This window comes from Shewanella sp. SR43-8, from assembly GCF_014163775.1.
GTDB lineage: Bacteria > Pseudomonadota > Gammaproteobacteria > Enterobacterales > Shewanellaceae > Shewanella > Shewanella vesiculosa.
Window position 1 is genome coordinate 1 of sequence record NZ_JACJDX010000016.1, and the last position, 57,671, is coordinate 57,671.

54 protein-coding genes (1 of these 54 running past the window's edge) are annotated in these 57,671 nt (G+C 41.7%); 31 read left to right on the forward strand and 23 right to left on the reverse strand.

Going from position 1 to position 57,671, the window contains the following annotated elements; genetic code table 11:
• The first annotated feature begins 398 nt into the window (after positions 1-398).
• A complete protein-coding gene (locus H5114_RS18065) occupies positions 399-944 on the forward strand; it encodes a gamma carbonic anhydrase family protein (RefSeq protein WP_182723685.1) in 546 nt (181 codons plus the stop codon).
• Between the two features lie 285 nt (positions 945-1,229).
• On the forward strand, positions 1,230-2,486 hold the full coding sequence (locus H5114_RS18070) for a sensor domain-containing diguanylate cyclase (protein WP_310736399.1): 1,257 nt from the start codon (positions 1,230-1,232) through the stop codon (positions 2,484-2,486).
• Between the two features lie 5 nt (positions 2,487-2,491).
• On the opposite strand, the gene H5114_RS18075 is transcribed toward H5114_RS18070, so the two are convergent.
• From H5114_RS18075 to H5114_RS18090, 4 genes are read right to left on the reverse strand one after another with little or no spacing between them, the layout of a single operon-like run.
• Entirely contained in the window at positions 2,492-2,752 is a 261-nt protein-coding gene (locus tag H5114_RS18075; protein ID WP_182723687.1) for a DUF1488 domain-containing protein, read from the reverse strand.
• Complete coding sequence (aroE, locus tag H5114_RS18080; protein WP_182698810.1) at positions 2,752-3,585, reverse strand: shikimate dehydrogenase; 834 nt, start codon at positions 3,583-3,585, stop codon at positions 2,752-2,754. Before aroE ends, H5114_RS18075 begins: the two co-directional genes overlap by 1 nt.
• Before the next feature lie 56 nt (positions 3,586-3,641).
• Positions 3,642-4,901 (reverse strand): amidohydrolase family protein, encoded by a 1,260-nt coding sequence (locus H5114_RS18085; RefSeq protein ID WP_182723688.1) that lies wholly within the window; start codon positions 4,899-4,901, stop codon positions 3,642-3,644.
• Positions 4,902-4,912: 11 nt separating this feature from the next.
• Positions 4,913-6,292, reverse strand: a complete 1,380-nt coding sequence (locus tag H5114_RS18090) for an amidohydrolase (protein WP_182698812.1) — start codon at positions 6,290-6,292, stop codon at positions 4,913-4,915.
• A 158-nt stretch (positions 6,293-6,450) separates the two neighbouring features.
• Here H5114_RS18090 and H5114_RS18095 point away from each other — a divergent pair, with 158 nt between their 5' ends.
• On the forward strand, positions 6,451-6,885 hold the full coding sequence (locus H5114_RS18095; protein WP_182723689.1) for a group II truncated hemoglobin: 435 nt from the start codon (positions 6,451-6,453) through the stop codon (positions 6,883-6,885).
• 24 nt (positions 6,886-6,909) lie between these two features.
• Here the strand turns inward: H5114_RS18095 and hemF are convergent, their stop codons facing one another.
• From hemF to H5114_RS18125, 6 genes are all read right to left on the reverse strand, one after another.
• On the reverse strand, positions 6,910-7,842 hold the full coding sequence (gene hemF / locus H5114_RS18100) for an oxygen-dependent coproporphyrinogen oxidase (protein ID WP_182698814.1): 933 nt from the start codon (positions 7,840-7,842) through the stop codon (positions 6,910-6,912).
• A gap of 4 nt (positions 7,843-7,846) precedes the next feature.
• Positions 7,847-8,413: an L-threonylcarbamoyladenylate synthase gene (locus H5114_RS18105; RefSeq protein ID WP_124016544.1), complete on the reverse strand. Its 567-nt coding sequence runs from the start codon at positions 8,411-8,413 to the stop codon at positions 7,847-7,849.
• Between the two features lie 39 nt (positions 8,414-8,452).
• A complete protein-coding gene (locus H5114_RS18110) occupies positions 8,453-9,016 on the reverse strand; it encodes a type I DNA topoisomerase (protein WP_182698815.1) in 564 nt (187 codons plus the stop codon).
• A 59-nt stretch (positions 9,017-9,075) separates the two neighbouring features.
• Positions 9,076-9,549 (reverse strand): DUF494 family protein, encoded by a 474-nt coding sequence (locus H5114_RS18115; protein WP_182698816.1) that lies wholly within the window; start codon positions 9,547-9,549, stop codon positions 9,076-9,078.
• Between the two features lie 2 nt (positions 9,550-9,551).
• Positions 9,552-10,568 (reverse strand): DNA-processing protein DprA, encoded by a 1,017-nt coding sequence (gene dprA / locus H5114_RS18120; RefSeq protein WP_182698845.1) that lies wholly within the window; start codon positions 10,566-10,568, stop codon positions 9,552-9,554.
• 83 nt (positions 10,569-10,651) lie between these two features.
• Complete coding sequence (locus tag H5114_RS18125; protein ID WP_124016547.1) at positions 10,652-11,758, reverse strand: LysM peptidoglycan-binding domain-containing protein; 1,107 nt, start codon at positions 11,756-11,758, stop codon at positions 10,652-10,654.
• Between the two features lie 126 nt (positions 11,759-11,884).
• Between H5114_RS18125 and def the strand changes: the two genes are divergently transcribed.
• The 5 genes from def to H5114_RS18150 are packed head-to-tail and all read left to right on the forward strand — an operon-like array spanning position 11,885 to position 17,521.
• A complete protein-coding gene (def, locus tag H5114_RS18130; protein WP_220487684.1) occupies positions 11,885-12,397 on the forward strand; it encodes a peptide deformylase in 513 nt (170 codons plus the stop codon).
• 8 nt (positions 12,398-12,405) lie between these two features.
• Positions 12,406-13,362 carry a methionyl-tRNA formyltransferase gene (fmt, locus tag H5114_RS18135; RefSeq protein ID WP_182698818.1) on the forward strand — a complete coding sequence of 319 codons (957 nt, stop codon included), beginning with the start codon at positions 12,406-12,408 and terminating at the stop codon, positions 13,360-13,362.
• Between the two features lies 1 nt (position 13,363).
• Positions 13,364-14,647 (forward strand): 16S rRNA (cytosine(967)-C(5))-methyltransferase RsmB, encoded by a 1,284-nt coding sequence (gene rsmB / locus H5114_RS18140; protein ID WP_124016550.1) that lies wholly within the window; start codon positions 13,364-13,366, stop codon positions 14,645-14,647.
• A gap of 16 nt (positions 14,648-14,663) precedes the next feature.
• Complete coding sequence (trkA, locus tag H5114_RS18145; protein ID WP_124016551.1) at positions 14,664-16,073, forward strand: Trk system potassium transporter TrkA; 1,410 nt, start codon at positions 14,664-14,666, stop codon at positions 16,071-16,073.
• 5 nt (positions 16,074-16,078) lie between these two features.
• Positions 16,079-17,521, forward strand: coding sequence for a TrkH family potassium uptake protein (locus H5114_RS18150; protein WP_182698819.1), 1,443 nt, complete (start codon positions 16,079-16,081; stop codon positions 17,519-17,521).
• Positions 17,522-17,526: 5 nt separating this feature from the next.
• On the opposite strand, the gene hemG (H5114_RS18155) is transcribed toward H5114_RS18150, so the two are convergent.
• Positions 17,527-18,078 (reverse strand): menaquinone-dependent protoporphyrinogen IX dehydrogenase, encoded by a 552-nt coding sequence (hemG, locus tag H5114_RS18155; protein WP_124016553.1) that lies wholly within the window; start codon positions 18,076-18,078, stop codon positions 17,527-17,529.
• A gap of 198 nt (positions 18,079-18,276) precedes the next feature.
• On the opposite strand from hemG (H5114_RS18155), the gene H5114_RS18160 reads away from it, so the two are divergent.
• Positions 18,277-18,582: a metalloregulator ArsR/SmtB family transcription factor gene (locus tag H5114_RS18160; protein WP_124016554.1), complete on the forward strand. Its 306-nt coding sequence runs from the start codon at positions 18,277-18,279 to the stop codon at positions 18,580-18,582.
• A 104-nt stretch (positions 18,583-18,686) separates the two neighbouring features.
• Here the strand turns inward: H5114_RS18160 and hemG (H5114_RS18165) are convergent, their stop codons facing one another.
• The 4 genes from hemG (H5114_RS18165) to pepQ all read right to left on the reverse strand — a co-directional run bounded on the left by hemG (H5114_RS18165) (position 18,687) and on the right by pepQ (position 22,673).
• The gene (gene hemG, locus H5114_RS18165) at positions 18,687-19,217 is read right to left on the reverse strand and encodes a menaquinone-dependent protoporphyrinogen IX dehydrogenase (RefSeq protein WP_182723690.1); all 531 of its coding nucleotides are present in this window, start codon (positions 19,215-19,217) and stop codon (positions 18,687-18,689) included.
• Positions 19,217-20,674: a TrkH family potassium uptake protein gene (locus H5114_RS18170; RefSeq protein ID WP_124016556.1), complete on the reverse strand. Its 1,458-nt coding sequence runs from the start codon at positions 20,672-20,674 to the stop codon at positions 19,217-19,219. Before H5114_RS18170 ends, hemG (H5114_RS18165) begins: the two co-directional genes overlap by 1 nt.
• Before the next feature lie 72 nt (positions 20,675-20,746).
• Positions 20,747-21,361 carry a YigZ family protein gene (locus tag H5114_RS18175; protein WP_182723691.1) on the reverse strand — a complete coding sequence of 205 codons (615 nt, stop codon included), beginning with the start codon at positions 21,359-21,361 and terminating at the stop codon, positions 20,747-20,749.
• Positions 21,354-22,673 (reverse strand): Xaa-Pro dipeptidase, encoded by a 1,320-nt coding sequence (gene pepQ, locus H5114_RS18180; RefSeq protein WP_182698822.1) that lies wholly within the window; start codon positions 22,671-22,673, stop codon positions 21,354-21,356. Before pepQ ends, H5114_RS18175 begins: the two co-directional genes overlap by 8 nt.
• 235 nt (positions 22,674-22,908) lie before the next feature.
• On the opposite strand from pepQ, the gene fadB reads away from it, so the two are divergent.
• The 5 genes from fadB to H5114_RS18205 all read left to right on the forward strand — a co-directional run bounded on the left by fadB (position 22,909) and on the right by H5114_RS18205 (position 30,641).
• Positions 22,909-25,059: a fatty acid oxidation complex subunit alpha FadB gene (fadB, locus tag H5114_RS18185; protein WP_182698823.1), complete on the forward strand. Its 2,151-nt coding sequence runs from the start codon at positions 22,909-22,911 to the stop codon at positions 25,057-25,059.
• Between the two features lie 22 nt (positions 25,060-25,081).
• Entirely contained in the window at positions 25,082-26,245 is a 1,164-nt protein-coding gene (gene fadA, locus H5114_RS18190; protein ID WP_124016560.1) for an acetyl-CoA C-acyltransferase FadA, read from the forward strand.
• 227 nt (positions 26,246-26,472) lie between these two features.
• On the forward strand, positions 26,473-26,718 hold the full coding sequence (gene tusA / locus H5114_RS18195) for a sulfurtransferase TusA (protein ID WP_182723692.1): 246 nt from the start codon (positions 26,473-26,475) through the stop codon (positions 26,716-26,718).
• A gap of 2 nt (positions 26,719-26,720) precedes the next feature.
• The gene (locus H5114_RS18200; protein ID WP_182723693.1) at positions 26,721-27,164 is read left to right on the forward strand and encodes an MOSC domain-containing protein; all 444 of its coding nucleotides are present in this window, start codon (positions 26,721-26,723) and stop codon (positions 27,162-27,164) included.
• 294 nt (positions 27,165-27,458) lie between these two features.
• Positions 27,459-30,641, forward strand: a complete 3,183-nt coding sequence (locus H5114_RS18205) for an amidohydrolase family protein (protein WP_182723694.1) — start codon at positions 27,459-27,461, stop codon at positions 30,639-30,641.
• Between the two features lie 66 nt (positions 30,642-30,707).
• Here the strand turns inward: H5114_RS18205 and H5114_RS18210 are convergent, their stop codons facing one another.
• The gene (locus tag H5114_RS18210; protein ID WP_182723695.1) at positions 30,708-31,271 is read right to left on the reverse strand and encodes a DNA-3-methyladenine glycosylase I; all 564 of its coding nucleotides are present in this window, start codon (positions 31,269-31,271) and stop codon (positions 30,708-30,710) included.
• Positions 31,272-31,383: 112 nt separating this feature from the next.
• Here H5114_RS18210 and glyQ point away from each other — a divergent pair, with 112 nt between their 5' ends.
• Positions 31,384-32,289 (forward strand): glycine--tRNA ligase subunit alpha, encoded by a 906-nt coding sequence (gene glyQ / locus H5114_RS18215; RefSeq protein WP_124016565.1) that lies wholly within the window; start codon positions 31,384-31,386, stop codon positions 32,287-32,289.
• A gap of 9 nt (positions 32,290-32,298) precedes the next feature.
• On the forward strand, positions 32,299-34,383 hold the full coding sequence (glyS, locus tag H5114_RS18220) for a glycine--tRNA ligase subunit beta (RefSeq protein WP_182723696.1): 2,085 nt from the start codon (positions 32,299-32,301) through the stop codon (positions 34,381-34,383).
• 144 nt (positions 34,384-34,527) lie between these two features.
• Here glyS and H5114_RS18225 read toward each other — a convergent pair whose 3' ends face one another.
• The 5 genes from H5114_RS18225 to dnaA form a co-directional block, all read right to left on the reverse strand.
• Complete coding sequence (locus tag H5114_RS18225; protein ID WP_182723697.1) at positions 34,528-35,580, reverse strand: HDOD domain-containing protein; 1,053 nt, start codon at positions 35,578-35,580, stop codon at positions 34,528-34,530.
• 101 nt (positions 35,581-35,681) lie between these two features.
• Positions 35,682-38,099: a DNA topoisomerase (ATP-hydrolyzing) subunit B gene (gene gyrB, locus H5114_RS18230; protein ID WP_124016568.1), complete on the reverse strand. Its 2,418-nt coding sequence runs from the start codon at positions 38,097-38,099 to the stop codon at positions 35,682-35,684.
• Between the two features lie 15 nt (positions 38,100-38,114).
• A complete protein-coding gene (recF, locus tag H5114_RS18235) occupies positions 38,115-39,197 on the reverse strand; it encodes a DNA replication/repair protein RecF (protein ID WP_182723698.1) in 1,083 nt (360 codons plus the stop codon).
• Positions 39,198-39,290: 93 nt separating this feature from the next.
• Positions 39,291-40,391, reverse strand: coding sequence for a DNA polymerase III subunit beta (dnaN, locus tag H5114_RS18240; protein WP_124016570.1), 1,101 nt, complete (start codon positions 40,389-40,391; stop codon positions 39,291-39,293).
• A gap of 19 nt (positions 40,392-40,410) precedes the next feature.
• Positions 40,411-41,796 carry a chromosomal replication initiator protein DnaA gene (gene dnaA / locus H5114_RS18245; RefSeq protein WP_124016571.1) on the reverse strand — a complete coding sequence of 462 codons (1,386 nt, stop codon included), beginning with the start codon at positions 41,794-41,796 and terminating at the stop codon, positions 40,411-40,413.
• A gap of 445 nt (positions 41,797-42,241) precedes the next feature.
• Here dnaA and rpmH point away from each other — a divergent pair, with 445 nt between their 5' ends.
• The 6 genes from rpmH to H5114_RS18275 all read left to right on the forward strand — a co-directional run bounded on the left by rpmH (position 42,242) and on the right by H5114_RS18275 (position 46,671).
• Positions 42,242-42,379, forward strand: a complete 138-nt coding sequence (gene rpmH, locus H5114_RS18250) for a 50S ribosomal protein L34 (RefSeq protein WP_006083827.1) — start codon at positions 42,242-42,244, stop codon at positions 42,377-42,379.
• A 12-nt stretch (positions 42,380-42,391) separates the two neighbouring features.
• Complete coding sequence (gene rnpA / locus H5114_RS18255; RefSeq protein ID WP_124016572.1) at positions 42,392-42,748, forward strand: ribonuclease P protein component; 357 nt, start codon at positions 42,392-42,394, stop codon at positions 42,746-42,748.
• A complete protein-coding gene (yidD, locus tag H5114_RS18260; protein WP_124016573.1) occupies positions 42,715-42,969 on the forward strand; it encodes a membrane protein insertion efficiency factor YidD in 255 nt (84 codons plus the stop codon). The genes rnpA and yidD overlap by 34 nt, the downstream gene beginning before the upstream one ends.
• A 3-nt stretch (positions 42,970-42,972) precedes the next feature.
• Positions 42,973-44,601 (forward strand): membrane protein insertase YidC, encoded by a 1,629-nt coding sequence (gene yidC, locus H5114_RS18265; protein WP_182723699.1) that lies wholly within the window; start codon positions 42,973-42,975, stop codon positions 44,599-44,601.
• A gap of 80 nt (positions 44,602-44,681) precedes the next feature.
• Positions 44,682-46,043: a tRNA uridine-5-carboxymethylaminomethyl(34) synthesis GTPase MnmE gene (gene mnmE, locus H5114_RS18270; RefSeq protein WP_182698826.1), complete on the forward strand. Its 1,362-nt coding sequence runs from the start codon at positions 44,682-44,684 to the stop codon at positions 46,041-46,043.
• A gap of 7 nt (positions 46,044-46,050) precedes the next feature.
• Entirely contained in the window at positions 46,051-46,671 is a 621-nt protein-coding gene (locus H5114_RS18275; protein ID WP_182723732.1) for a PolC-type DNA polymerase III, read from the forward strand.
• A gap of 62 nt (positions 46,672-46,733) precedes the next feature.
• Here H5114_RS18275 and H5114_RS18280 read toward each other — a convergent pair whose 3' ends face one another.
• Complete coding sequence (locus H5114_RS18280) at positions 46,734-47,600, reverse strand: LysR substrate-binding domain-containing protein (RefSeq protein WP_182723700.1); 867 nt, start codon at positions 47,598-47,600, stop codon at positions 46,734-46,736.
• Between the two features lie 141 nt (positions 47,601-47,741).
• Between H5114_RS18280 and H5114_RS18285 the strand changes: the two genes are divergently transcribed.
• Positions 47,742-48,872 (forward strand): S-(hydroxymethyl)glutathione dehydrogenase/class III alcohol dehydrogenase, encoded by a 1,131-nt coding sequence (locus tag H5114_RS18285; protein ID WP_182698828.1) that lies wholly within the window; start codon positions 47,742-47,744, stop codon positions 48,870-48,872.
• Between the two features lie 73 nt (positions 48,873-48,945).
• Positions 48,946-49,791 (forward strand): S-formylglutathione hydrolase, encoded by an 846-nt coding sequence (fghA, locus tag H5114_RS18290; protein WP_182723701.1) that lies wholly within the window; start codon positions 48,946-48,948, stop codon positions 49,789-49,791.
• A 64-nt stretch (positions 49,792-49,855) separates the two neighbouring features.
• Here the strand turns inward: fghA and H5114_RS18295 are convergent, their stop codons facing one another.
• The gene (locus tag H5114_RS18295) at positions 49,856-51,223 is read right to left on the reverse strand and encodes a sodium:alanine symporter family protein (protein WP_182698829.1); all 1,368 of its coding nucleotides are present in this window, start codon (positions 51,221-51,223) and stop codon (positions 49,856-49,858) included.
• A gap of 115 nt (positions 51,224-51,338) precedes the next feature.
• Between H5114_RS18295 and mioC the strand changes: the two genes are divergently transcribed.
• From mioC to atpB, 7 genes are all read left to right on the forward strand, one after another.
• The gene (gene mioC, locus H5114_RS18300; protein WP_182698830.1) at positions 51,339-51,779 is read left to right on the forward strand and encodes an FMN-binding protein MioC; all 441 of its coding nucleotides are present in this window, start codon (positions 51,339-51,341) and stop codon (positions 51,777-51,779) included.
• A 471-nt stretch (positions 51,780-52,250) separates the two neighbouring features.
• Entirely contained in the window at positions 52,251-54,140 is a 1,890-nt protein-coding gene (mnmG, locus tag H5114_RS18305; RefSeq protein ID WP_124016581.1) for a tRNA uridine-5-carboxymethylaminomethyl(34) synthesis enzyme MnmG, read from the forward strand.
• Positions 54,141-54,252: 112 nt separating this feature from the next.
• Positions 54,253-54,873: a 16S rRNA (guanine(527)-N(7))-methyltransferase RsmG gene (gene rsmG, locus H5114_RS18310; RefSeq protein WP_182698831.1), complete on the forward strand. Its 621-nt coding sequence runs from the start codon at positions 54,253-54,255 to the stop codon at positions 54,871-54,873.
• 61 nt (positions 54,874-54,934) lie between these two features.
• Positions 54,935-55,723, forward strand: a complete 789-nt coding sequence (locus H5114_RS18315) for a ParA family protein (protein WP_182723702.1) — start codon at positions 54,935-54,937, stop codon at positions 55,721-55,723.
• A gap of 9 nt (positions 55,724-55,732) precedes the next feature.
• Entirely contained in the window at positions 55,733-56,614 is an 882-nt protein-coding gene (locus H5114_RS18320) for a ParB/RepB/Spo0J family partition protein (RefSeq protein ID WP_124016584.1), read from the forward strand.
• 225 nt (positions 56,615-56,839) lie between these two features.
• A complete protein-coding gene (locus H5114_RS18325) occupies positions 56,840-57,223 on the forward strand; it encodes an ATP synthase subunit I (RefSeq protein ID WP_124016769.1) in 384 nt (127 codons plus the stop codon).
• A 12-nt stretch (positions 57,224-57,235) separates the two neighbouring features.
• Positions 57,236-57,671: the 5' portion of a F0F1 ATP synthase subunit A gene (atpB, locus tag H5114_RS18330; protein WP_124016585.1), read on the forward strand. 359 nt of this gene lie beyond the right edge of the window; only the first 436 of its 795 coding nucleotides appear in the window; the start codon lies at positions 57,236-57,238; its stop codon lies beyond the right edge, outside the window.

Below are 57,671 nucleotides of genomic sequence, written 5' to 3' on the forward strand. Positions count from 1 at the left end.
ACAGAAGACAATTTCGAATAACTCAATACCTGTGAATGTCCACACAGATTTCTTGTTTAGATTGTTAAAGAACGTGATGTCGATTTTTCAGACATCGCCGTAAGACGCTAGGTCGTTGGCTTGGGCTGCGTATTCTACGCTTTCCCGTGTCGGCGTCAAGTGTTTTTTCAAACTTTCTTTTCGCCTTGAACTCAGTGTTTTGAACCACTTAACTCAACCCGGTAACCGCTTTCGCTGTCTGCCGTGTCAGTGGATGCGCATTATAGGCACCACAAGATTTTGTGCAAGGCCTTTTTTGAGGTTATTTGTTATTTTTGGCTTGTTTGCGGATAATTTAGCCTGACCAGCTAGTTTTTAAGCATTATACTGTCATAAACCATGAATATATAAGGATTGTTATGTCTACTAATGTAAGAACTTACCAAGGAATTCACCCCAATTTGGCTGATAACGTCTATGTTGATGAGTCTGCGGTACTTGTGGGCGATATAAAACTAGACCATGACGCAAGTGTTTGGCCATTAGTTGCCGCCCGTGGTGATGTGAATAAAATCCGCATTGGTAAACGCAGTAATGTTCAAGATGGGAGTATATTGCATGTCACGCGTAAATCGCCTTCTAATCCTGAAGGAAATCCCTTGATTATCGGTGACGATGTGACTATTGGTCATAAGGCAATGTTGCATGGCTGCAAGATTGGTCATCGTGTATTAATAGGAATGGGTGCGATCTTACTTGATGGGGCCATAGTAGAAGATGACGTGATTGTTGGAGCGGGTTCATTAGTACCACCCAATAAAGTTTTGCAGAGTGGTTATTTGTATGTTGGCAGTCCTTGTAAACAAGTCCGTCCTTTAACTGACGCAGAACGTGCCTTCTTGCCAATGTCTGCAGATAACTATGTTCGTTTAAAAAATGAATACTTAGTGGATTTACAGCAATAGAGAAACGCCATGTAAGCGATATAGATCTGTATGAAGTTGGTCTATATCGTTTTAAGTTTTGTCTAAATGAGTTATTCAACACATTTATATTATTGGCTTAACCACTATAGTGATGAACAAGATAGAGAGTTATTAACACATACAGTATGATTTATACTGCCATTATCGTACGAATGCTGATCACTAGGGTTAAATTAGTAGAGGCGACAACTTAACTTAATATAAAACTGACACGATGTTTAATCGTTAAGTCGTTTTAGCTATTTACAAACCAGGATGTTTGAAGTGAATACCAGAGGTCTGATTAATAATAAACACATCGCCTATGTCGATTTTACCAGTCATCTACTGTTGCTTGCAGTACCTTTATCACTATTTATTATTATCTTCACATTCGCCATACCTAATAATTCGTTCTTTTATCTATCTCTATTCCTTGTTTGTGGTGTTTACACACTGAGTTATGGCATCGCTTATCACATTCATAAACAGAATATTTTGCGGCTTTGGCAGCATTTAGAGCAAGTTATCCATATTAACGACACTACTTATGAGTTAGTTAATTTATCGAGCCAATACAATTCTGAAAATGCCTTCTTAGACGCCCTACTACAAAAAGCGGTTATTGCTATAGATGATGCCGAAATGGGCAGTATGATTTTGGTTGATAAGAACACCAGTAGATTACAATTTGAATCGGTTGTGGGTTTAGATTTAGAGGCTTTGCGAAAAATAAATTTTACTTTAGAGGAAACCTTTCAATTTCGGAGCACGAATGGGCGCTGTGATAAAGCCGTTGTGATTAACAATATGAAAAACATTAATGCTAAAAGTACTCTCACTAGCGATGATCAACATTCACTCTTACATGCTTCAACAAAGCCGATTTGCTCAACCTTATCGAGCCCTATACGTATTGACGGTAAACTTTATGGAATGATGAATTTAGACAGTAGCAAGATGGAAGCCTTTGGTGATTATGATATAAATCTGGTTAATATTCTTACGTCAGAAGCAGCTAACGCAATTTCACTGTATCAGAAGTCTAAAAAAATCGAAATCATGGCAGATTATGATGGACTAACTGAGCTATATAACCGGAAGAAATTTGATAGCGCGATTTTACAATGGCAACATGAGCCAGACTTAGTCAGCTACATTATTATTTTAGATATGGATAATTTAAAGCCGCTAAATGACCAACATGGACATCAGGCGGGTGACGATGCATTAAAAGCCTTTGCGCAATCATTAAAAAAGTTATGGCACTCTGAATTTTTGCTTGCTCGTTATGGTGGCGATGAATTTGTTGCATTATGCCGTGGTCCTATAGAAACCATTGAAAAACAAATCAGCCAACTGCAACAAGACTTAGCGGCTTTATCGCCGGGAATTCACTTTAGTTTCGGGATTGCGCAATTTGTTCAAGATTGGGCAAGCGCCTTTAAGCAAGCGGATAACAATATGTACATCCAGAAAGGTCTCAAAAAAAGGCCGGCTGCGGAAGATTGCGCAACTCACAAGATAAATCATACTCATTAGGCACATCAACACACCACTATAATCTCACCGCTGTCGTTAAAAGCTTCTTGTTCAATAAGACTTTCCGCTTTGTCTTCTAAATCAAAACGGTATTGCTCAAATAAACCGGCGGCATTATGTTGACTTACGTCTTGATGATCACAGAGCTTGCTGATAATACCGAAGCTAGCAAAACAGTTAATATTCATGCCCTGCAGCTGCGCAATGAACCTTACTTGATTCGTTTCAATAAACAGCTGATCGGAAAAAATTACGCTTTGATTCATTAATCAGCTACCTTTTGCATCATTGATTCTCGTAGTTGTCGCATAACTGAAGCGGTTTCAGGAACGACACCACGCCATAGGCTAAAACTCTTTGCAGCTTGGCCGACTAACATACCTAAACCATCAGCAGTTTTATGGGCATGTAGATCTTGAGCCCACTGGTTAAATACAGTGGTTTGGCGGCTATAAGTCATGTCATAACAATCAGTGGTTTCATCAACAATAACACTCGGAAGAGCAATTAACTGCCCCGATAAACCGGCTGAAGTTGAATTAATCACTAAATCAAATGGAGATTTGAGGTCATCGATGGGTTTAGCAAAAAAATTACCGTATTCATTAAATAAACTTTGAAGCTGCACTGCTTTTTCGTGGGTCCGGTTACAAATAACGAGCTGAGCCACATTGTGCTGTAAAATAGGTAAAATGCAGCCTCTTGCCGCGCCACCAGCACCCACCAGTAACACTCGTTTACCTTTTAAGGAGCCAAACAGCATTTCGAGGTCATTAACCAAACCAATGCCGTCAGTATTATCACCACCAATTCTGCCATCGGGCAAATTAAACAAGGTATTGACTGCGCCCGCGAGTTTAGCCATCTCACTGAGCTCGTCGCACATGGCAAACGCCTGCTCTTTAAAAGGCGCAGTAACATTGGCACCTTTTCCACCATCGGCAAAGAATGCCGTTAACCAAGAGTCAAATTGATCGACCGGCGCGAGAATAGCTTCATAGCTTAAGTCTTGCTGAGTTTGCTTGGCAAACTCAGTATGTATAAATGGTGACTTACTTTGGGCTATTGGGTTACCAAATACAGCATACTTATCTGTCATTCGCTTTGTCTCTTCATTAACGATTTAGGGAAACGTCCCACGTAAATCGTGAGATGCTATCGGCTATAGGCTTCAGGCATTGCCGTTTTTTGTAAATAGCGATCACGGAGCTTGTCTTGACGACTGTCTGTGCTTTGCTCCTCTCCTGCAATCCACATCTTTTGCACCTTACTGCTAAACTCGAACGGATCGCCGCTCCATAACACTAAATCTGCAGACTTGCCGACCGCAATCCGCCCAGAGTCTAAATGAAAAATATCCGCCACATTTGCCGTCACAGCAGCAAGGGCATCATCATAATTCATCCCGTTAGCAACCGCATTACCAGCACTAAAACGTAGTGCGTAAATACCATGACTATCACCAGGTAATGCAATGGCTACTTTGACACCCGCGTTTGCCAGTTTACCTGCATTTTCGAGAGAATTATGCAATGCATCGAAACTTTCTGGTAAGTTACGCATGCTATCAATAACCACGGGAATGTTGGCTTGCGCTAGCTTATCAGCCACTAATACAGCATCTGCAGCATTGACCAGGATAAGATCTATGCCTAAGTCTTGTTTAAGTTTAATTAAATGCAAAATATCGCTGGCACGGTCGACGTCAATAATTAATGGTTTTTCACCCGCGAGTACCGCGTGAATAATCTCATCTTCACGACTTGGCACTTCGCTATCATCTTCAGCAGTTTTTTTCGTTTTACTCTTTTTGGCTTGCGCTTTTTTAGCATCTTCAAGTTTATGGATCAATTGCTGCATTCCTGCTGCACGAGAGCCTTCTTCTTTAGCACCTAATGCAACAACTAATCCGGTGTTAGCGGCCAGTATACTGTCCCAATCACCACTTAAGTCTACGGTAAATGTTTGTCCTGCAAAAATGCCTTCGCCACCGCCTGATGACACTACATTACGAGTTATCCCGCCTTTGCGAGCAAATGGCACTGTAGATGCCTTGGGGTTGTAAGCTAAACTAGGATCGAAAACAACATCGGCTTCTTTTTCGTAAGCATCACGTGAAGATGCTACCGCACCAATTTCCACTAAGCCCAAATCATTCATGCTAGCAATAAAACCAGGTGTTAAAATTGCACCCTTGGCATCGATAATGGTGTCAGCAGTCGGTAATAGAGGATTAATAGCCACAATTTTACCGTCTTCAATCACAACCGAAGCATCTTTTAATACACCTTGTTCGGTGGCGGTATGCATGGTGGCATGAATAATGGCAATAGTTTCAGCCTTAACAGCGCTAGTCACTAAAGCAAGACTCATTGATAAACTCAAAGCAAGCGCAGATTTGTTAAATAATGTCATTGTCTTGCTCCTTATTCCTGACCTAACATAAAGTCACTTTGTGCCTGATAGGCAGGGTCTTGGCGGTCATACACTTTTGCACCATCAATAAATACCTGTTCAGCTTGAGCGTATACGCTAAACGGATTGGTATTCCATACAACCACATCTGCATTTTTACCCTTTTCGAGTGAACCAGTCTTATCGCTAATACCCAATGATTTTGCTGCGTTAGCAGTAATCCAGCCAATCACGTGCTCAGCTTTTAAGTTAAAGCCGTTAGCATTTGCGTTATGCATGATTTTTGCTGTTTCTTGATTAAGACGCTGTATGGTTACGCCAGAGTCTGAGTGCACGACAGCACAAGAGTTTTTAACCGCATCGACCATAGCAACATTTTCAAGCACCATGTCGTATGCTTCGAGTTTAAAGCCCCACCAATCTGGCCACATAGCAGCACAATTACCATTCTCAGCAAGTAAATCGGCAATTTTATAAGCTTCTACAGCATGATGGAATGTACCGGCGTGATAACCGAACTCCTTACCTAGGTCGATCATCATTGCCATTTCTTCAGCTTTGTAACAATGGTTGTGAATTAAAATATCACCTTCAAGCACACCTTTTAGAGTGTCTTTCATTAAGTCGCGCTCTGGTGCTACAGGGTTCTTACCTGCGGCATAGTCAGCATCATATTTATCCCAAGCACGTTTGTATTCTGTTGCTTGAATAAACGCTGTACGGTACCCCGCCATATTACCCATACGAGTCATAGGTAATTCGTTACGGCTACCATATAAAGATTTAGGATTTTCACCACAGGCCATTTTCAATCCATAAGGCGCGGCTGGAAACTTCATCGCTTGCATGGTTGTCGCGGGAACATTTTTGAGTGTCACCCCACGGCCCCCAATTAGGTTAGCCGAACCCGGTAAAATTTGTAGCGTAGTGATACCACCTTCTCGGGCACGATTAAACCCAGGGTCTTGTGGCCATACACTATGCTCTGCCCATACCTCAGCGGTTACTGGGTTGGTCATTTCGTTGCCATCATTGTGTGACTCAGCATTCGGGCTTGGATACACGCCTAAATGTGAATGGACATCAATAATACCTGGAGTAATCCACTTACCCTTAGCATCGATTACCACGGCACCTGCAGCGGATAGCTGTTGACCAACAGCACTAATTTTGCCGTCTTTTATCAATACATCAGCATCATCAATACGCTCACCAGTACCGGTTAATACAATGGCATTTTTAAGCAGTGTGGTTGAATTAGGCAATATTTGATAAGTACTAGGATACGGATTGGTATTGATTGTGATTTTAGGGTCTTGTTGTGCTGGGCTACAACCTACAATTACAGTTGATAGCGCTACAGCAACCAATGAAGGCATTACTTTTGCCATTTGGCTCTCCTTTTTATTTTTCACCCAATCTAACCAAGTTAACAGCTGAAATACAGCCTAATCGTTAAATAATTGGTATCAAAACGTTAACAAAAAAATAATCCATCGATGGTAATGATTTCGATATAATAACTTCGACACCCCTAATAACTGACAATATGAACTGGTTACGTAAATTATTCACTAAACAGCAAAACGTTGATGACAGAGATACCACACAGTCAAATGCCTACGACCTTATTGGTGGCGACAAGGTGATCCGTGCGATTGCCCATGACTTTTATCAACAAATGCAAACACGTCCTGAAACCCAAGCACTATTAGCGATGCATCGCTCGCCAATACAATCGTCTGAACAAAAACTGTATGAGTTCTTAAGTGGTTGGTTGGGTGGTCCGCAACTTTATCAGCAAAAACATGGTCACCCGGCATTGCGAGCAAGGCACATGCCCTTCGCGATTGATGAATCGATGCGTGATCAGTGGTTAATTTGTATGCGTGCTGCGATCACCAACGCAATAAAAAAGCCTGAACATCAACAAGTGATTATTCAGGCTATTTCGACTTTAGCAGACAATATGCGTAACCGATGACTCATTAGTGCGACATGGCAAGTATTAAGTTTGGACTAACCAATCTTGAGGTTTTAGGTAGATGTCATACAGTTCTGCTTCTGGGCTCCCTTGTTCAGGAGTAAATGCATATTCCCAACGCACCAATGGCGGCATCGACATTAAAATAGATTCAGTCCGACCGCCTGTTTGTAGACCAAATAAGGTGCCACGATCATAGACCAAGTTAAACTCAACATAGCGACCACGGCGATAAAGCTGGAACTGGCGTTCGTCATCGCCATATTCTAACTCTTTGTTGCGTTCGACTATCGGCGCATAAGCGTCAATAAAGCCGTTGCCTACCGCTTGCATAAACTCAAAGCTTCGCTCAAAACCTGGTTCGTTAAGATCATCAAAAAACAATCCACCGACACCACGGGTTTCATTACGATGCGGTAAGAAGAAGTACTCATCACACCATTTTTTGTACTTTGGATAAACATCTTCACCAAATGGATCGCAAATATCTTTAGCCGTTTGATGCCAACTAACCACATCTTCTTTAAATGGATAGTAAGGGGTTAAATCAAACCCACCACCAAACCACCACACAGGATCAGCGCCCTCTTTACTGGCAATAAAAAAACGCACGTTAGCATGAGTCGTCGGTATATAAGGATTATTAGGGTGAATAACCAATGAAACCCCCATAGCTTCAAAACTGCGGCCAGCTAACTCTGGACGATGAGCAGTGGCCGATGCGGGCATAGCCGCCCCCATCACATGGGAAAAGTTAACGCCGGCTTGCTCAAACACTTGGCCTTGAGTTAATACTCGGCTCGTGCCGCCACCACCTTCTTCACGTTCCCATGAATCGGCTTTGAAGCTGGCTTTACCATCGAGTTGCTCTAAACGCTGACAAATATTTTGCTGTAATGCTAACAAAAAGGATTTTACTTTTTGCACGTCGGGTACTTGAGAACGGTTGTTTGACATAGTATTAGCTTCCACTGCGAATAATTTTACCACTGCGGGCATCAATAATGGTTGATGGCTGACGCTGTTCGCCCAGCTTACCTAAAATCAATGCATCAATTTTATCACTAAAATCTGTGATGATATTTTGTGCATCGACGACCGGTGGCTCACCGGCTAAATTGGCGCTTGTCGATACTAAGGGCTTATTAAGGGTGTTACATAACTCTCGCACCACAGGATGTGCTGATATGCGCACAGCTATCGAATCAAATTCACCGCAGAGTAATTTAGATACATGCGGTTTTATTGGCATCACAAAAGTGAAGGGCCCTGGCCACTTTGATTGGGCAAACTGCAACTGCTGCTCCGTTAGCTGAGTCAAATCAAGATAAGGTAGAAGTTGCTCAAATGAACTGGCGACCAAGATTAAGCCTTTCTGCCAAGGACGTTGCTTTACGGCCAATAACTTTTCGATAGCACTGTCGTTATCAGGATCACAGCCTAAACCAAATACCGCTTCAGTAGGATAAGCAATAACTCCACCTTGATTGATAACGGAGACGACAGCAGCTGGCTGCAATTGCAACATGGAATTTCCTCGCATCATTTTAATGGTGTAAGCGAAAAACTATAAAGCTCGCTTATATTTACAGGATTTTTGCGGACATTCAACTCGACTACCCGCAGCACCTTTACGTTCAACTAAAATCCCGAAGCCACAATCAGGACAAGCTTCATTGTAGGGAGGATAGTTTACGATAAACTTACATTTTGGATAGGCACTGCAAGCAAAAAAAGTCTTACCATAACGACTCGTACGAGATTCAAGGTGACCTTTAGCACACAGAGGACAAGTCAATTTTTCGGCTTGATGAGAATGATCGTGCTTCTCAATATGAGTACATTCAGGGTAGTGAGTGCAACCGATAAAAATACCAAACCGACCAGATTTAACCGCAAGCTCATGACCACACTGCGGACACTGCGACCCACTAATAACTTGAGTCTCTAACGACTCATGTTGCACTAATGGGCGAGTATAATCGCAACTGGGATAATTATTACAGCCGACAAAACTGCCATGCTTACTGTGCTTAACCGACAGTTCAGATCCACAAACAGGACAAAGTTCAAACTCTTTCTCCAGTGCATGCTCGTGGGCAGTAAACAACTGCTGATCAATTTTCGACATCGTGCTCTCAATGAATGATATTGTGAAGATCTAAAAAAGGAGGCTAAGCCTCCTTTGTGTTATGAGTGTAAGCGCCCTTCTGGCTGCTCAAAGATTAAATCTTCCATTTGCTCGTAGGCGGACTCATTTCCAGGGACATTAAATAGTACCATTAATACCACCCATTTGAGATCTTCTAACACTAAAGCGGGTTCGTCTAACTCCATGACACGGTCAATAACCATTTCACGAGTTTCAACACTGAGTACTTGGATCTGCTCTAAAAACAGTAAAAAACCACGACACTCAACATCTAACTTGTCCATTTCCGCTTTAGTATAAATACGGAATGAATGTTGGGCGTGATTACATAAATACGGTTTATCACTTTCTTGAAGATCGGCAAGATGCTCTAACCAAGAAAGTGCTTTTATAATATCAACTTGATGAAACCCTGCACGGGTTAACTCTTTCGTGAGTTCATCTTCATCAACTAATAGCTCAATTTCACTATGAACATAATTTTCAAATAAATACATGAGGATATCGAACATGGCTAACTCCTCTTTAGTCTGACGTAACCACCGGGCACTGCTGCAACCCACCCTTGTAACTCAAGTTCAAGCATTTGTATTAACACCAGATCTATTGGTTTTCCACTATCCTCAACCACGGCATCGACTGCAGTTGTTTCATAACCTACACTAGCTAACAGCGGATGAAATGGCAAATCACAAATAGCATTATCCTGTATATGGTACCGTAGATGCAATTGTTCAAGGTGATAATCGGATAAACAGCTTAATTCTTCTATTATATCGGCAGCAGACTCGACAAGTTTTGCCCCATTTTTAATTAAATCATGACAACCTTGGCTATAGCCGCCTAATACTGATCCTGGTACAGCAAACACTTCACGATTTTGCTCCATTGCCAGCCGAGCACTAATTAACGAACCACTTTTACGACTAGCCTCCACCACAACAGTGCCCAAACTTAAACCACTAACAATACGATTACGCCGAGGAAAATTCCCCGCAAAGGGCCCTATATCAGGCCAATATTCACTGATCACACAACCAGTATTGATAATGTCTTGATACAAATTTAGATGACGCTTTGGGTATATACACTCTACCCCACAACCCAGTACAGCCATGGTCGTTCCATTAACCGCTAAAGTCGCTTTATGAGCTGCACCATCAATACCCGTCGCCATACCACTGGTAATGGCAAACCCTTGGCTCGCTAAATGACGAGCCAGATCTGCGGCCATATCTAATCCACCCCGGGAGGCATTTCGACTACCAACAATAGCGACACTAGGTAATACCAGCGATTCTATTGACCCTTTAACAAATAATACCTGTGGAGGATCGCTAATTTGTGCAAGCAATGGAGGGTAAAGCGGATCAGAGAGGGTCACAATATAGTGATTAGGCTGTGAATCAAGCCAGGTTAAAGCTTGTTCTACCTTGTTAAAGTCAATATGGCATTTAGCCAACAAGCTTGCTGGTAGCGGCAAAGCCTGTGGTTCAAATTCAAGACGTTGGCGAATTTCTTCAACGTCCATTTGAGTTAATAATTGTTGAACCCGAGCCGGTCCTAGCCCAGATACTGCACAAACAACTAACCAGTCAACCAACTTATCTGAAATTATTCACCTTTTATGGTCAGTGGGTCAGGTTTCATCAGTTTATCGCCAACGCGAACAGGACGATCATTAAACATAATCAAGCCTAAGCTAGTCTTATCAAAAACTTTAAAAATCATCAAATTACCATGAAAAACATCCGGCATTTTATACTCAATATCGTCTGAGAAATTCGCCAATAATTTATCGTAAGAAGAGCGGTCAATGGGGCGAACAGGATTGCCATCATTATCAATAATAATGTTTTCGCCATCACGATACATTGAAAAAACATGCCCAGTCTCAACGCCATCATCGGCGCCACGATCAAGGTAAACGACATCTAACTTACCGGCTTCACGAATGTTACCTATAGTACCGATAATTGAAGTAGCAACATTTAAGTCCGCCGCCTTCGGAATGAAATAAGCCGACATTAACGCTTCATCTTCCACTGGCGCAACATGATAGCCACCTTTAGTCTCGCGTAAACTGCTGAGTAATTTAACTTTTGAAACTGCGCCAGACTCAATGACCCGCCCGCTAGAAGCCAAAATAATTTCTTGGCCTAATAATTCACCACTATCAGCAGCAAAAAACTCACGACCCGTTTGGTACATTGCAACCTTTAGGCCTTGCTCCAGCTGCGCGTTAACATAAACAATATCATCCACCACATGATGAATTGATGGGCTTTCACCGCTCATTACAATTGGTAATCCTGATAACCAAGTCGGATCTACCACTCTATTTTGTACCAAATAAGGTTTAATTAATGCCAGATCAACCGCCGGGATCGGGCCATCCTTAGACTCTACACGGCCTTCAGGACTTTTTTTAACATGTTGCTTAACCACTAAACGAGGCTGACCATCGATAAAGACTAATGTCAGTCTATCGCCTGGATAAATAAGATGTGGGTTGGCAATTTGCGGATTAACTCCCCACAATTTAGGCCAACGCCAAGGATCATTTAAAAAATATCCGGAGATATCCCACAATGTATCGCCTTTTTTAACGACATACGTGTCAGGATGCCCCGCCTTTAAAGTTAATGTATCAGCGTGGGCCACAAAAATATTTAATGATAAAAAAGCAAGTAAAAGTAAGCGTTTCATGGTGCGGTCCATGTTGTTTAGCTCTTTATTAGAGCTTTTTACTGTTATTGAAAGGCGGTAAGGATTAAAATTACCCTTATCGCAATAGCCAGTATAGCTAACTGGCTGAAATTTGACAGACTTGTTAAGAGTTTATATATGCCATTACTTAATGTTTTACGCTTTCCAGATGAACGTTTACGCACTATTGCTCAGCCTGTAACGGATTTCGGTCCAGAGCTACAGACACAAATAGATAACATGCTAGAAACAATGTACCAAGAAAAAGGAATTGGTCTGGCAGCAACTCAAGTGGATTTTCATCAGCAACTGATTGTGATGGATCTACAAGATGATGTTGAACGACCGACTATTTTTATTAATCCACAAATTGTCGCGAGCAGCGGTGACTTGGCCAATGAAGAAGGTTGCTTATCGGTACCGGGGATTTACGCTAAAGTTGATCGCGCCGAGTTTGTCACCTTAAAAGCACTAGATCGTCACGGTAAAGAGTTTACCGTTGAAGCTGATGAGTTGTTTGCTATTTGTATTCAACATGAAATGGATCACTTAAAAGGTAAGTTATTTGTCGATTATTTATCGCCATTGAAACGCCAACGCATTAAAACTAAGCTTGAAAAAGAAGCTCGTTTAGATGCTAGAGAAGCATAGGAATAAATTTGAAACCGTTAAAAATTATCTTTGCCGGTACTCCGGATTTCGCGGCTGGCCATTTACAGGCACTCATAGACTCAGAACATGAGGTGATTGCAGCTTATACCCAACCCGACAGACCTGCTGGGCGAGGTAAGAAACTCACAGCAAGCCCAGTAAAAGATTTGGCGTTAAAAAATGGAATCACCGTATTCCAACCCAGCTCATTGCGAAATGAAGAGGCGCAAGCAGAATTAGCCAGCCTTAACGCAGATATCATGGTGGTGGTTGCTTACGGATTGATTTTACCAAAGATAGTACTTGATACCCCGCGCTTAGGCTGTATCAATGTTCACGGTTCAATTTTACCGCGCTGGCGCGGAGCGGCACCAATCCAACGGGCATTGTGGGCTGGTGATACACAAACCGGTGTCACCATTATGCAGATGGATATTGGCCTAGACACTGGTGATATGCTGCTCAAAACGCATTTACCGATCGAAGATACCGATACCTCAGCCAGCCTTTATGAAAAACTCGCCGAGCAAGGGCCAAAAGCCTTAGTACAGGCACTGTTTGGTTTAAGTGAAGGTAGCCTAAAAGCAGAAAAACAAGATGAAACATTGGCTAACTATGCTGAAAAGTTGTCAAAAGAAGAAGCGCGTCTTGATTGGCACAAAAGTGCTAAGCAATTATGGCAAGAAATTCGTGCATTTAATCCTTGGCCAGTAAGCTACTTTGATCATCAACAAAGTAGCATAAAAGTGTGGCAGGCAGATTACTCTGATGACAAATGCACCGAATCTCCAGGAACGATTATTGCGGCAACTAAACAAGGGATTGAGGTTGCCACGGCAGATGGTAAGTTAATCATTAAAACCATGCAGCTGCCTAATAAAAAGCCGCTTGATGTGGCCGATATTCTCAATGCTCGTGGTGATTGGTTTACTGCTGGTATATGTATAAACCAAGAGGCCAACTAGCATGAATGTGCGCGCATTAGCAGCCAAAACGATTTATGAAGTACTTGAAAAAGGTATCTCATTATCGGTCGCACTACCCGATCAGCAACAACACCTCGACAATGGCAAAGACAAAGCCTTACTGGCAGAATTATGTTATGGCGTAATGCGCCAATTACCCCAGTTAGATAAATGTGTAAGTGACTGTTTGGCAAAGCCCTTTAAAGGTAAACAACGTATATTGCATCAATTGTTGATTGTCGGTTGTTACCAGCTTTACTTTACTCGTATACCGGCACATGCGGCGATTTCTGAAACGGCAGAAGCCTGCAGACAGCTTCGTTTTGATGGTTTAGTAAAAGTAGTCAATGGTGTATTGCGGACCATTCAGCGTCAAGACGCCGAACTAAATACTGACTCAGACACCTTACGCTTTAACACTCCTGCTTGGTTTATTAAACGCTTACAACAAGCTTATCCTGACAAATGGCAACATATTATTGAGCAGAGCCACCAGCGTCCACCAATGTGGCTGCGCAATAATCAGCAGTTACAAACACGTGACACTTATTTAGCGGCATTAGCTCAATACGATATTCCAGCTCAAGCAGGCCCAAGCCAAGATGCTATATTGCTTGATGCTGCAAAAGATGTGGCTGCACTACCTGATTTTATGGAAGGTGCCGCATCAGTACAAGATGGCGCCGCACAATGGGCAGCAACCTTACTGGCACCGAAAGCTGATGAACTTGTTTTAGATGCTTGCGCCGCACCAGGTGGCAAAAGTTGCCACTTGCTAGAGCTCGCTCCCAATATCAATTTAGTTGCAGTCGACTTTGATCAAAAACGCCTTGCTCGAGTACAACAAAATCTGGACAGGTTGCATTTAAAAGCGCAACTTATTCACGGCGATGCCGCGGATATCCCATCGTGGTGGCAAGGACAGCAATTTGATCGAATATTACTTGATGCACCTTGCTCTGCTACTGGGGTTATTCGTCGTCACCCAGACATAAAGTGGTTACGAAAAAATAGCGACATTGAAGAATTAGCGAATTTACAAAAACAGATATTAGATCATTGCTGGCAATGGCTTAAACCTGGTGGCACATTGTTGTATGCAACCTGCTCTATTTTACCGCAGGAAAATAGCCAACAAGTTGAACAATTCCTAGAACGAACAGCGGATGCGAGTCTAATACCGATAGAGCAACAAACTCAGCTCGATGACATCGGTTGGCAAATTTTGCCAGGACAAGACAATATGGACGGCTTTTATTACGCGCGCCTAGTTAAAGCAATTTAAGGATGTACCTCAAGCCATGAAAATTATTATTTTAGGGGCTGGGCAAGTTGGCGGCACACTCGCTGAGAACTTGGTCGGTGAAAATAACGACATCACACTCGTCGACAGTGATCGAGCTCGACTCAGACTGTTGCAAGATAAATTTGATTTACGTGTTGTTGTCGGTCATGGCGCCCATCCTAATATTTTAAAAGAGGCAGGCGCAGAAGACGCAGACATGCTCATTGCGGTGACTAACAGTGACGAATGCAACATGGCAGCCTGCCAAATCGCTTATAGCCTATTTGGTACCCCCACAAAGATTGCTCGTATTCGCTCAGAAGCGTATTTGGAACTACAAGATAAACTGTTTATTAACAGCGAAATTAAGAGTGGCGATGCTAAGCCTCGTGGCGGTTTTATTATAGATCAACTCATCGCACCCGAGCAGTTAGTAACTACTTACATACAAAGATTAGTTGAGTATCCAGGCGCCCTTCAAGTACTTGAATTCGCAAAAGGAAAGCTCAGCCTGGTAGCAGTTAAAGCCTATTATGGTGGTCCACTGGTGGGTAATGCACTTGCGACACTTCGCGAACATATGCCCAATATTGATACCCGGGTTGCCGCTATTTTTAGACAAGGCCGTCCCATCATGCCGCGAGGCACCACGATTATTGAAGCCGATGATGAAGTCTTTTTCGTCGCCGATAGTCGCCATATTCGTGCCGTGATGAGTGAAATGCAAAAGCTGGATAATTCGTACCGCAATATCATGATTGCCGGTGGCGGTAATATTGGTTTTGGTCTGGCCCAAAAGCTGCAACGTACTCATTCAGTTAAATTGATTGAGCACCGTCAAGAGCGTGCTGAGTTACTGTCGGAAAAACTCGAAAAAACCACAGTGTTTTGTGGTGATGCTTCTGACCAAGAATTATTACTAGAAGAAAATATCGATCAAACTGATGTATTTATTGCGGTCACCAATGACGACGAAGCCAATATTATGTCGGCTTTACTAGCCAAACGTATGGGCGCTAAAAAAGTCATGGTGCTAATCCAACGTGAAGCCTATGTCGATATTGTCCAAGAAGCGAATATTGATATTGCGATATCGCCCCAGCAAGCGACAATTTCAGCGCTGTTAACTCATATTCGTCAAGGTGATATCTGTAATGTGTATTCGTTGCGCCGTGGCGCAGCAGAAGCCATTGAAGCGATTGCCCATGGAGACTCAAGCACATCAAAAGTGGTGGGGAAAAAGATTGGCGACATTAAATTACCACCGGGAACCACCATTGGTGCAATCGTCCGTAATGATGAAGTATTAATGGGCCACGATAAAACCGTGATTGAGCAGGGTGACCATGTCATCTTATTCTTAGTAAATAAGAAGTTCATTGGTGACGTCGAAAAACTATTCCAACCTAGTGCTTTTTTCTTTTAGTTATTATGTTTAACGCCAAACAAATCATTTTTATCCTCGGTATTTTCCTCTCAATACTAACCGGATTTATGTTCGTCCCCATGGCTTTTGCACTATTTTATGGTGAAGAGACTATTGGCGACTTTATGATATCCGGTTTATGTAGCGGATTTATCGCTATTTTGTGCATTCAAAATGGTCGAAACCATCATTTTAATCTCAATATCCGCGACATGTTCATGCTGACGAGTATTACTTGGTTTGTAGTGAGTTTATTTGCCGCACTGCCCTTCACTCTTTATCACGGTATCAATTATACCGACGCGTTCTTTGAGACTATGTCTGGCATTACCACTACAGGCTCGACAGTCATGTCGGGCTTAGACAGCATGGACCGTAGCATTCTAGTATGGCGTTCATTACTACAATGGTTAGGTGGCATTGGGTTTATTGTTATGGCAGTAGCAATTTTGCCGTTTCTCAATGTTGGGGGAATGCGCTTATTTAGAACGGAGTCATCTGACTGGAGCGACAAAACCATTCCTCGCACCCAGCATATGGCTAAACACTTGTTTCTTATTTATGTCGTCCTAACACTGCTGTGTACTGTGTCTTATCATATGGCTGGCATGAGTTGGTTTGATGCTATTAATCATGCCATGACAACATTATCAACTGGTGGATATTCAACGTCAGATAGCTCAATGGCAGCCTTTTCGCATTCAGCACATTGGGTAGGAATTGTGTTTATGTTAGCGGGTGGATTACCGCTATTAATGTTTGTACAAACCATACAGCAACGCAGTGTACGCTTATGGAACGACCAACAAGTCATAGGGTTTTTACGCTTTGTATTACTGGTGTCGTTTTCACTCGCTTTTTGGCTATGGCGAGAACAAGATATAGCGTTTATCGATGCATTAAGATTAGCCAGTTTTAATGTCACTTCAGTGATTACCACCACAGGTTATGGCTTAACTGATTATCAATCATGGGGCGCTGTGGCCAGTGTAGTATTTTTATTTTTAATGTTTATTGGCAGTTGTTCCGGCTCGACATCTGGTGGGATAAAAATATTTCGTTTTCAAATCGCATTCTCCATTATGCGTCAACAAATTAAGCAACAATTCCACCCTAATGGTGTGTTTAAAGACAAATATAATGGCCATCGCATTAATGATGATATTGTCCGCTCAATCATGGCATTTTTTATGCTGATGGTTATCGTCATATTAATGCTGTCAATTACTTTAGTGCTCACAGGCTTAGACCCAATGACGAGCTTTACTGGCGCGATAACGGCTGTGACCAACGTAGGGCCAGGCCTTGGGCCAATTATTGGCCCTGCAGGTAACTTTGCCCCGCTGCCAGATGTCGCAAAATGGGCATTAGCAATAGGTATGTTATTAGGGCGCTTGGAAATACTCACTGTTGCGGTATTGTTTCACCCTAAATTTTGGCGTTTTTAGGTTCCTTAAGCAACCACTGCCGCAGCAGATGCTAAATGGCGAATGTGATCAGCATAGACTTTCACATCCTCCCAGTCGGTATAATCGATAATGGCACTGGGATCTGTAGGTCCATCGGTCATTTTCATAATAAGACGGATCATCAAGCTGTCATACCAAGGCCAGGATGGGTAATCGACTTTACCGGCAATAATTTTGACATCTTGTGGTTTCCACGGCGATAAAGTTAAAAACTTCTGTAGGTATTTATTGTTCTCAGGGATACGTTTTTCAGGTTTGCGAGCCACCACATTAACGCAAAAAAAACTATTGGGAAGTTGCGATAAATGTTGCTGATTTATACGTACAAACTCAAATACCGATTTATGATAAGAACCATAAAGTACACAAGCACCTAAGGCCACAGCTTGATATTTAGACCACTCAATTGGGATCTTATCGTTAAGATTCACCACATCACAATGATCGCCTTTAGATTGAATTTGCTCTGCAATTGCACGGCTAATGTGTGCGGTGTGGCCACCTCGAGAATAATACAACACTAAAATATTGGCCATTTTGCGGCTCTCATTACTGATTAATTTGCCTCAGTTTGGCAAGAAAAGCTTTTTAAAACCTCTGTAATGATCACAAATTAGAAATAGCTCATATATTTAATAGTTAAAATTGAGATCTCGATGATGCGGAAGTATGATGTTAAATAAACACGGCTGTATCCAAACTAGCTGGTCATTAAAAGTCATATAAGGACTCTCATGAAGCAAGATATCGATGTCGCAACAATGCTTAATAATGCAGAAACGGCAGCACAATGGCTCAAAGCCATTGCGAATCCTTACCGCTTAATGATTTTATGTTTACTGCTAGAAAATGAGTTAAGTGTTACAGAGTTAAATGAAACTGTCCCGCTGAGCCAATCTGCCTTGTCACAGCATTTGGCGGTACTGCGAACTCAAGATTTGGTCAACACACGTAAGAGTTCACAAGTCGTTTATTACACACTTAAGAATGAACAAGTTACCGAGGTTATTTCTATTCTACATCGACGCTACTGCGTTTAAAGACTGTGAGGGTTAACCACTATCTAGTTTACACAACATAGGTATTTAAACCATATCGAGCGTTAATAGCGCGTATCATTAGACACGCTATTAATGCTATGAGATTATTTTTGCGCAGCTATCTTTTTAGCATAATCATCCACTTTACCCCAATCAGTAAACTCGAACGTCCCCTTAGTATCAGTCGGTCCTTTGGTCATCCACATGATAAATCGAATCATAAATTTATCGAAGAAACGATAACGAGGATAATCAATTTTACCGGCAAATACCCCTAGCAGCTGAGGCTGCCAAGCGGATAAATCGAGAAACTTCACCATATATGGATTGGTCTCTGGGGTATTTTTCTCAGGTTTTCTTGCCACAACGTTTACGGTAAAAAAACTATTCAGTTTGGTATCAAGTATCGCCTTGTTTTGTGAGGCAAACTTGAACAACTCTGGTCTATGTTTACCGTAGCGAATACTGGCACCTATTACCACTTTATCAGCACAAGCTAATGCATCAGCACTCACCTGTGCCAGATTGACGAGATTAACTTGCTCACCTTGCTCAGTTAATCTTTGTTGAATTTTCTGACAAATGGCTAATGTCTGCCCGTCAACCGTTGAGTATAAAATAAGCGTGTTTAACATTAATTTTTCCAAAATGTTGGAGTGAATAGCACCAATAAGGTGAACACCTCTAATCGACCGAATAGCATTGCCATGACCAGTACCCACTTTGCACCGTCTGAAATACTCGCATAATTTGATGCAACGTCACCTAAACCTGGGCCCAAGTTATTGATACTTGCAGCGGTTGCACTGAACGCAGTAATGGCGTCCATATCTAAAGCCATCAAAATCACCATACAGACGACAAAGACTAATGCATAAGCAGAAAAGAATCCCCACACAGCATCAATAATTCTATCCGGCAATGCAGTTGAACCAATTTTTATTGAATACAATGCTTTAGGATGCACTAAGCGCTTAAGCTCACGTGAACCTTGCAGAATAAGTAGAATGAATCGAATCACTTTTATGCCGCCACCTGTTGAGCCTGCACAACCACCAATAAAGCTGGAAAATATTAATAAAATAGGCAAAAACAACGGCCAGGAATGAAAACTTTCGGTACCAAAGCCAGCGGTTGTGGAAATAGAAACCACTTGAAAAAAGGCATAATCAAGGGTTTTCTCTGGCGTATCGTAAATACCAGACTGATACAAAGTGATAAAACAAATCGCAGTCAACACCAATTGAATCGCAATAATCACCCTAAACTCAGCATCTTTTAAATACACTTTAACGTTAATGCCACGGCGAGTGAATGCAGCGAAGTGTAAGCTAAAATTGACCGCCGCAATCAGCAAGAATATTGCACAAATCACATTGATCAACGGGCTTTGAAAGTAGCCCATGCTGGCATCATGAGTAGAAAAACCACCAATCGCAATGGTCGAAAACGAATGACAAATAGCATCAAAAGCATCCATACCCGCAAAGTAATATGCCAATGCGCAAGCAGAGGTAAGCATAAAGTATATGTACCACAATGCTTTAGCTGTTTCAGCAATACGCGGTGTCACTTTAGTGTCTTTTACTGGCCCCGGTACTTCTGCTTTATATAGCTGCATACCACCAATACCCAGCAAAGGTAGAATAGCGACGGCTAATACAATAATCCCCATACCGCCCATCCACTGCAGCAAATGACGATAAAACAATATTGACTTAGGCAAGTCATCTAAGCCAACAATAACGGTGGCTCCCGTGGTAGTTAACGCTGAAAACGATTCAAAAAAACTGTCGGTCCAACTTAAATCGGGGTTATTAGCAAAAATAAACGGCAGTGCACCTATCGACCCCAAAACGGTCCAGAACAACACCACAATCAAAAAACCTTCACGAGTTCGCAGCTCAGCTTTTTGATGACGATTGGGATACCATAATAAAAACCCTAAAAAAATACTGACAAAAAAAGCCTGAATAAAAGCAGTACCACCACCATCTTTGTACAAGATAGCCACTAATGCTGACGGCAGCATAGTGATTGAAAATAATCCCATCAGCAAACCGGTAATTCTAATAATTGTTTTATATTGCATTAAGGATTCTGTTTAGTTGTGCTGCGTCGGATTTAACAATTGAGTGACATTTTGGCATAAGTTAGTCATAGCTCAAACTGTAAACTTTACTTGTAGCTGGCCCTGAGTCAGAGTCGCTAGCGCTAAGTTAAACGCCTGATGATGTGATTTAGCCAACTCAAGGCGTATTTCAACCCGGTCAGTAAACACTTTATCGATTACTACGCCGTCGTGTTGAGCAACTAAATATTCAATATCAGCTAGTTGAGCATAATGACACACTAAGTTTGCCGGATACCTCAAATGCTTAACCTGAGTTTGTATTTGAGTTAACCCTTGCTTGATACCCGAAGTATAAGCTCGTACTAAACCACCAACGCCTAACTTAGTACCACCAAAATAACGCACAACAATAGCACCAAGCTCACCAATATTTGCGCCTTGTAAACACGCTAACATGGGCTTACCCGCACTACCTGACGGCTCGCCATCATCGCTAGCGCCCATATCAATGGTATTTTCAGGGCTACCAGCAACGAATGCATAACAATAGTGGTTGGCACCTGGATATTGCTGCTTTATGTCAGTAAGTACTAACTTCATATCATTAGCATGCGGGCAATGAAATAACAAAGAGATAAAGCGGCTATGCTTTATCTCTTCTTCTATGACTAAGTTAGCTTGTGGTATTAGGTATGACTCAATCAACTAAACCAGACTCTCTTGTCATATTTTCAACTCGGTTATGATGCACAATCACGTTATCTTCGATGCGGATACCACCAAACGGTCGCAGCTCAGCAACGGTTTGCCAATTAATGGTTTGCTTAGCTGTTGTAGATAGTTGCTCAAGCAAAGTATCTATAATATAAAGGCCCGGCTCAATGGTGAGCACTTGATTTGCAGCCAATACTCGAGTGCAACGTAAAAAGGGATGCGCTTCTGGCGCCGCGATATGGGTTCCACGTTCATCGTGGGCAAATCCGCCCATATCATGAACTTGTAACCCTAACATATGCCCTAGCCCATGTGGGAAAAAGGCACTAGTAACACCTTGGGCGACTAACTGTTCAGCTGTGCCATTAGCTATGCCAAAATCAATCAGTAACTGGCCTATATGATGATGTGTCGCAACATGCAGATCGACGTATTTAACTCCTGGCTTCATTTGCCCAATAATGGCTAATTGCACTTTATCTAGGGCGGCAATTAATTCACAAAAACGATTTTTCTCAAATGCGTATGTTCGAGTGATATCGGCAGCATAACCATGGAAGTTAGCACCTGCATCAATCAAAAATGATAACCGCTGAGCCGGCTTAGCATGCTCTAAAGCGGTGTAATGTAAAATAGCCGCATTTTGATTTAACGCGACAATGTTGCCATAGGGCACTTCGTTTTCACTCTGGCCAATTTCAAGCAAATAGCATTGCTGGATCTCAAACTCGCTGGCACCATTATAAAAAGCATTTTTGGCCGCCAAATGCCCTTTTACCGCAATTTGGTTCGCTCGACGCATGCACTCAAGTTCATACTGAGTTTTATCAGCACGGTGGTAATGTAAGTAGTTCATTACCGCATCAGGATTACGCGCACTAAAACCTAATACATCAGCAACATCTAAATGCTCACCGATATATGCCCATGTTGTGAGGTTTTTAGGTAGATAGTCTGCGATACGATCTGGCTTAGTTAATAGCTGAATATCAAAATGTTCAGTCCAAAAAGCCTGCGGTACATCGTTAACCTTATGCCAAAAATCGACCGGACGATAAAAAACTAGCGTTGGCTTGTCTTGGCCATTGGCAATAACCCAACAATTAGCGGTATCTAAAATAGGTAACCAAGCTTTAAATTGCGGGTTAACTTTAAAGGGATAATTTAAGTCATCTAAAAACTGTCGGTGCGGTTGCCCTGAATGAATGACTAAACCCGAGATATTTTCACGCTGACAAATTTCAGCGACACGACGATTTAGTTCGTCGATGTGTGCATGGTATAGATGAGCTAACTGATCCATTGACTATCCCTTTTCATAAGTTTTAACTCAATCAGTCTATCACAAACATAAAAACTCCTCGCTAGATGATAAAAAATTAAACGGCCGTTTAAATTGGGTGTTGTAATTTTTCTCATTTAGTCGCACACTGAGAATTAGCTGGTCAATAGATGGCCGAAACTGCTGTGATTCAAGCTTGATAACTGCACAGTAAATAAGATGTGGAAGTCGCTTTTAAGCAATAAGGAAGCAAGCAATGATTTACCAAAGCCCTACCATTCAGGTTGAGTTACTTGAAGATAATATTGCCAAACTGTGTTTTAACGCACAAGGTTCGGTAAACAAATTTGACAGAGAAACCATAGCCTCCCTTGATGCAGCGCTAGACAGCATCAAACAAAACACCAATATTAAAGCTTTATTGCTGACATCAGCAAAAAGCACGTTTATTGTTGGTGCTGACATCACCGAATTCTTAACCCTTTTCCAACAAGATGATGCAACCTTGCTAGCTTGGGTTGAACAAGCTAACGCGGTATTCAACAAACTTGAAGATTTACCGTTTCCAACAGCTTCTGCTGTTAACGGTTTTGCTCTTGGTGGTGGTTGTGAAACTATTTTAGCAACCGACTTACGCGTTGCCGATACCAATGCTCGCATCGGTTTACCAGAAACAAAATTAGGCCTTATTCCTGGTTTTGGTGGCACTGTGCGTTTACCGCGCGTGATTGGTGCAGATAATGCGCTTGAGTGGATTACCACAGCGAAAGACCAACGCCCAGAAGATGCTTTGAAAGTTGGCGCGATTGATGCCGTTGTAGCCCCAGAAAACCTAGAAGCTGCCGCGATTCAAATGTTGCATGATGCACTTAATGGTAGCCTTGATTGGCAAGCTCGTCGCACCAAAAAGCAATCAGCACTTCAGCTACCTAAACTTGAAGCCATGATGTCTTTTGCAACGGCTAAAGGCATGGTGTTCTCAGTTGCAGGCAAGCATTATCCAGCGCCAATGGCTGCTGTGAATGTTGTCGAACAGGCTGCTGGTTTAGATCGTGACGGCGCGCTAAAAGTGGAAGCACAAGCTTTCATTAAATTAGCGAAAACAGATGTTGCTCAAGCACTAATTGGTATTTTCTTAAATGACCAATTCGTTAAAGGCAAAGCTAAGAAAGCTGCTAAGTTAGCTCATGATGTTAACCAAGCTGCGGTATTGGGTGCAGGTATTATGGGCGGCGGTATTGCTTATCAAAGCGCCAGCAAAGGCACGCCAATTGTCATGAAAGACATCGCTCAGCCAGCATTAGAGTTAGGCTTGAACGAAGCGGCTAAAATCCTTACTACTCAAGTTGCTCGCGGCCGCTCTACGCCAGAGAAAATGGCTAAAGTATTAAACAACATTACCCCTTCTTTAGATTATGCCGCTATCAAAAATAGCGATATCGTTGTAGAAGCGGTTGTTGAACATCCAAAAGTAAAAGCGACGGTACTTGCAGAAGTTGAGCAATACGTCTCTGAAGATGCGATTATTGCGTCAAACACCTCAACTATCTCAATCAACTTACTGGCTAAAAGCCTGAAGAAACCAGAACGTTTCTGCGGTATGCACTTCTTTAACCCAGTGCACAAAATGCCATTAGTTGAAATTATCCGTGGTGAGCACAGCTCAGAAGAAACCATCGCAACAGTTGTTGCTTACGCGAGCAAAATGGGTAAAACCCCGATTGTTGTTAACGATTGTCCAGGTTTCTTCGTTAACCGCGTATTGTTCCCATACTTTGCTGGCTTTAGTGGTCTTCTTGCCGAAGGCGCTGATTTCGCCGCTGTCGATAAAGTGATGGAAAAACAGTTTGGTTGGCCAATGGGTCCTGCTTACTTACTTGACGTAGTCGGTTTAGATACTGGTCATCACGCCCAAGCCGTTATGGCAGAAGGCTTCCCAGATCGTATGGGTAAAAATGGCAAAGACGCTATCGATATTATGTTTGAAAACAAACGTCTAGGTCAGAAAAACACTAAAGGTTTCTATGCCTATTCTGTTGACCGTCGTGGTAAGCCGAAGAAAGACATTGATCCTACAAGCTATGCATTATTAGGCGAAACGTTTGGTGAATTAAAAGCATTCGAGTCAGATGACATCATCGCTCGTTGCATGATCCCAATGATCATCGAAACGGTTCGTTGTTTAGAAGAAGGCATTATTGCATCACCTGCTGAAGGCGATATGGGTCTAGTTTACGGTATTGGTTTCCCTCCATTCCGTGGCGGTGTATTCCGTTATTTAGACACCATGGGCGTAGCAAACTTTGTTGCCCTAGCAGACAAATACGCACATCTTGGTGGCTTATATCAAGTTACCGATACCATGCGTGAACTTGCAGCCAACAACGGTAGTTACTACCAAGCCTAATTAGTGGGAAAGGAATTAAATCATGAAACAAGCTGTTATCGTAGACTGCATTCGTACCCCGATGGGCCGTTCAAAGGCTGGGGTATTTAGAAATGTACGTGCAGAGACTCTTTCTGCAGAATTAATGAAAGCATTATTAGTGCGTAACCCGCAACTAGACCCTAACGACATTGAAGATGTTATTTGGGGTTGTGTGCAGCAAACACTAGAGCAAGGTTTCAACATTGCTCGTAACGCATCATTATTGGCTGGTATCCCTAAAACAGCGGGTGCCGTTACCGTAAACCGTTTATGTGGTTCATCAATGGATGCTCTTCATCAAGCGGCTCGTGCCATCATGACCGGTCAAGGCGACACCTTTATTATTGGTGGTGTTGAACACATGGGTCACGTACCAATGAACCACGGGGTTGATTTTCACCCAGGTCTTGCAAACCGCGTAGCTAAAGCATCTGGCATGATGGGCTTAACCGCCGAAATGTTAGGTAAAATGCACGGCATTACTCGTGAACAACAAGATGCGTTTGCAGTACGTTCTCATCAACGCGCTCATGCTGCCACTATTGAAGGTCGTTTTGCCAAAGAGATTTGGGGCATTGAGGGCCACGACGTAAACGGCGCACTGATCAAAGTAATGACAGACGAAGTAATCCGTCCTGAAACAACACTTGAGTCACTTGCGGGTTTACGTCCAGCATTTGACCCGGTAAACGGTACCGTAACTGCGGGTACATCTTCTGCATTGTCAGACGGTGCTTCGGCGATGTTAGTGATGGAAGAATCTAAAGCTCGTGCATTAGGCTTAACCATTCGCGCGCGTATTCGCTCAATGGCCGTTGCGGGTTGTGATGCAGCTATCATGGGTTATGGTCCTGTACCTGCAACCAAAAAAGCATTAGCTCGCGCTGGCTTATCTGTTGCCGATTTAGATCTTATCGAATTAAACGAAGCGTTTGCGGCACAGTCATTACCTTGTGTTAAAGATCTTGGCTTACAAGATGTTGTCGATGAAAAGATTAACCTTAACGGTGGCGCGATTGCATTAGGTCATCCACTAGGTTGTTCAGGTGCTCGTATATCAACGACTCTGATTAACTTAATGGAAGAAAAAGATGCAACCCTTGGTCTTGCCACTATGTGTATCGGTTTAGGTCAAGGTATCGCAACCGTATTCGAACGCGTATAAGGTTTAAAATATCTAGCTGAAAATTCATCAACTGCAATGAAAACGAGCCAAATTGGCTCGTTTTTTTTTATTTTTAAATTTTTCTGCTTTTGCTAATGTTCCACGTGAAACATGTTTTATGAAAAATAAAAAAAGATAAAACAACATAAATTAGTAGCAAACTTGGCAAGCATAAATGACAAGAGTAACATTAGCGATAATTAGATAAGTAAAATAGATAGCACTCAATGAACGATATTTATACCCAGGCGCAACACCAGCTCGACGCAATTGGTCTTCGCTGTCCAGAGCCAGTGATGATGATCCGTAAAACAGTACGTAAAATGGCTGACGGTGAAACATTACTTGTTATAGCGGATGACCCTGCCACTACACGAGACATACCCAGCTTTTGTGAATTTATGGATCACACCTTAATTGCTAGCGATACCAGTAAAACGCCATATCACTATTTACTCAAAAAAGGACTTTAAAAATGACAATCACATTGGAAGCAATCGCATACAAAACAGCAAAACGCGGCGTGATGAAACCCGCTTTCTGTGCCAATGTGACTTTAGAGCGCGGTGTCGAGAATGACGTTTTTGGCCGACCAGGTAAACGCCAGGTGACAGTGATGTCAAAACAGCAATGGCAAAAAGCCTGCCAGCAAATTAATGTAGATTTAGATTGGTTAACTCGTCGAGCTAACTTATTGATCAGCGGCTATGAATTTAGCCCTGCGGATGTAGGTAAAACGATCTCAATTGGTACTGAGCTAAAACTACAAATCACTGGCGAAACCGATCCATGTAAAAAAATGCAACAAGCTCACTCAGGGCTTGAACAAGCATTAACACCTGACTGGCGTGGCGGAGTCACCTGCCGCGTGATCCAAGCTGGCTTAATACAAGCCGATGACTCTGTAAATATCGATTAGCAAAACCGATAAATCATCTTCATTTAAGCCTTTCATATTAAAATCTAACGCTGTAGCACTCATTGTTTGTTAATCAATAACAGACATGCGTGTTATCGTCTGTCATTAATTGATACAGATTTGTTATACCCCTTATCGGTAATTTATGCGATAAAGGAACCATTCAAACCGACAAACGCAGTAAAGCCAAGTACTCGTATAGGTCATCTAATCATGCTAAATGAGATGACCTATACGAGTATTAAGCTTGATTAAATCCACTGAAAATAAAAACGACAACGGATAATCTACTCTATGTTGACTCAAAAACTCACCCCTCTTTACACCGCTATGGCACTTACTCTAGGTATTTCTAGCTTTGCCTATGCCGAAGATGACAAAGTAAAATGGCACGTAAATGCTCCTGAAAACGCGCCATTGAGTAAAATTGATATTAATGTTACCGAAGGGACATGGATGAACATCAATGTATCACCAGATGGTGAACACATTGTATTTGATCTATTAGGTGATATTTACCAAATACCGATAGCTGGAGGTGAAGCAAAACCACTGGCACAAGGTATCGCTTGGCAAATGCAGCCAGTATATAGCCCAGACGGTAAGTATATAGCTTTCACCTCTGATGAAGATGGTGGCGATAATATTTGGATAATGAATGCCGATGGCACTAATCCACATGCAATAACGACTGAAACCTTTCGTTTACTCAACAGCCCAGCCTGGAGTCCTGACTCACAGTATTTAGTAGCTAGAAAACACTTCACTGGCACTCGCAGCTTAGGAGCTGGTGAAGTGTGGATGTTTCACGTTGCTGGTGGCGAAGGGGTAAAACTAACTGAGCGTCCTAACGAGCAAAAAGATTTAGGCGAACCCGCCTATTCACCTGATGGCCGTTATATTTACTTTAGCCAAGATGCGACCCCTGGTAAAACCTTTCACTATTCTAAAGACTCGGTAAAAGGCATTTATAAGATCAAACGTTACGACACACAAACAGGCGATATTGAAGTATTGATTGAAGGTACTGGTGGTGCGATTAGACCAACACCAAGCCCTGACGGTAAAACCCTTGCTTACATCAAACGTGATGGATTCCAATCAACGCTCTATTCTCTCGATTTAACCTCCGGTGAAGAAACCAAGCTGTATGATAAACTTGATCGTGATATGCAGGAAACATGGGCTATTCATGGTGTGTACCCAACTATGTCGTGGAACAAAGACAATAAGCACATCGTATTTTGGGCTAAAGGTAAAATCAATAAACTTGATGTAGACAGTAAACAAGTAACAGACATTCCATTCAGTGTTAACACTCAAAGAGATATTCAGCCATCAGTCCGCTTTACTCAAAACTTAGATAAAGATGAATTTGATGTAAAAATGCTGCGTATGGCACAAGTGTCACCAGATGGCGAAAAAGTAGTATTTGAAGCCTTAGGTAAAATTTGGATTCGTGATATTAAAGACGGTAAACATAAACGATTAACCCGTTTAGATGATGACATCAATGAGCTATTCCCACAGTGGTCACGTGACGGTAAAGACATCGTATTCACCACTTGGAATGATCAACAGCAAGGCACCGTCAGTGTTGTTAGCGCCAGAGGTGGTAAAGCCAAGGTGTTGACCAACGAGCCTGGAAAATATGTTGAACCAACCTTTTCACCTAATGGCGAATATATTGTTTATCGAAAAGCGCGCGGTGGCTACATGACACCACGAACTTGGTCACAAGAACCCGGTTTATATAAAGTCGATATCAAAGGAAAGCAAAGTACCAAACTAACAGCCAGTGGCCATCAACCACAATTCGGAGCTGACTCAGACCGTGTTTACTTTATGGATTCAGGGGAAACCCCAGAGTTTGCCTCTATCGGCATGAACGGTTTTGAAAAACGTACCCATTACACCAGCGACCATGCTACCGAGTTTCGTTTATCACCCAACGGTGAGCACTTAGCATTTGCTGAACGCTTTAGAGTGTATGTCACTCCTTTTGCTAAACATGGTGAAACCATTGCTATAGGGCCTAAAGCAACCAACTTACCCATTACTCAACTAAGCGCCCGTGCAGGAGAAAGCATTAGCTGGAACGGTAAGAACAACCAACTGTATTGGACATTGGGCCCAGATTTATATCAAGCAGATGTAGACACTCAATATACAAAAGCGGAAACCAAGGTCGATCCTAAAATCACTGCAATTGGTTTTAAAGATAAAGCCGATGTTCCACGTGGAACAGTGGTATTTACCGGCGGCAAAGTGATTACGATGGAAAATGACCAAGTTATTGATAATGGTGTCGTTATCGTTAAAGACAATAAAATTGTTAGTGTTGGTGATGCTAATACAGTCATTCCTAAAAATGCCCAAATTATCGATATTAGTGGCAAAACCATTATGCCCGGCCTGTTTGATGCTCACGCTCATGGTGGCCAAGCAGATGATGAGATTATTCCACAACAAAACTGGGCCTTATATTCAGGTCTGTCACTTGGGGTAACAGCTATTCACGACCCATCAAATGACACAACCGAAATATTTGCCGCTTCAGAACAACAAAAAGCAGGCAAAATTGTTGGACCGCGTATTTTCTCTACGGGGACGATTTTATACGGAGCAAACTTACCTGGTTATACTTCGCATGTTGATTCACTTGATGATGCAAAGTTCCACTTAGAGCGTCTTAAAAAAGTCGGTGCATTTAGCGTTAAGAGCTACAACCAACCACGTCGTGATCAACGCCAACAAATTATTGCTGCTGCGCGAGAGCTCGAAATGATGGTAGTGCCTGAAGGTGGCAGTTTACTGCAGCACAATTTATCCATGATAGCCGATGGTCACACGACGGTAGAACATTCATTGCCAGCAGCATCAATTTACAATGATATTAAGCAATTCTGGAGCCAAACAGAAGTTCACTATACTCCGACGCTAGTGGTTGCATATGGTGGTATTTCTGGTGAGCATTACTGGTATGATAAAACCGACGTTTGGGCTCACCCTCGCCTAAGTATGTATGTGCCGCACGATATACTTGATGCCCGATCAATGCGAAGAACCACAGCACCGGACGAACATTACAACCACTTTAATGTTGCCCGCGTAGCCAATGAGTTAAACAACATCGGCGTTAAACCTAATATTGGTGCTCATGGTCAACGAGAAGGATTAGCAGCACATTGGGAAATGTGGATGTTTGCTCAAGGCGGCATGAGTAATATGGAAGTATTAAAAACCGCGACAATTAATCCGGCGACAACCTTTGGTATGGAACATCAACTGGGTTCTATCAAAGTGGGTAAATTGGCTGACTTAATTGTGATTGATGGCGATCCATTAGCTGATATAAGAATGACTGATAAAGTCACTTACACTATGGTTAATGGTAAGCTATTTAATTCAGAAACCATGAATCAACTAAATGGTGATAAACATAAACGTAAGCCGTTTTTCTTTGAAAAAATCTAACGATTAAGTTAAGCCAATAAAAAAGGTGTTCCACGTGGAACACCTTTTTTTATACTTTTAATAAAATCAATACTGAGCATAACAATGACAATCTGTGGTGTGATCATTCACCATGCCCACGGCTTGCATAAATGCATAACAAATTGTCGGACCAACAAAGTTAAAACCAAGCTTTTTTAACGCCTTAGACATAGCTTCAGATTCTGGTGTTTGTGCAGGAACCTGGCTTAATGAACTGAAGTTATTTTCTTTAGGTTTACCGCCAACAAAACCCCATAAAAACTTAGAGAAATCATCACCCTGCTCTACAAATGCTAAATAAGCTTTAGCATTTCTGATGATCGAGTTTATTTTAAGACGATTGCGCACAATACCCGGTTCGAGCATTAACTCTGCCACTTTAACTTGATCGTACTGTGCAATAATACTCGGCTCAAAATTAGCAAACAGTAATTCGTAATTTTGTTGCTTTTTTAGAATGGTAATCCAAGACAATCCAGCTTGTTGGCCATCAAGACATAACTTAGCAAAAAGCTGTTTAGGATCAAATTCAGGTCGTCCCCAAACAGTATCATGATAATGCTGATATAAAGGGTCTTCACTTACCCAGCCACATCGGTTAACTTGCATGGTACGGTCCCATTAACGTTTTGAGTAGTACGTTAAAAAATAACCTACATCTACCTTGCTCTACAAGGTATAATCATCAACATTTTCTATTAATAGCCTGACAGTAGTAGACATGACGACGAAACATGACGTAAAGACATTTCAGGGGTTCATCCTAACCCTTCAGGAATATTGGGCGCAGCAAGGTTGCGCAATTGTTCAACCTCTAGATATGGAAGTTGGCGCTGGTACTTTCCACCCGCAGACGTTCTTACGTTCATTAGGCCCTGAGCCAATGAGCAGTGCATACGTGCAACCGTCTCGCCGTCCTACTGATGGACGCTATGGTGAAAACCCTAACCGCTTACAGCATTACTACCAATTTCAAGTGGTCCTCAAGCCATCGCCAGATAATATTCAAGAGCTTTATTTAGGCTCACTTGAAGCTCTAGGCATCGATACTCAAATACATGATATTCGCTTTGTCGAAGACAATTGGGAATCACCAACATTGGGCGCATGGGGCTTAGGCTGGGAAGTTTGGCTCAATGGTATGGAAGTGACACAGTTTACTTACTTCCAACAAGTTGGCGGTATTGAATGTAGTCCTGTTACCGGCGAAATTACTTACGGTCTAGAACGTCTAGCAATGTACATTCAGGAAGTTGATAGTGTATATGATCTGGTGTGGACAGACGGACCTTTAGGCCGTGTGACCTATGGTGATATTTTTCACCAGAACGAAGTTGAGCAATCGACTTATAACTTCGAACACGCCGATGTCGATTTTATGTTCACCCTGTTCGATCAATGTGAAAAGATGTGCATGCACTTATTATCACTAGAAAAACCATTACCACTACCTGCTTACGAGCAAGTAATGAAAGCATCGCACGCTTTCAATTTACTTGATGCACGCCATGCAATTTCTGTCACCGAACGTCAGCGTTATATCCTTCGCGTTCGTACGATGGCAAAAGGTGTTGCAGAATCTTATTATCAAGCACGTGAAGCGCTTGGCTTCCCACTGTGTAAGTAGAGGTAACAGATGAATTTTGAAAACTTACTCATTGAAGTGGGCACCGAAGAATTACCGCCAAAGGCGCTACGCACATTAGCGGAATCTTTTTTAGCTAACTTTACCGATGAATTAACCAAAGCAGACCTGCCATTTGATTCTGCCGTTTGGTATGCAGCCCCACGACGCTTGGCCATTAACGTATTAGGATTAGCTTTAGCACAAGCCGATAAAGTCGTTGAAAAACGCGGTCCTGCGGTTAGCTCAGCATTTGATGCTGACGGTAACCCAACTAAAGCAGCACAAGGCTGGGCCCGTGGTAATGGCATTACGGTTGAGCAAGCAGAGCGTTTAACAACCGATAAAGGTGAATGGTTAGTTCACCAAGCTAAAGTGGTTGGTGTTGAAACCAAAAGCTTAATTGCTGACATGGCACAACGAGCACTCGATAAATTACCTATCCCTAAACCAATGCGTTGGGGAAACAACAAAACTCAGTTTATTCGCCCAGTTCACACTGTGACCATGCTATTAGGCAACGAGTTAGTTGCGGGTGTATTACTTGGTATTAAATCTGACCGCGTTATTCGTGGCCACCGATTTATGGGTAAAGCCAGCTTTGAGTTAGATCATGCCGACAACTATTTAGCCGCGCTAAAAGAGCAAGGTAAAGTACTAGCAGATTATGAATTACGTAAATCGCTAATCAAAGTTGATGCTGAAGCTGCAGCAGCTAAATTAGGTGGTATTGCCGATATTCAAGACGGCCTACTAGAAGAAGTCGCTTCATTGGTTGAATGGCCAATAGTGCTAACTGCTAGCTTTGAAGAAAAGTTTCTAAATGTGCCTTCAGAAGCCTTAGTTTACACCATGAAAGGTGATCAAAAGTACTTCCCGGTATTTGATAACGCCGGCAAGTTATTACCTAACTTTATCTTTGTCACCAACATAGAATCAAAAGATCCACAGCAGATTATTTCAGGTAACGAAAAAGTCGTTCGTCCACGTCTGGCTGATGCAGAATTCTTCTTTAACACTGATAAAAAGCACACGCTTGAGTCTCGTATTGCCAGTTTAGATACGGTTGTATTCCAAAAGCAGCTGGGCACATTAAAAGCGCGCGTTGAACGTATTTCAGCGTTAGCAGGCTTTATTGCAACACAAATGAACGACAATGGCGTCAATACTAATAGTCTAGATGCTAGCCGTGCAGGCTTATTGTCTAAAGCAGACCTTATGACCAACATGGTCATGGAGTTTACTGACACCCAAGGCACTATGGGCATGCATTACGCCCGCTTAGACGGCGAAACAGAAGCGGTAGCGCTAGCACTTGAAGAACAATATAAGCCTAAGTTCTCTGGTGATACAGTACCAACAGCAAATGTATCTTGCGCTGTTGCTTTAGCTGAAAAACTCGATACTTTAGTGGGTATTTTTGGTATTGGCCAAGCACCTAAAGGCGCGGCAGATCCATTTGCACTTCGTCGAGCTGCTATCGGTATTTTGCGAATTATTGTTGAACACAAGCTACCTTTGGACTTAGTAGAATTAATTGCTAAAGCACAAACATTGCATGCTGCAAACGTCACCAATGCTAATACCAGTGAGGATGTCCTAGAGTTCCTACTGGCACGTTTCCGAGCCTGGTATCAAGATAAAGGTATTCAAGTTGATGTTATTTTAGCCGTGCTTGCTCGTCGTCCGACTCGCCCAGCTGATTTTGACAGTCGCGTTAATGCAGTATCTCATTTCCGTGGTTTAGAAGCGTCTAGTGCGCTTGCTGCAGCCAATAAGCGTGTTTCTAATATCTTGGCTAAAGTTGAAGGTAAACTGCCTGAAACCATCAACCAAGCACTATTAAGCGAAACAGCAGAAAAAACCTTAGCGGCTAAACTTGCACAACTGCAACCACAGTTAGCGCCCTTGTTTGCCACAGGTGATTACCAACAAGCATTAACCTTATTAGCTGACTTACGTGAGAGCGTCGATCAGTTCTTTGAAGATGTGATGGTAATGGCAGATGATGAAGCATTGAAAAACAACCGTTTAGCTTTGTTAACTAATCTTCGTGAGCAGTTCTTACACGTTGCGGATATTTCATTACTGCAATAGTGTCAGTCGACTATCATTAACAAAAAAGCGCCGAAAGGCGCTTTTTTATGGGCAATACAATGATAAAACTCAAATGATGATAAAAAGCATATATTAATCAATCTACAACCGGACCACCAAAGACAGACTACTTTTAAAGTGTATCTAAAATTGCATCAGCTTTTGATGTAGCACAATAAACTCTTCTTCACTCAATTCCACTTGGGCCAACAAAAGCGCCAATGCTGCTTGAGGTAATTTATCAACCTGTTGCAACATCGAACACTCACTAATAATATTGGCTTTCCAAATGAGTAATGCCATCTCATCCACAGGTTTAATATTGCTATTCGCTAACAAAGTTAATGATGCTTCAAAGTGCTCTGGTAATTGCCAGTAACGAGCTAAAAGCGCACTCAGCGTTAATGACTTGGTGGTCATCACTTGCTTAAACAACGAAGAACTCGGCTGCTCTCCTGGCTCTGCTTGATAAAAAGCATCCACCAGCAGTTTAAAAATCGCAATTTTACCCACGTCATGTAACAAGCCCAATAAAAAAGCACGATCTCTTTGCTCAGAGCGAGCTAATTCGCTGGCTAAAAAAGCCACTTGCATAGAATGGCGCCAAATTTCTGCACCAAAGCGTCGAAAATAAATAGCTTTGATATCAATTAATTCACGGGCTAAGCAAGTGGTAATAAACTGCCTTAACTGTTGTCGCCCCACCTGAACTAACGCTTGTTGAATGCTACTAACATCCGTATCTGCACGTTTAAATGCGGGTGAATTGCATAGTTTGAGTACTTCAACACACAATAAAGGGTCTTGCTCAATGAGCTGTATTAGTTCTTGGGTTTCAATACTGTCATCAGCAAGCTTCTTATCAAGTTCGAGTATTTTACTAGGGAGTTTTAATACATTTTCAGCAATAGACTCTGGTGAGCTAAGTGCTTGCTCAATTTTTTGCATTACGCTTCGTTCAAGATTATTGGCAATACCTGTGGTGGTTGATTGTTGGCTAGCAAACAATAAACTATAAAACAATGCCGACAAATCTAACTGCGACTCAGCTGCAAGTTTAGGTGTAATTTCAACAGCGAGTTGTGTCGATTGTTGTTGGATCTGCTGGCGTTTTTCAACTGATGTTTTGCCAGTAAATTTAACTTGTTCATTACGGTCACGAATATTGAATAATTTTTTAAAAAAACCAGTAACCACAATTAATAACCTTATGAGAAGTTGAATTAAATACTATATAACCATAGTAAAAAAATACAAAAAAGGGTGCCCTATAGGCACCCTTTTTTTTAAAAACGCGCTTATACGTCTAAGTTAGCTACATTGAGCGCATTAGTTTCAATAAACTCACGACGCGGCTCAACTTGATCACCCATTAAGCAGGTAAATAGCTGATCGGCAGCAACAGCATCTTCAATGGTGACACGTAACATACGACGTGATTCAGGATCCATTGTAGTTTCCCACAATTGCTCAGGGTTCATTTCACCCAATCCTTTATAACGTTGGATATACAGACCGCGTTTTGCTTCACTGATAGTCCAATCTAACGCTTCTAAGAAGCTTTCAACTTCCTTAACACGCTCGCCACGTTGTACATAGCCGCCCTCTTCAATCATACCGTCTAACGCAGCACCTAATTTAGCAATACGTTGATAATCGGTTGAGGTGAAGAAGTCATAACCAAATAAATAATTAGTATCAATACCGTGTTTACGGATCGTCACGCTAGGGGTATAAACCTTACGCTCAGGATCAAGCATCACATTAACGGTAAAGATAATTCCGCTGCTTTCTCGATCAATTAAGTCCGCGATAAAGGCATTACACCAAGTCGTCATCTTCGCTTCATCACTCAACACATCTGCTGTCACTTCAGGGTGATACAACATACGGTCAAGTAACACTGCTGGGAAACGCTTTTCTAGACGCTTAATAATACGTTCAACTTCACGATACTGGGCGACTAAACGCTCTAATGGCTCACCAGACATTCCCAACGCACCTTGGCTTGGGTAAATATTAGTGCCATCAAGTGCTTGAGTGGTTAAGTATTCCGTTAATGCTGGCTCATCTTTCAAATACTGTTCTTGCTTACCTTTTTTCACTTTAAACAGTGGTGGTTGCGCAATGTAAATATAGCCACGTTGGATTAACTCAGGCATTTGACGGAAGAAGAAGGTCAACAGCAAGGTACGAATATGTGAGCCGTCGACGTCAGCATCGGTCATGATGATGATGTTGTGATAACGCGTTTTATCTGGATTATATTCGTCACGGCCGATACCACAACCTAATGCAGTAATAAGCGTTGCGACTTCTTGTGAAGATAACATCTTATCAAAACGCGCTTTTTCTACGTTTAAGATTTTACCTTTCAGCGGTAGAATGGCTTGGTTTTTACGGTTACGTCCCTGCTTGGCAGATCCGCCAGCAGAGTCCCCTTCCACGATATAGATTTCAGAAAGACCAGGATCTTTCTCTTGGCAGTCAGCCAGTTTTCCTGGCAAGCCACCTAAATCTAATGCACCTTTACGGCGAGTCATTTCACGCGCTTTACGCGCCGCTTCACGTGCACGAGCCGCATCTACAATTTTGCCAACAATTAATTTAGCATCTGCTGGATTTTCTAATAGGTAATCGTTTAACTGCTCACCCATGGTTTGTTCAACTGCACTTTTCACTTCACTTGATACAAGTTTGTCTTTAGTTTGTGAACTGAACTTAGGATCTGGCACTTTAACAGAAATAACCGCAGTTAAGCCTTCACGGGCATCATCACCAGTAGCACTGGTTTTACCTTTTTTGTTAAAACCTTCACGTTCCATGTAGTTATTCAAGTTACGTGTTAATGCACCACGGAAACCCACTAAGTGAGTACCACCATCGCGCTGAGGAATATTGTTGGTAAAACAGAAGATGTTTTCTTGATAACCATCATTCCACTGCATGGCAACTTCGACAGTAATACCGTCATCACGCTCTTGTGAAAAATGGAATACATCTTTGTTTATTGGCGTTTTATTACGGTTTAAGTAATCTACGAAAGCACTAATACCACCTTCATACTTAAAGAACTCATCTTTGTTATCACGTTCGTCAACTAAACGAATACCCACGCCAGAGTTGAGGAAAGACAGTTCACGTACTCGTTTGGCTAAAATTTCGAAATGGAATTCAACGTCGGTAAACGTCTGACTACTTGGCCAAAAACGAAGTTCGGTACCGGTTTTAACTGCATCACCGATTTCTTTGATCGGCGCATCTGGTACCCCATGAGTATAAAACTGCTCATAGACTTTACCTGCACGACGAATGGTTAACTGTAGTTTTTCTGATAAGGCGTTAACGACCGACACACCCACGCCGTGAAGACCGCCAGAGACTTTGTAAGAGTTATCATCAAACTTACCACCAGCATGAAGTACGGTCATAATAACTTCAGCGGCAGAGATCCCCTCTTCCTCGTGGATTGACACAGGAATACCACGACCATCGTCTTTTACTGAGACTGAACCATCAGAATGAATGGTAATGGTGATATCGCTACAATGGCCGGCTAAAGCTTCATCGATAGAGTTATCAACCACTTCGAATACCATGTGATGAAGACCTGTGCCATCATCAGTATCACCAATGTACATACCAGGTCTCTTACGGACTGCATCAAGGCCTTTTAATACCTTGATACTCGAAGAATCGTAACTATTCTCTGACATATTTATCTCTCGTTGTTATTCAATAACCGTTACTCGCCCTTGTTCCACATGAAACATCCTGTTTGGAGGGCTAGATAACGAATCGACTATTGCTTGCGGATCGATCGCAGTGACAAAAATTTGTGCACCGGTTTCGGTTAACTGCTGAAGCAATAGCTGCCTATGCTGTGCATCCAACTCCGACGGTAAATCGTCGACTAGATAAATACTATTTTTATCCAGTTGTTGTTTGAGCAACTTTCCCTGTGCAATACGCAGTGCACAGACTAATAATTTTAATTGTCCACGGGACAACGCATCCTGCGCTGGTAAATTACCCACTCGCAAACGTAAGTCTGCTTTGTGGGGGCCGCTGCCCGTATTACCAGCGGCTAAATCTCTTGAGTATTGGTTTTCAAGTAATTGGGCAAAATCCGTTTTACTGTCCCATCCTCGGGTAAAAGAAACCTTAATATCAATATGAGGTAAAAACACCCCGATTATACCCTTTAGTAGCTCATTTAACGAGTCTACATATAGATTTCGTATATCGGTAACCTGTTCAGCATACCGCACCAACTCCTTATCCCAAAACTGTATTTGGCTGTAGGAAGATTGATTTCTAAGTAATTGATTGCGCTGCTTTAATACCTTTCGAGTATTCACCCAAGCTTGATAAAAATTCGGATCAGAATGAAATGCACCCCAATCGATAAATTGACGTCGAGCTTTAGGTCCCTCGAACAATAACGAAAAACTTTCTGGGGTGATGACTTGAATAGGCAAGGTTTCGGCTAAGGTCGATAAACGCTTAACCTTTTCACCATCAATTTTAACTTCTGTCTCACCACTTCGATAACGACGTAAACCTATTTTACAGTCTCGTTCAGCGTCTATTAAATGGGCAAACAAGGTGAGTTTATCGTCTTCATGGTTGATAACACGTTGCGATAAATGGCTACGAAATGAGCGGCCCATACCCAAAAAATATATAGCTTCAAGAATACTGGTTTTGCCACTGCCATTTTGACCGTAAATCAAATTTAAGCCATTACAAGGCTCCAATGATGCTGAGGTAATGTTACGAAATGAACTGATGGTAATACGCGATAAACTCATGAAAACCTATTTGTGATAACCGCTGTGATTAATCCAGTAAAGACAAATAAGGCGCCTTACAGCACCTTATATAACTTGTTAGACAATAATCCGTTATAGACGCATTGGCATCACCACGTACATAGAATCTTCTTCTTTGTGGTTTTCAATCAAGGCACTTGAATTGCCATCAATTAGAGTAATACGAACTTCATCACTGGCTAAGTTATTTAAAACATCAAGTAGATAACTAACGTTAAAACCAATTTCTAGATTGTCAGAGTCATATTCAACATCAATGATCTCTTCAGCTTCTTCTTGCTCAGGATTATTAGCGGTAATTTTTAATAAACCAGATTCAAGCTGAATACGTACACCACGGAATTTTTCATTCGACAGAATAGAAGCACGGGTTAACGCTTGCTTTAATTGATTGCGACTGGCAATGACCACTTTGTTGCCACCCTTAGGTAACACTCGGCGGTAATCAGGGAAACGTCCATCAACAAGTTTACTGGTAAACACAGCAGAACTGGTAACCGCTCGAATGGCATTATCACCAATAGCAATGGTGATGTCCTGATCGTCACTGTCGAGTAAGCGCGCCATTTCAACCACACCTTTGCGCGGTACAATGACTTGCTTTTCAGGTAATGTCACCTCAAGAGTGCGATGGCTTAATGCTAAACGGTGTCCATCTGTAGCGATAGCACGTAATACATTACCTTCGGTTTCAAATAACAATCCATTGAGATAATAACGCACATCTTGGTTGGCCATAGAAAACTGAGTAGAGTCAATTATCGACTTCAACACACCTTGCTTTAAGCTAAATTCAATATCCGCTTGGAATGCTTCAACGTTGGGGTAATCTTCGGCAGGTAATGTTGCTAAGGAAAAACGGCTACGGCCTGAACGCAATAACCATTTATTATCTTGCTGTTCGACTTTTAATTCACTTTGCTCTGGCAATGACTTAACAATATCGAGCAGTTTTTTGGCAGGAACGGTCGTACGACCGACATCAATATCACCATGAATTGCCGCTTGGCCCACTAACTCAACTTCTAAATCAGTGCCCGTTAGCTTAAGTGAAGACTCACTAACTTCAACTAATAAGTTGGCTAAAATAGGTAAATTGTGTCTGCGTTCTACCGCGCCGCACACTAGCTGCAACGGCTTTAATAGGGCGTCCCTATCAATTGAAAATTTCATCGTGTCTAGATTCCCTGAATTAAGAAGACAAAGTTCTAATCAAGTTAGCATAATCTTCTTTAATATCATGACTTTCTTCGCGCAATTGAGCGATTTTACGACAAGCATGTAATACTGTCGTATGGTCACGACCACCAAAAGCATCACCTATTTCCGGTAAACTTTGGTTAGTAAGTTCTTTAGATAGCGCCATCGCCACTTGTCTAGGCCTTGCCACACTGCGAGAACGGCGTTTAGACAGCATATCTGCCATTTTTATTTTGTAGTATTCAGCAACTGTCTTCTGAATATTGTCTATAGTGACTAATTTTTCTTGCAGTGCCAAGAGATCTCTTAATGCTTCACGCACAAAGTCGATAGTAATTGGACGACCAGTAAAGTTAGCATTAGCAATCACGCGGTTTAGCGCGCCTTCTAACTCACGTACGTTTGAACGTAAACGCTTAGCAATAAAAAATGCCACTTCATCAGGTAGGTTTATTCCGCTCTCTTGTGCTTTACGCATTAAAATCGCTACGCGGGTTTCTAACTCTGGTGGCTCAATCGCTACCGTTAAACCCCAACCAAAGCGTGATTTTAAACGATCCTCGACCCCGTCAATCTCTTTAGGGTAACGATCTGAGGTTAAAATAATTTGATGATTACCTTCTAATAATGCATTAAAGGTATGAAAAAATTCTTCTTGAGAACGATCTTTATTGGCAAAAAATTGAATATCATCAATAAATAATGCATCGACGCTACGATAATAACGCTTAAACTCTTCGATCGCGTTGTTTTGTAATGCTTTAACCATGTCCTGAACAAAACGCTCAGAGTGCATGTACACCACTTTAGCATTGGGATTATTTTTAATAATACCATTGCCAACTGCGTGTAAAAGATGAGTTTTACCTAAACCAGTGCCGCCATATAAAAACAACGGATTATAAGCGCCACCTGGATTTTCAGATACTTGCAAAGCCGCAGCTTTACCTAACTGATTCGATTTACCTTCAACGAAGTTATCAAATTGATAGGTAGGATTAATATTACTACGATGATTAGGATTAATAATCGGTTCGGCTTGGGTATTAAAAGACGTCGTTCCCACTTGAGCTTTGGTTTGACGATTCACAGGCTTAACCGCTACCGGAGCTGGCGCAACCGGACGTGCAGAAGGACGGCTACCAATATCAAAACGTAACTTAGGTGCATTACTGCCCATTTGTTCAGTAAAAAATTGATTAATGATATTGATGTATTTATCGCGTACCCAATCCAGCACAAAACGATTAGGTGCATACAAAACTAATGTATCACCATCCATTTCAGCTTGTAACGGACGGATCCACATACTGAACTGCTGTGCTGATAACTCGTCTTGTAGTCTACCGATACATTGTTGCCAAAGTGAAACCGCCACTTATTTATCCCCAAATATCTTTAATCAAAGGAGATGTATTCTATAGTGAGATCACAATGATCGCTATCCTTTAAAGCAGAATTATCCCCAGCGAGATCATTCTGTGTATAAATAGATGATCTTCCATGATCAAAATCGATCGGTAAATAGTAAAAATCAAGCAAATCCAGCTTTATTAACCGATCCAACTTGATCTATAATAGCCTTTCTTTGATCTGCTGAAACAACGAAAGATCCACAAGATATAGTGTCTGTACACAGACTTATCCACATCTTATGGTGCTTAATGCTTAGTAGCTTCAAATAAAGATTGGCAGAAATTTATCATATAAGTACTTTCGTTATTGACGACAGTACTTAAAGTGATTACAATTCGGCCTCTTTTTTGCCCTTACCTCTAATGTTGGAGATAAGGAAAATTCACTAACAAAGACGGATTGCCATCATGAGTAAACGTACTTTTCAACCTAGCAACCTGAAGCGCAAGCGTTCTCACGGCTTCCGCGCTCGTATGGCTACTGTAGGCGGCCGTAAGGTGCTTGCACGTCGTCGTGCGAAAGGTCGCGCTCGTTTATCTGCGTAAGTAGATAACTAGGTGACTAGCTATACCTTTTCGCGGGAGTTACGTTTGTTAACTCCCGCGCAATTTAAATCTGTATTCTCCAATCCAATCAAAGCATCCTCTGCTGAAATAACTCTGCTCGCAATTCCAAATTCAGAGCAACATCCCCGTTTAGGATTAACTGTGGCCAAACGTTTTGTTAAACGTGCAAACCAACGTAATCGCATTAAACGTGTGATAAGAGATAGTTTTCGTTTACATCAACACGACATCCCAGATATCGATATCGTTGTATTAGTCAGAAATGGCGTGATGGAAATGGAAAATGCAGAAATACAAAAATTAATAGAAAAGCTATGGCACAAACTCAGTCGCCGTTACAATGGCTAGCAACTACGTTTATACGTGGTTACCAAATTTTTATCAGCCCTTTATTGGGACCGCGTTGTCGGTTCAATCCAACCTGTTCTTATTATGCTATAGAAGCAATAAAAACACATGGAACAGTGAAAGGTAGTTGGTTTGCAATGAAACGCATATTAAAATGTCACCCTTTACATCCCGGCGGTAGTGATCCCGTCCCCCCTAAAAATGACAGGTGTAATAAATAGGCTATGGAATCTCAACGCAATATATTGCTAATCGGTCTGCTTTTTGTCAGCTATTTAATGTGGACACAGTGGCAAACAGATAAAGCACCAAAACCGGCAACAGCTCAAACTGTTACCCAAACTAACGCCTCATCACAGCACAGTGCTGATGTTCCAGAAGCAGATATCTCAGGGACACCAGTAGAATTACCTGCAACGACAAACCTTATTAGCGTCAACACTGACCAGCTTGATATTAAAATCAGCCCAGTTGGTGGTGACATTGTTTATGCTGCATTAGTAGAACATAAACGCGAAATCGACAGTAACGACCCCTTTGTTATTTTAGATCAGCAAAATGAGTTCACTTATATTGCTCAAAGTGGACTTATTGGGCGTGATGGTATTGATAGCAGCGCTAAAGGCCGTGCAACATATAGTGTTCAGGCTAGCTCATATTCTTTAGCTGATGGTAAAGACACATTAACAGTGCCATTTACATACACAGCAGATAACGGTGTCACCTACGTAAAAACCTTTACGTTTACCCGTGGTCAATATGATATCAAAGTTGATTACAGCATCAACAACATTTCAGCTGCACCATTACAAGTGCAAATGTATGGTCAAATTAAGCAAACGATTAAAGAATCAGAAAGTAGCATGATGATGCCAACCTACCGTGGTGGCGCTTTCTCGACTCAAGATACTCGTTATGAAAAATATAACTTTGACGATATGGCTGACAAGAACCTAGCTAAAGTTACACTCGGTGGTTGGGCTGCAATGCTTCAACATTACTTTGTGTCAGCTTGGGTTCCACCAGCAACAGATTCAAATACTATTTTCACAAGCTTAAGTGCTGGTGGATTAGCTAACATTGGTTTCCGTGGCGCGGTATATGATATTGCACCTGGCGCAACACAAAATATTAGCTCACAGTTTTATGTCGGTCCTAAAAACCAAAAAGCGCTTTCAGCGATTTCTGAAACCTTAAACCTAGTTGTTGATTACGGTTTCTTATGGTGGTTAGCCATTCCAATCCATTGGTTATTGATGTTCTATCAATCATTTGTGGGTAACTGGGGTGTAGCAATCATTTTGATAACACTGACAGTGCGTGGTGGTTTATACCCACTAACGAAGAAGCAATATACCTCAATGGCCAAAATGCGTAATCTTCAGCCTAAATTGACTGAGATGAAAGAACGCTTTGGTGATGACCGTCAGAAGATGGGTCAAGCCATGATGGAGTTGTATAAGAAAGAGAAAGTAAACCCTATGGGCGGTTGCTTACCTATTCTGTTACAGATGCCGATCTTCATCGCACTTTACTGGGTATTACTTGAAAGTTATGAATTACGCCATGCGCCATTCATGCTTTGGATTACCGACTTATCAGTACAAGATCCATACTATGTATTGCCATTGTTAATGGGCTTATCAATGTTCTTGATGCAGAAAATGCAGCCTGTAGCGCCAACAATGGATCCAATGCAAGTGAAAATGATGCAGTGGATGCCGGTTATCTTTACCGTGTTCTTCTTATGGTTCCCAGCAGGTCTAGTACTTTACTGGTTAGTGGGTAACTTAGTTGCCATCACTCAACAGAAGATTATTTATGCTGGTCTTGAGAAAAATGGCATAAAATAGCCTAAGCTCAATCTTGTATAACTGATTAAAAAGGCGGCTGATTAGCCGCCTTTTCCTTTATCAATTTTATAGGTACTACCGTGACAACAGACACTATTGTGGCGCAAGCCACCGCACCTGGACGAGGTGGCGTAGGTATCATTCGCGTATCAGGCGACTTAGCCACTAATGTCGCAACGGCGATTATTGGCCATGTTCCAAAAACCCGTTATGCAGAATATTGTGACTTTAACAATGCCGACGGTCAGGTTATTGACCAAGGTATTGCACTTTTCTTTAAAGGTCCCAATTCATTTACTGGCGAAGATGTCCTTGAACTGCAAGGCCATGGCGGCCAAATTGTGCTGGATATGTTGATTAAACGCGTCATGGAAATTGACGGCATACGTATAGCCAGGCCTGGTGAATTCAGCGAACAAGCCTTTATGAATGATAAGCTCGACTTAACTCAGGCAGAAGCGATTGCTGACTTAATCGATGCCACCAGTGAGCAAGCTGCCAAAAGTGCATTGCTATCACTCCAAGGTGAGTTCTCAAAAGAAGTTCACGAGCTTGTCGACCAAGTGACCAACTTACGTTTGTATGTCGAAGCTGCGATTGATTTTCCAGATGAAGAAGTCGATTTTTTATCTGATGGTAAAATTGCCAATGCCTTATATAAAATCATCGATAAATTAGACATAGTGCAAGACAGTGCCAAGCAAGGCTCCATTATCCGCGAAGGTATGAAGGTAGTGATTGCCGGCCGTCCTAATGCCGGTAAATCAAGCTTACTCAATGCACTAGCCGGTAAAGAGTCGGCAATTGTCACTGAAATTGCTGGCACAACTCGTGACGTACTACGTGAACACATCCACTTAGACGGTATGCCACTGCACATCATAGATACTGCGGGGTTAAGAGACACACTCGACACAGTTGAACAAATTGGCATTGAGCGCGCATGGGCCGAAATAGCCACTGCAGATAGAGTCTTGTTTATGGTTGATGGCACTACAACTGAGGCTATCGACCCTCGCGAGATTTGGCCAGACTTTATCGACCGCCTTCCATCAAAACTCGGCGTAACGGTTATTCGTAATAAAGCTGACATAACTGGTGAAACATTAAATAATACTGAAGAACAAGGTTACAGCGTTTACCGCATTTCAGCTAAGACAGGCTTAGGTGTTGAAGAATTAAAACAACATCTTAAATCATTGATGGGCTACCAAAGTAACTTAGAAGGCGGCTTTATTGCACGTCGTCGCCATTTGGAAGCACTCGATCTTGCCGCCAGTCACTTGCAGTTAGGTAAAGAGCAGCTTGAAGTGTATTTAGCCGGAGAGTTACTGGCTGAAGAACTGCGTATGTGCCAAATGGCATTATCTGAAATCACCGGTAAATTTACCTCAGACGATTTGCTCGGTAAGATTTTTGGCTCATTTTGTATCGGAAAATAACCAAGCTATGATCCCCATACTCGCAAATCAGGTTGTGGTACTCGATTTTGAAACCACTGGATTATCACCCGATAATGGCGACCGAGCCATTGAAATTGGTGCGGTAAAACTGGTTAATGGTCAAATAGTCGATACCTTTCAGGAACTGATTAATCCTGGTCGGCGAGTGAATAGCTTTATTGAGCAGTATACTGGCATCAGTAATGAAATGCTGAAACATGCCCCAGCGTCTAAACAAGTCATGGGGCAGTTTGCCAAATTTATTGCTGGCTTTAATCTGGTGGCACACAATGCCAGCTTTGATAAAAAGTTTCTCGATGCTGAGTTTAGCCATAATAAACTGCATTACACTGGTCAGTTTGCTTGCTCGTTATTATTGTCTCGACGTATTAGCCAAGATGCCCCCAATCATAAGCTTGGCACATTAGTCGATCATCACCAGTTACCTAACGATGGTGTGTTTCACCGCGCTTTAGCCGATGCCACCATGACCAGCCATTTATGGTTATATCAAATTGAAGTGTTACAGCAGCAACTGCCCAAGCAAGCTATTACCATTGATATCATCAATAAAATATCCAGCCTCCCAAAAGCGCAAATTGCGCGTTATTTGCGAACCATGAGCTAGTTAAATCTCAGCCTAAAAAAATAAGCTTGGGAACCTAATAGACTACAACCAAACAGGGTTAATTAAAGCTGTTGCGATAACTTATCAACCAGCAATCTCACTTTGGGTGATAAATGGCGATTATGTGGATACAAAGCCCAAATACCTTCTTTAGGTTGTTGAAAAGATGCAAGTAATACCACTAACTCACCTTCAGCAATAGCATCATTGACGTAATATCCCGGTAACTGCACAATCCCCAAACCACAAATAGCCGCATTTAATAAACTCAAACCACTACTACAGGCCAAAGATCCATGCACTTTTACCGTCTTGGGTTTACCTTGCTCAACAAAATGCCAATGAGACTGACTGCCAATTAAACAATTGTGCTGGCTCAACTCTGATAAGGCATAAGGCGTACCGTATTTAGCGATATAACTCGGGGCTGCGCACACATATTGGCTGCGACTCGTCAGACGCTTTGCCATCATGGTTGAATTAGTTAACCGCCCTAACCTAATAGCCAAATCATACCCACCATCCACCAAATCAAGTTGCTGATTAGTCAGCTCGCAAATAACTTCAATGTCGGGATATTGTTGCATAAAATCAATGACTATCGGCATGATAAACTTTTCACCGTAAGTTACTGGTGCGGTAATTCTAATAAGTCCTTGTGGCTTATCTTTTAAGCTGGAAATAGCACGCTCTGCCTCATCAAGACTGTTTAATACTTGGCGGCAATGCTGATAGTAAACTGTACCTTCTTCGGTTAACGATACTTTACGAGTGGTGCGATAAAATAATTTGGTGTTTAAACGATTTTCAAGCTGACTGATTTGTCGACTCACTTGCGCAGTAGAAATACTTAAACGCTTACCCGCCACGGTAAAACTGTCAGTTTCAGCCACAGCCACAAACTCAAAAATGCCTTCCCACTTCATCATTATTACATTCTCGTAAAAGTCATTTACAAAATAAGCTAATTATCATTGTATGATAAACAAATACAATAGCTAAATACACTACACTGTAGTAATACCTCTTAACCATGTTGACCATGGTCGTTAATGTTAAGGAAATCATTTATGTCAGCACAATTTATAAAATCAAAAGCCGCTATTGCTTGGGGACCAGGCCAGCCACTATCGGTAGAAGAAGTCGACGTAATGTACCCAAAAGCGGGTGAAGTGATGGTACGTATTGTGGCATCAGGTGTTTGTCATACCGATGCTTTCACGCTTTCAGGTGATGATCCTGAAGGGGTATTCCCAGCCATTCTTGGTCATGAAGGCGGCGGTATTGTTCACATGGTCGGTGAAGGCGTGACTAGCGTACAAGTTGGCGATCATGTTATTCCGTTATACACAGCAGAATGTGGAAAATGTAAATTCTGTACCTCAGGTAAAACCAACCTCTGTAGTGCCGTTCGCGCTACCCAAGGTAAAGGACTTATGCCTGATGGCACCACACGTTTCTTTAAAGATGGCGAGCCAATCTTCCATTATATGGGCTGCTCAACTTTCTCGGAATACACAGTATTACCAGAAATATCATTAGCTAAAGTTAACCCAAGTGCGCCACTTGAAGAAGTCTGTTTACTGGGTTGTGGTGTCACCACAGGCATTGGTGCGGTACTTAAAACAGCTAAAGTACAACCAGGCGATACGGTTGCTATTTTTGGTTTAGGTGGCATTGGTTTATCGGCCATTATTGGCGCGACTATGGCAGGAGCTAGCCGTATTATTGGTATTGATTTAAACGAATCAAAATTTGAATTGGCTAAAAAACTTGGCGCGACTGACTGTATTAATCCTAAGGATTTTGATAAACCAATCCAAGATGTGATTGTTGAAATGACTGACGGTGGTGTCGATTTCTCATTTGAATGTATTGGTAACGTCAATGTAATGCGCAGTGCATTAGAGTGCTGCCATAAAGGCTGGGGCGAGTCGGTGATTATTGGTGTTGCTGGTGCCGGCCAAGAAATATCAACCCGTCCATTCCAGTTAGTCACTGGTCGTGTGTGGCGTGGCAGTGCATTTGGTGGCGTTAAAGGACGCAGTGAGTTACCTGGTATTGTTGAACAATACTTAGCGGGTGAGTTTAAGTTAGACCAATTTATTACTCACACCATGGGCCTTGAAGGTATTAACGAAGCATTTGATTTAATGCACAAAGGCGAAAGTATTCGAAGTGTAATTCACTTTGCTAAGTAATACTTAATTGCTCATCACAGGCGCAGTTAAGGGTAAAGTCACTTAACTGCGTTCTGATAAATAAGGACACATAATGACCATTGAAAGTATCAGCAGTACCAAAGCATTTGGTGGTTGGCATAAACAATATAGTCATCATTCAAGCACACTTAATTGTGCAATGCGGTTTGCCATTTACTTGCCGCCCCAAGCAGAAAGCCAAGCAGTACCTGTTTTATATTGGTTGTCAGGACTCACCTGTACTGATGAAAATTTTATGCAAAAAGCAGGTGCACAACGTATAGCAGCTGAATTAGGTATGGCGATAGTCGCGCCCGATACTAGCCCACGAGGAGAAGGCGTCGCAGATGATCCCGACGGCGCTTATGACTTTGGTTTAGGTGCAGGCTTTTATCTTAATGCTACCAAACCGCCATTTAGTCAGCATTATCAAATGTATGATTACGTGGTTAACGAATTGCCGGCATTGATTGAAGCTCATTTTCCGGTAACAGAACAACGTAGTATAAGCGGCCATTCCATGGGTGGACATGGTGCCTTAACCATCGCACTTAAAAATCCGCACAGATATAATAGCTTGTCAGCATTTAGTCCAATCTGTCATCCAATGGACTGTCCTTGGGGTATAAAAGCATTTCGCGGCTACTTAGGTGATGATCAGCAACAATGGCAGCAATACGACAGCAGTGAGTTGATGGCTAAAAGCCAGCAATTTGTGCCTGCGCTGGTGGACCAAGGCAGTAAGGACAACTTTTTAGACGAACAACTAAAACCGCAAATCTTAGTGCAAGCCGCTAAAAACAAAGGCTACCCGCTAGAACTAAGAATGCAGCCAGGCTATGACCACAGCTATTATTTTATCGCGACCTTTATTGAAGACCATCTGCGTTTTCATGCAAAGCACTTAGCGCTTTTATAGACAGCTACTGTCATTAAAATAAAAACGAGCCCTTCAGGCTCGTTTTTTTATCTCTATGAATACCCTAATGACTTTTTTCTAAGCGAGAAAAATAATCTTTTGCTGCAGCCCTAACCTTAGGCGCCAGCAATAAAGCAGACGTCATAGTCGGTATTGCCATTAACGCGTAAGCGGCATCAATAATGTTAACAATTTCTTGCAAGCTAGCCGTTGCGGCAAACAAAATGGCTAATAAATAAAAGTATTGGTAAAAACGGATACGTTTACGCCCAAATAGAAACGCAAAACACTGACCACCATAAAATGCTTGGGTAAATATGGTACTAATGCTGAAAAATATCACACATAAAATAAGTAAATACGGCCCAACACCAGGCATAGTAATTTCAAAAGCTTGCGCCGATAAATTAACCCCTTCAGCTTCAGTACCTTGCCACACACCCGAGATTAAAATAATCATAGCAGTGGCAGTACAAACCAATAGAGTATCAATAGCAGGGCCTAACATGGCCACTAAGCCTTCTTTAACTGGTTCATTGGTTTTGGCACTACCATGAGCCATAACCTCAGTGCCTATCCCAGCCTCGTTTGAGAATGCAGCACGACGAATACCAATTAGCATAGTCCCTAAAATACCGCCACCTACTGAATTTAATGAAAAAGCCTCGGAGAAAATAAGACTAAAATACCCCGGTATTTGCTCAATATTTGTCACAATGACATACGCAGCGCAGCTCATGTAAATTAAGATCATTAATGGCACAACTTTAGATGCTACTGTCGCGATCCGCTTAATACCGCCTAAAATCACGCTGGCAACAATCACCATCACCACAATACCTAAGCTTAAATCGAGCCAAAAAGTGGATTGATCAGCAGGAAAATGACCTGGTTTAACAAATACCCATTCACGAATAATCTGCACTAATTGATTAGAATTGAATAACGGAAAATTACCAATTAAACCAACAACGCAGAAAAACACGGCTAAAAAATGCCATTTTTTACTTAATCCTTGGGTAATGATGTACATAGGGCCACCCTGTACATCACCATTCTCATCTTTACCGCGGTACATAATGGCTAAAGTACAGGTAAAAAACTTGGTTGCCATACCAACAATAGCGCTAATCCACATCCAAAAAATAGCCCCTGGGCCCCCCACCATAATGGCAACAGCGACACTACCAATATTGCCCATTCCCACGGTACCAGCCATGGCACTGGATAATGCCCCTGCATGGCTAATATGACCTTCGGCGCCATCATCAGGATACTTGCCCCTAACGACATTAATCGCGTGACCTATATAGCGAAAAGGCACAAATCGAGAGTAAATAAGGAAGAATAACCCGCCGCCGACGAGTAAAATAAGCATGTGTGGACCCCATGCAAGGTCGGCAAATTGTTTAGTTATTTCAGCAATATTCATTAAAACCTGTTGTTATATTGTTAAATAGAGCTTAAGAAAATACTGATATTACCCACACAGCGCAATGAAAAATAAGCGTAAAATAGATGAATAAATTTAATCATTGGAAATCAACATGACAAAAATAGCATTATTAGTAGGCACAACATTAGGCGGTTCAGAATATGTTGCCGATGAAATGGCAGCTCAACTTACTCAGTTAGATCATCAAACAGAGGTATTTATAGAGCCAAATTTGGATGAATTAGCTGATTTTTCACTGTGGATCATTGTCTGTTCTACTCATGGAGCTGGCGATCTACCCGATAATATCGTGCCCTTTTATCAACAATTAATGATCGAAAAGCCCGATCTTAGTCATATTAAGTTCGCATTGTGTGCAATTGGCGACTCAAGCTATGATACTTTTTGCCAAGGACCTGAAAAAATCATCGCACAACTTTTACAGCATGGATCAAATGCTATTGTGGATAAGCTCCAAATCGATGTACAACACGATCCTATCCCTGAAGAACCTGCTCTAGCGTGGTTGTTACAATGGCAGCATCTTATCTAAACACCAATAAACCCGATCTTATCTTGCATAAATCATGATCAATCCACAGATTAGATCACACTTACCCACAATATAACCTTTATAAGTATAACTTTGTGGATAAGCTATTATTTTTAGCGATCATAACTCTGTACTATTCACACTCCGATCCGCTCAATGATCACCCTTGTGGATAAGTAGCCGATCTATCCCCATGTTATCTTGAGTTTGATCGCGATCAGATCACAGGTTAGTTTTTACTTTACTATATGATTTTAATAAGGAATAAAAGTTATCAACAGAAAAGTCCGATCCTAATAATAAACATAATAAAAAGATCTATATAAAGATCTTAAGATCTATTAAGCAAACCGCATATTGATCAATCAATGAAAAATGATCGTTCACGTTAAGACAAGCAAGTGCTAAAATGATCCAATCGAAAAAAGATTAAATTCGAATTCAACTTTCTTAGCTATCAAAGGTCAGATAATGCATTTTCATGAACGGTTTGATGTAATTGTTGTAGGTGGTGGTCATGCCGGAACTGAAGCCGCACTTGCTGCTGCAAGAATGGGCTCAAAAACATTATTGTTAACCCACAACATCGACACACTTGGGCAAATGTCTTGCAACCCTGCTATCGGCGGAATAGGTAAAGGCCATTTAGTTAAAGAAATTGATGCTTTGGGCGGTGCTATGGCAACAGCTACTGACTTTGCAGGCATTCAATTTAGAACATTAAATTCAAGCAAAGGCCCAGCTGTTCGTGCAACACGAGCCCAAGCAGACAGAGCTTTATATCGCCAAAAGATCCAAAGCATTTTACAGAACCAAGTTAACTTACGTATTTTTCAACAAGCTGTAGACGATTTAGTTGTTGAAAATAATAAAGTTGTTGGTGTAGTAACTCAAATGGGACTAGCATTTGAAGCGCCAGCGATCGTATTAACAACAGGCACATTTTTAAGCGGCAAAATTCATATTGGAATGCAAAATTACAGTGGTGGTAGAGCGGGTGATCCTCCAGCCATTGCGTTAGCAAATCGATTACGTGAATTAAATATACGTGTTGGTCGCTTAAAAACCGGTACACCACCGCGTATCGATGCCAATAGCATAGATTTTTCACAAATGACCGAACAAAAGGGTGATACACCATTACCAGTTATGTCATTTATTGGTGATGTCAGCCAACATCCAAGACAAATTTCATGTTTTATTACTCATACCAATGAGAAAACTCACGATATTATTCGTGGCGGATTAGATCGCAGCCCTATGTACTCTGGCGTGATTGAAGGGATCGGACCCCGTTACTGTCCATCAATTGAAGATAAAATTCATCGTTTTGCAGATAAATCGTCACATCAGATCTTTATTGAGCCAGAAGGCTTAAGCACTAATGAGATCTATCCAAACGGTATCTCAACCAGTTTGCCATTTGACGTACAGTTAAATTTAGTTCGATCAATTAAAGGTATGGAAAACGCTGAAATTATGCGTCCAGGCTATGCGATTGAATATGACTATTTTGATCCTCGCGATCTTAAAAACTCATTAGAAACTAAGGCCATTGAAGGACTTTATTTCGCAGGTCAGATTAATGGCACTACAGGCTATGAAGAAGCAGGTGCTCAAGGCTTACTTGCAGGTATGAACGCATCACTACAAGTTCAAGGCAAAGAAGCATGGTGCCCTCGTCGTGATCAAGCTTATCTTGGCGTACTAGTAGATGATTTATCTACTTTAGGCACTAAAGAACCGTACCGCATGTTCACCAGCCGCGCAGAATATCGTTTGTTACTTCGTGAAGATAATGCCGATTTACGCTTAACAGAAAAAGGCCGTGAACTTGGATTAGTTGATGACAATCGCTGGGCATCATTTGTTACCAAGAGAGAATCAATTGAATTAGAACTTCAGCGTTTACGCGGCCAATGGGTTCACCCTAACTCACCTTTGCTTGAAGTACTTAATCCACAATTAAATACGCCTATTTCACGTGAAGCATCATTTGAAGACCTACTTCGTCGTCCGGAAATGGATTATACCAAGTTAATGTCTCTGGAAGGTTTTGGACCTGGACTAGAAGATCCTCAAGCAGCTGAGCAAGTACAAATTCAGGTAAAATATTCGGGTTATATTCAGCGTCAACAAGATGAAATTGATAAAGCTATTCGTCATGAAAGCTCACTATTACCACTTGATCTAGACTATCAAGAGGTCCCTGGTTTATCTAATGAAGTGATCGCAAAATTGAATAACCATAAACCCGATACTGTCGGACAAGCATCACGGATCTCAGGGATCACTCCTGCAGCAATATCAATTTTGTTAGTTCATTTGAAAAAAAGAGGTTTATTGCGAAAAATAGCCTAAAACAGATCATTTTTTCAAATCAATAACACAAGGGAAGCCATAAGGCTTCCCTTAGTGCTTTTACGGCTTCATAATAACTGCCGTCTTTATAACGTAACTTACGAGGCTTTCTGTGTTATCTGCCCAACTTAAATCCTATTTAGCTGAAATGAATATGTCGGCCACTGAATTACAACAAAAACAATTAATAGGTTTTGTTGAAATGCTTAATAAATGGAATAAGGCTTATAACCTCACCTCCGTTCGCGATCCTGAGCAAATGTTAATCCGCCATGTTATGGACAGTTTAACCGTTTCTCCTTATCTTGAAGGGCAGCGTTTTATCGATGTGGGAACCGGTCCTGGTTTACCAGGGATCCCATTAGCCATTATGAATCCAGATAAGCAGTTTGTATTACTCGATAGTTTAGGTAAACGGATCCGTTTTCAGAAGCAGGTTCAGTTCGAGTTAAAAATTAATAACATCACTTCAATAGAAAGTCGTGTTGAAGCTTATAATCCTGATATTAAATTTGACGGAGTATTAAGCAGAGCATTTGCATCTATTCAAGATATGCTCAGTTGGTGTCACCATTTACCAACTGAAAAAGGCACTTTTTATGCATTAAAAGGCCAGTTAAATCAGCAAGAATTAGACGACATGCCAACAGGATTTTCGTTGGTAGAAACCATAGTATTGCATGTACCAAAGTTAGATGAACAGCGACATTTATTAAAAATTGCTAAGCAATAAATCGCATTTCTTTCGCTAATAAAGCTAACCGGACATCAATAATTAAAGACAGGATGACATTGTGGGTAAAATCATTGCCGTAGCCAACCAAAAAGGTGGCGTTGGAAAAACAACAACTTGCGTTAATTTAGCCGCATCACTTGCCGCCACAAAGCGTAGAGTGTTGTTGATCGATTTGGATCCGCAAGGTAATGCGACTATGGGCAGTGGTATCGATAAGTATGAAGTCGATAACACAGCTTATGAATTATTAGTCGAAGAAAAACCCTTTGCTGAGATTGTGATTAAAAATACCGTTGGAAAATATGATTTGATCGCAAGTAATGGTGATGTTACTGCGGCAGAAATTAAATTGATGGAATTTTATGCTCGTGAAATACGTTTACGTAATGCATTAGCGCCAATCAAAGATGATTACGATTATATTTTCATCGACTGCCCGCCATCGCTCAATATGCTTACCGTGAATGCTATGTCTGCTGCAGATTCAGTACTTGTGCCAATGCAATGCGAATATTATGCCCTAGAAGGTTTAACGGCATTGATTGATACCATTACTAAGCTAGGCGCCATGGTCAACCCAACCCTGAGCATAGAAGGTATTTTACGCACTATGTATGATCCGCGTAATCGTTTATCTAATGATGTATCTGATCAACTCAAGCAACATTTTGGCGATAAAGTATATCGTACCGTCATACCGCGAAATGTTCGTTTAGCCGAAGCCCCTAGTTTTGGTGCACCTGCCATGTATTACGACAAATCGAGTGCTGGCGCTAAAGCTTATTTAGCCCTAGCGGGTGAAATTATCCGTCGTGCAGAACAGCAAACTCAACCAAAACAAGCGTAGGATATAAAAATGACTTTAAAAAAGCGCGGTTTAGGTAAAGGCTTGGATGCCTTATTAAGCCACAGTAATGCCGCTAGTCGTAAAAGTGATCAGGCTGAAGAACAGCAATCTACTCCGCTAAGTGACTTACTCCACCTCGATCTTGACTTATTACAGCCCGGTAAATATCAACCTCGTAAAGATATGTCGCCAGAAGCATTAGAAGAGCTGGCTGAGTCTATTCGTGCTCAAGGGGTGATACAACCGATAGTGATCCGTAAAATTTCTGAAACTCATTATGAAATTATTGCCGGTGAACGCCGTTGGCGTGCTGCTCAATTAGCTAAATTAAATAAAGTCCCGTGTATTGTTAAGCAAGTGGCTGATGATGCCGCGGTCGCTATCGCGTTAATTGAAAATATTCAGCGTGAAGACTTAAATGCAATGGAAGAAGCGATTGCATTACAACGATTACTTGAAGAATTTGAATTAACTCATCAACAAGTTGCTGATGCTGTAGGTAAATCTCGTGTAAGTGTGTCTAATTTATTACGTTTAAATAGCCTTAATGAGCCTGTTAAACGTTTGTTAGAGAATGGTGATATCGACATGGGCCATGCGCGTGCGTTATTGGCATTAGAGGGTGATGAACAGACAAATTTAGCTCGATTAGTGGCTTCTAAAGAAATGACTGTTCGAGAAACTGAACGATTAGTGAATAAAGCCTTAAATCCGACTAAAGACGCCGAAACACCAGCTAAAGATCATGATGTTAGCCGCTTAGAACAAGAGTTAATTGAAAGACTCGGTGCCAAGGTTGCCATCAATCATGGCAGTAAAGGTAAAGGCAAAATTGTAATAAATTACCAGAATCTTGCTGAATTAGACGGAATTTTAAATAAAATCCGATGATTTGTGAATCAAACCAATTTCATTAGTAAGTTTGTGACAGAGCTCTAATTTTTGTTTTCGATAATTTAGCGCCGAATAGTGTGCAAAATCGTCGTTTTACTATCATCAAAGTTGCAAACAAAGCGCGAAAAGGTATACTTTGCAGGCTTTTTGAATCTTAAGGCTAGTTTAATATTTTAAATTTAACATTAGGACCGCGAAAAGCAATAATGCGGAGATATGAAGTTGGGTAATGTTTTAGCGCGTCGTGGCAGGTTAGCAGCCTATAAATTAGTGCTGGTACAAGCTATCGTCGCGAGTATTATTTCAACACTATTTTTCGTTATGTGGGGAGCACAGTATGGCCTATCTGCACTTGCAGGTGGTGTAATTGCTGTACTTCCTAATTTTGTATTCGCAACCCTAGCTTTCTCACATAGTGGAGCAAGCTCTGCAGCAAAAGTGATTAAAAGCTTTTACTGGGGGGAAGCGGTAAAGATGCTGTTGACCATTGGATTATTTTCGTTAGTGTTTATCAATATGAAAGTCGGTTTTATGCCGCTTTTTACCTGTTATTCATTAGCGTTAGTTGTACATTGGATAGCACCTTTATATTTCAAGCAAAGTTAAGTGGGATGAATCATGGCTGCAACTGGTGAAGCGTTAACACCGCAGGGCTATATCCAACATCACCTTACCAATTTAAGTGTTGGTGAAGGGTTTTGGACTTGGCACATTGATTCGTTGCTCTTTTCGGTTGGGCTTGGAATGTTGTTCTTATGGCTGTTTTACCGTGCCGGCAAAAATGCGACAACAGGCGTTCCTGGCAAATTTCAATGTTTTGTTGAGATGATTGTTGAGTTCGTAGATAGCAGTGTGAAAGAAACTTTTCACGGCCGCAATCCTGTTATTGCACCTTTAGCTCTGACAATTTTCGTCTGGATTTTCATGATGAACTTCATGGATATGATCCCAGTCGATTGGTTACCTGCATTAGCTTCGTTAGCTGGTGTGCCATACCTAAAAGTTGTTCCGACTACTGACGTTAACATTACCTTCAGCTTAGCTCTTGGTGTGT

Excerpts from the sequence above, each read along its gene's own strand:
- aroE (WP_182698810.1), bottom strand. The coding sequence starts at position 3,585 with ATGACAGATAAGTATGCTGTATTTGGTAACCCAATAGCCCAAAGTAAG.
- H5114_RS18115 (WP_182698816.1), bottom strand. The coding sequence starts at position 9,549 with ATGTTCGATATCCTCATGTATTTATTTGAAAATTATGTTCATAGTGAA.
- H5114_RS18105 (WP_124016544.1), bottom strand. The coding sequence starts at position 8,413 with ATGTTGCAATTGCAGCCAGCTGCTGTCGTCTCCGTTATCAATCAAGGT.
- H5114_RS18295 (WP_182698829.1), bottom strand. The coding sequence starts at position 51,223 with ATGAATATTGCTGAAATAACTAAACAATTTGCCGACCTTGCATGGGGT.
- yidC (WP_182723699.1), top strand. The coding sequence starts at position 42,973 with ATGGAATCTCAACGCAATATATTGCTAATCGGTCTGCTTTTTGTCAGC.
- rpmH (WP_006083827.1), top strand. The coding sequence starts at position 42,242 with ATGAGTAAACGTACTTTTCAACCTAGCAACCTGAAGCGCAAGCGTTCT.
- fghA (WP_182723701.1), top strand. The coding sequence starts at position 48,946 with ATGACCATTGAAAGTATCAGCAGTACCAAAGCATTTGGTGGTTGGCAT.
- hemG (WP_182723690.1), bottom strand. The coding sequence starts at position 19,217 with ATGTTAAACACGCTTATTTTATACTCAACGGTTGACGGGCAGACATTA.
- yidD (WP_124016573.1), top strand. The coding sequence starts at position 42,715 with ATGGCACAAACTCAGTCGCCGTTACAATGGCTAGCAACTACGTTTATA.
- H5114_RS18285 (WP_182698828.1), top strand. The coding sequence starts at position 47,742 with ATGTCAGCACAATTTATAAAATCAAAAGCCGCTATTGCTTGGGGACCA.
- trkA (WP_124016551.1), top strand. The coding sequence starts at position 14,664 with ATGAAAATTATTATTTTAGGGGCTGGGCAAGTTGGCGGCACACTCGCT.
- H5114_RS18320 (WP_124016584.1), top strand. The coding sequence starts at position 55,733 with ATGACTTTAAAAAAGCGCGGTTTAGGTAAAGGCTTGGATGCCTTATTA.
- mnmG (WP_124016581.1), top strand. The coding sequence starts at position 52,251 with ATGCATTTTCATGAACGGTTTGATGTAATTGTTGTAGGTGGTGGTCAT.
- rsmB (WP_124016550.1), top strand. The coding sequence starts at position 13,364 with ATGAATGTGCGCGCATTAGCAGCCAAAACGATTTATGAAGTACTTGAA.
- H5114_RS18075 (WP_182723687.1), bottom strand. The coding sequence starts at position 2,752 with ATGAATCAAAGCGTAATTTTTTCCGATCAGCTGTTTATTGAAACGAAT.
- H5114_RS18275 (WP_182723732.1), top strand. The coding sequence starts at position 46,051 with ATGATCCCCATACTCGCAAATCAGGTTGTGGTACTCGATTTTGAAACC.
- hemF (WP_182698814.1), bottom strand. The coding sequence starts at position 7,842 with ATGTCAAACAACCGTTCTCAAGTACCCGACGTGCAAAAAGTAAAATCC.
- fadA (WP_124016560.1), top strand. The coding sequence starts at position 25,082 with ATGAAACAAGCTGTTATCGTAGACTGCATTCGTACCCCGATGGGCCGT.
- fadB (WP_182698823.1), top strand. The coding sequence starts at position 22,909 with ATGATTTACCAAAGCCCTACCATTCAGGTTGAGTTACTTGAAGATAAT.
- recF (WP_182723698.1), bottom strand. The coding sequence starts at position 39,197 with ATGAGTTTATCGCGTATTACCATCAGTTCATTTCGTAACATTACCTCA.
- H5114_RS18205 (WP_182723694.1), top strand. The coding sequence starts at position 27,459 with ATGTTGACTCAAAAACTCACCCCTCTTTACACCGCTATGGCACTTACT.
- H5114_RS18095 (WP_182723689.1), top strand. The coding sequence starts at position 6,451 with ATGAACTGGTTACGTAAATTATTCACTAAACAGCAAAACGTTGATGAC.
- glyS (WP_182723696.1), top strand. The coding sequence starts at position 32,299 with ATGAATTTTGAAAACTTACTCATTGAAGTGGGCACCGAAGAATTACCG.
- H5114_RS18150 (WP_182698819.1), top strand. The coding sequence starts at position 16,079 with ATGTTTAACGCCAAACAAATCATTTTTATCCTCGGTATTTTCCTCTCA.
- glyQ (WP_124016565.1), top strand. The coding sequence starts at position 31,384 with ATGACGACGAAACATGACGTAAAGACATTTCAGGGGTTCATCCTAACC.
- gyrB (WP_124016568.1), bottom strand. The coding sequence starts at position 38,099 with ATGTCAGAGAATAGTTACGATTCTTCGAGTATCAAGGTATTAAAAGGC.
- H5114_RS18280 (WP_182723700.1), bottom strand. The coding sequence starts at position 47,600 with ATGATGAAGTGGGAAGGCATTTTTGAGTTTGTGGCTGTGGCTGAAACT.
- pepQ (WP_182698822.1), bottom strand. The coding sequence starts at position 22,673 with ATGGATCAGTTAGCTCATCTATACCATGCACACATCGACGAACTAAAT.
- H5114_RS18090 (WP_182698812.1), bottom strand. The coding sequence starts at position 6,292 with ATGGCAAAAGTAATGCCTTCATTGGTTGCTGTAGCGCTATCAACTGTA.
- def (WP_220487684.1), top strand. The coding sequence starts at position 11,885 with ATGCCATTACTTAATGTTTTACGCTTTCCAGATGAACGTTTACGCACT.
- dprA (WP_182698845.1), bottom strand. The coding sequence starts at position 10,568 with ATGGACGTTGAAGAAATTCGCCAACGTCTTGAATTTGAACCACAGGCT.
- H5114_RS18065 (WP_182723685.1), top strand. The coding sequence starts at position 399 with ATGTCTACTAATGTAAGAACTTACCAAGGAATTCACCCCAATTTGGCT.
- H5114_RS18210 (WP_182723695.1), bottom strand. The coding sequence starts at position 31,271 with ATGCAAGTTAACCGATGTGGCTGGGTAAGTGAAGACCCTTTATATCAG.
- H5114_RS18160 (WP_124016554.1), top strand. The coding sequence starts at position 18,277 with ATGAAGCAAGATATCGATGTCGCAACAATGCTTAATAATGCAGAAACG.
- H5114_RS18200 (WP_182723693.1), top strand. The coding sequence starts at position 26,721 with ATGACAATCACATTGGAAGCAATCGCATACAAAACAGCAAAACGCGGC.
- H5114_RS18170 (WP_124016556.1), bottom strand. The coding sequence starts at position 20,674 with ATGCAATATAAAACAATTATTAGAATTACCGGTTTGCTGATGGGATTA.
- hemG (WP_124016553.1), bottom strand. The coding sequence starts at position 18,078 with ATGGCCAATATTTTAGTGTTGTATTATTCTCGAGGTGGCCACACCGCA.
- tusA (WP_182723692.1), top strand. The coding sequence starts at position 26,473 with ATGAACGATATTTATACCCAGGCGCAACACCAGCTCGACGCAATTGGT.
- dnaN (WP_124016570.1), bottom strand. The coding sequence starts at position 40,391 with ATGAAATTTTCAATTGATAGGGACGCCCTATTAAAGCCGTTGCAGCTA.
- mioC (WP_182698830.1), top strand. The coding sequence starts at position 51,339 with ATGACAAAAATAGCATTATTAGTAGGCACAACATTAGGCGGTTCAGAA.
- H5114_RS18110 (WP_182698815.1), bottom strand. The coding sequence starts at position 9,016 with ATGTCGAAAATTGATCAGCAGTTGTTTACTGCCCACGAGCATGCACTG.
- H5114_RS18085 (WP_182723688.1), bottom strand. The coding sequence starts at position 4,901 with ATGACATTATTTAACAAATCTGCGCTTGCTTTGAGTTTATCAATGAGT.
- H5114_RS18125 (WP_124016547.1), bottom strand. The coding sequence starts at position 11,758 with ATGGACCGCACCATGAAACGCTTACTTTTACTTGCTTTTTTATCATTA.